This is a genomic window from Bradyrhizobium sp. 139 (assembly GCF_023074175.1).
Taxonomy (GTDB): domain Bacteria; phylum Pseudomonadota; class Alphaproteobacteria; order Rhizobiales; family Xanthobacteraceae; genus Bradyrhizobium.
This window is the reverse complement of the sequence record NZ_JADPKS010000037.1, coordinates 1-56,621: the sequence shown is the minus strand read 5'-3', so window position 1 is coordinate 56,621 and position 56,621 is coordinate 1. Positions and strand designations below refer to the sequence as shown.

The following is a 56,621-nucleotide window of genomic DNA, read 5'->3' as shown; positions in this document are numbered from 1 at the left end:
GGATCGCGTTGTCGGGCATCGCCTCGACCATTTGCAAGACCAGCCAGTCCGGATCGATCGGGCTAGTGTCGGCAGCCTTGCCGATCTGCTCGACCAGCGCGGCGCGCCGCGCGGTCCAGTTCTTCGGCGCGAGTTCGGCGAGACGCAGCTTCGCGCGGCTCGCCAGTGCAGCGCCGCCCATTTCCTTCAGCACGGGGATCAGCGCGCGCAGCGTTTCCTTCAGGTCCGCCTTCAGCGCGATCTCGGCGCCGTAGTTCTTTGCGATCTCCCAATCGACCAAGCCAATTTGCACGATACCAAGGCCGTCCGGGAGCGCGTCGACCTCGCTATAGACCGACATCCGTAAGGGATCGCCGCCGAGCGCGATCAGGAGATCGTAAGGTGCGAGCGTATCGCGCGCGACCTTCTGCACCCGCGCCAGCGTGCCGACGAAGCTCGGACTCTCGGAGAGGAAGTGCGACCCATAGGGCGTGGAGGATTGATACGCGGCGGCACCGAGCAACTCGGCGAGTTCGGCGGCTTCCTCCAACGCATCGCTCTTGACCACCTCGTCCATGGTGACGATCACGGGACGCTCGGCTTTCAGCAGGCGCGCGGCAAAGGCCTTCAGCGCCTCATCGGACGGCTTTGTGCGCGGGTCGATGCGGGTCGAGCGGCCGAGGTCGATGCCAGCTTCGCTGTTCAGGATGTCACCGGGCAGCGAGATGAACACCGGCCCGGTCGGCGGCGTGGTCGCGACTTTTGCTGCGCGCCGCACGATGCGCGGCAAGTCTTCCAGCCGCGTCACCTCGACGGCCCATTTCACCAGCGGCTCGGCCATGCGCACCAGCGGACCATAGAGCACCGGCTCCATCAGGCCGTGGCCCTGCTCCTGCTGACCCGCGGTGAGGATCATCGGCGTACCCGTGAACTGCGCATTGTAGAGCGAGCCCATCGCGTTCCCGAGGCCGGGCGCGACGTGGACGTTGCAGGCGACGAGCTTTCCGGAGGCGCGGCTGTAGCCGTCGGCAATGGCGACCACGAGGCTCTCCTGCATCGCCATCACATAGGTGAGATCCGGATGATCCTTCAGCGCATGCATGATCGGCAGCTCGGTGGTGCCGGGATTGCCGAACAGATGCGTGATGCCCTCATCCTTGAGCAGCGCGAGAAAGGCAGAGCGGCCGGTGATCTTGTTCTTCATAGTTCCTCCAGGGCTCGCGGGCGTTGCCGCAAGCCGAGGGCATGATGGCCGAAGTCGGAGGATGCGCGCAATGGAGCGCGATCATGGCTGCGTTGCGTGGGAGAGCGGAGCGCGCAAAGCGCGCTACATCTCCTCCCGCCCGAGTTCGAACGGATCGTCCCCGCTTCCGCGTTTCTTCTTTTTCGAGCGCTGCCAGACCACGCCGGGAAAACCCTTCAGCGGCACCAGGGGCTCGCCGGTATAGGCCCATTCCTGCAGCTCCTCGATCGCGATGTGATAGAGTGGCTGACGGCCAGTGCGTTCCTTGAACAGCGCGCGCGGGATGTTGATCATGTGCGGGCCACGCGGACGTTCATAGGCGATCGGCGTGCCGCAATGCGAGCAGAAGCTACGCGCGGTCTTGGTGGCCTTGTCCTCGTAGCGGGTAAGCGCCGTCTTCCCTGAGATGACGCGAAAGCGCTTTTTCCAGCTTCCGACATAGGTGGCGTAAGCGGCGCCGTGAGCCCGGCGGCTGGCGGCGGAATGATCATGCCAGGCCCAACGCGCCGGGACGTCGATCTCGAAAGTGACCTTGCCGCAGAGGCATTGCCCGGTGGCGGTACCTGCGGCGGCGGCGGCTTTGGCCATGGGGACTCTCTCCGTCGTCATTGCGGGGACGATAATACACGATCGTCATTCCGGGGCGCGACGAAGTCGCGAGCCCGGAATCCATCGGACGGCAAGCCAAGACGTGAAAATGGGTTCCGGGTTCGACGCGTTGCGTCGCCCCGGAATGACAGGAGAGACCTACGCCGGCGCCAGCTCGTCATACACCGGATAATCCGTGTACCCCTTCTCCTCGCCGCCGTAGAAGGTCGCACGGTTGTACGGGGTGATCGGATAACCGTGCTCCAGACGGCGCGGCAGATCGGGGTTGGAGATGAAGATGCGGCCGAAGGCGATGATGTCGGCGTGGCCGTCAGCGATCGCAGCATTCGCAGTTTCACCGGTGAAGCCGCCGGCTGTCATCAGCACGCCGCTGTAGAGCGGACGAAACAGCAGCATTGCGGAGGGCACGTTCTGCCAATTGACCTCGGCACGGCCCGAGCCGCTGGAGCGCGGCTCGATGAAATGCAGATAGGCGAGACCGAGTTTGTCGAGCGCCTTCACGACATGGGTGTAGAGCGGCATCGGATCGGGCTCGCCGGAATCATTGGCGATGCCGTGAGGCGACAGCCGCACGCCGACGCGTCCCGCGCCCCAGACGTCGATCGCGGCCTGCGTCACTTCGAGCAGAAGCCGCGCGCGGTTCTCGATTCCGCCGCCGTATTGATCGATGCGCTGGTTGCTGCGCGACTGCAAGAACTGCTCGAGCAGATAGCCGTTGGCGCCGTGAATCTCGACACCGTCGAAGCCCGCGGCGAGCGCGTTCTTGGCGCCCTGCCGGAACGCCTCGACGATGTCCTTGACCTCGTCCGTCTCCAGCGCTCGCGGCGTCTCGTAGTCGGCGATCTTGCCATCGGCGGTCATCGCCTTCATGCCTTCGGCCTTGATCGGGATCGCCGAGGCCGAGACCGGCAGCTCGCCGCCATGATACGACGAATGCGAGACGCGGCCGACATGCCAAAGCTGGAGGAAGATGATGCCGCCCTTGGCGTGCACGGTATCGACCACCTTGCGCCAGCCGGCAACCTGCGCGTCCGAATAAATGCCCGGCGTCGCCGGATTGCCGCGACCGTGCGAGAGCACGGGGGATGCTTCGGCGATCAACAGACCGCCTGCCGTCGCGCGCTGGCCGTAATATTCAGCGTTGAGCGGTCGCGGCGAAAAGCTCTCGCGCTCGGCCCGCATCCGGGTGAGCGGCGCCATCGCAACGCGATGCGCCAGCTTGTACGGACCGACCTGCAACGGTCTAAACAACGCCTCGAATTTCATATGGGCCCCGAAATGATCGATGAGAGGACGGGGATCATATGAGAAAGAGTGGCAGCCCGGAAGCCGCATCGGTGGATGGCTGGCCAGCCGAAAGATGCGGCGGAATCAAAAAAGCCCCGGGCCAAGCCCCGGGGCTTGCTGTCTGTTCGGAACGGCAGATCAGAATTTCGCGACGACCGGGCCCGAGTCGAACTTGTAGTTCAGGCCGACCCGCGCGATGTGACCCGTGAAATTCGCGGTCGCGTCAAAGCCGCGAGCCGGGCCCGGGGTGACCGGGAACACCTGATTGAAGAAGGTGTATTTCTCGCTGCCGAGATCGTAATAGAGATATTCGAGCTTGACGCTCCAGTTCGACGCAAAGCGGTACTCGCCTCCGCCGCCGACGATCCAGCCCACGCGCCAGCTTTCCACCGATCCGGCGCCACAGATGATGTTGAGGCAGGGCGTGCCGCTCGCGCCCGTGGGATCTACGATCGAGGTCGACGCCTTGACATGCCCATAGGCAAGACCGCCCGTCGCGTACAGCATCAAGTCGGGCGTGACGGTGGCGCCGATCCGGCCGCGCACGGTCCCCAACCAGTCGACCTTCTGATCTTGCGTGGTCGTGATCGTCGGGAAGACCGGCAAGGTTCGGGTCACCGTTGAGCTGCCCTTGATGCCGCCGGCCGCAATATCGGTTTCGACGCCCCACACCAGGGAGCCCGTCTGCACATTGTAGCCGGCCTGCACGCCGCCCAGCACACCACGCGGGTTTGTTGCCAGGGATGCCGGGACAAGGCCACCCGCGAGGGCCACGTCGAGCACGCCTGCGGTGAAAGCCGGATCATGCGGCGCGAGCTTGATCGCATCATCGCTCCAACCATACCCGACATTCACGCCGGCGTAGAAGCCCGACCAGTTGTAAGCGATGGGCAACTGCGGCGCCTTGTAGACCGGCGCGCGTGCGGCCATATCGGCTGCAAGCGCAGGCTGCGCCGAGGCGACGCCCAAAGCCACAAACACGATCGAAGCGAAGCGAAGCATTTTCGATATCCCAGACCCGAACATTGACGTTGACCAGAACTAACTGGCCGACGTTCGAAATGGGATAACAATCCTTGCAAGATCACGAGCGACAGCGGTTTCAAAACCGCTTGTTGCGTCCGGGCAACAACTTCTGGTCGCCGCAAGCAGTCTCTCGTCGCTGCGAGCAAGATCGGCCACTGAAGCCCGGGCGCGGCAGCAAAAGCGCGCCTTAGGCCGTCTTGATCCAGACGGCCTTCACGTTGAGATATTCCTCGACATGCTGCTTGCCGGACTCGCGGCCATAGCCGCTCATCTTGTAGCCGCCGAACGGAACGGCCGGGTCCATCGTCTGATAGCAATTCACCCACACCGAGCCGGCGCGCAGGCGCTTCGCGACGGCATGCGCCTTGCTGACGTCGCGCGTCCACAGACCCGAACCGAGACCGAACGTGGTTGCGTTGGCGCGCTTGACCAGCTCGTCCATGTCCTTGAAGGCGATCGCGGAGATGACCGGACCAAAAATCTCCTCCTGCGCGATGCGCATATTGTCCTGGACGCCCGCGAACACCGTCGGCGAGACGAAGAAGCCCTTCGACAGCGCGCCTTCAGTGACCCGGCCGCCCCCGGCGAGCGCCATGGCGCCTTCCTTCTGGCCGATGTCGAGATAGCTGGTGACACGCTCGAGCTGCTGCTCGGAGACCAGCGGGCCGATCTGGGTGTTGGGATCGAGGCCGTTGCCGACCTGCAGCTTCTTTCCGAACTCGGCGACGCGGCCGACGAACTCCTCGTAGATCGACTGCTCGACGAACAGACGCGTGCCGGCGCTGCAGATCTGGCCGGAATTGGCGAACACCGCCATCGCGGCACCCGGCACGGCGGCATCGAGATCGGCATCGGCGAACACGATGTCCGGCGACTTGCCGCCGAGTTCCAGCGAGACGCGCTTCAAATTGCCGGCCGAGGCGCGGATGATCGACTGCCCCGTGACATGCGAGCCGGTGAACGCGACCTTGTCGACGTCGTGGTGCGAGGCAAGCGCAGCACCCGCGGTCTCGCCATAGCCGGGCACCACATTGACGACGCCGGGTGGCACGCCCGCTTCCATCGCGAGCTCGGCGATGCGCAGTGAGGTCAGCGGCGCCTCTTCGGCTGGCTTCAGCACCACGGTGCAGCCGGTCGCGATCGCCGGACCGATCTTCCAAATCGTCGCGGTGAGCGGACCATTCCAGGGAATGATCGCGCCGACGACGCCGATCGGCTCCTTCAGGGTGTAGGAGAAGATTTCGCCGGGCAGCGAGTTCTCGATGGTCTCGCCATGGATCGCCGTGGTCTGTCCCGCGTAATAGCGCAGCATGCCGACCGCACGCAGGCGATAGGCGCGGGTGCGGCTGAGCGGCGCGCCCATGTCGAGCGTATCGAGCTGCGACAATTCGTCAAAATTTTTCTCGACGAGGTCGGCGAGCTTGAGCAGCAAGTTCTGCCGCTCGAACGGCTTGACCTTGCTCCAGGGTCCTTCGAAGGCGCGGCGGGCGGCAGCGACCGCACGGTCGATGTCTTCCTTGTCACCCTCGGCGACTGTTGCGAGCAGTTCGCCGGTGGCCGGGTTGTGGGTCTCGAAGCGCTTGCCGGAGGCTGCATCGACCCACTTCCCGTCGATCAGCATCTGCTTGTAGGACCCGTTTGCGAACGGATGGCGCGTGATCGGAATAGCCTGCGACACAGCCATGGCTGCACTCCCTGTCCAATGATTGATTGGTTCGATCTGGGCGGGATCGTTAACTTGGTAGAATACTGCGATGCCGGAGAGGCGTAAAGTCGGCGCGGAACGAAGACCTCCCATGCCGACTTGTGCAGGGTCGCGCGTGCGCCATGTTATAGCTCTATCAAGCCCCTCTCCGGAGACGCCCCATGCCGCATCCCGTCATCGCCAACGACAACGTCGCCGTAATTACCGGTGGCGCGTCCGGTATCGGATTGGCTGCCGCGCTGGCCTTCGCGCGCGCCGGCATGAAGGTGTGCATCGCCGATGTCGATCAGGTGCGGCTGTCGGAAGCCGCAACAAAATTGTCATCCTTCGCAGCCGCCACAGATGTGATGACGTTCGCGGTCGACGTCAGCAAGGCCGAGAGCGTGACGGAATTGGAACGCGCCGTGCGCGAGCGCTTCGGCGGCACCGACATCCTCATGAACAATGCCGGCATCCAGCCCGGCAGCACGCTGTTCGACGAACCCGACAACTGGCAGCGCATCATCGGCGTCAACATGTGGGGCATCATCAACGGGTCGCGCATCTTCGCGCCCAACATGATCGCGCGCGGCAGGTGCGGCCTGATCATCAACACCGGCTCCAAGCAAGGCATCACCGCGCCGCCCGGCGATCCCGCCTACAATGTCTCGAAGGCCGGCGTGAAGACGTTCACCGAGGCGCTCCAGCACGAGCTGCGCAATACGAAGGACTGCCGCATCACCGCACATCTGCTCATCCCCGGCTTCGTGTTCACCGGCCTCACCGCAAAGGGCCACACCGAGAAGCCGGCCGGCGCCTGGACGCCGGAGCAGACAGTGGATTTCATGCTGGCACGGCTGGAAGCCGGCGATTTCTACATTCTGTGCCCGGATAACGACGTGCCCCGCGCGCTCGACGAGAAGCGCATGCTGTGGGCCGTCGGCGATATCGTCGAGAACCGTCCGCCGCTGTCGCGCTGGCATCCGGACTATGCCGATGCATTCGCGGGGTTCGTGAAGGGAAGCTAGTTCCGCTGCGCGGCCTCACGGTGAGGAGCGCAGAGCGCGCGTCTCGAACCATGTGGTCCGTCTCGGGCCTCGATCCTTCGAGACGCCCGCTTTCAGCGGGCTCCTCGGGATGAGGGTCAAAGCATTGATCGCACTCGAGCGCCTACAGCGTCTCTTGCTGATGCCCGCAATTTTTGCAGGCGAACTTGACGCGGCTCTGGCCTTTTTCCGCCTGAACCCGGTTCGGCGCGCCGCACTTGCCGCAGACGGCCTCGATGCGGGTCGAGCCCTGCTTGACGACGATGGTTTTCTTTTCCATCGATTCGCGGATCAGGCGCTCGGCCTCCTCTCGCAGGGATTGTTTCGACAAAGCTCGTCTCCGCCATAAATGCGGGCGAGGCTTATCGCACCTGCCTCGAAATCACAATCCGAAACGGCTGCCTCGACATGCACCGGAAAGGTCTCGGCGACATATGGCCCCTTCTGCAACTCCTCGCCGCGCTCAACCGCGACCGGATATGACCTTATCTTGACCGCTTCGGGTCGAACCAGGACTGGCCGCTACGCATGTCGAACTCCCAGCCATGCCAGGGGCATCGCAGCATCTCGCCGACACGCGACCGTTCATAGATGCCGGGCTCAGGCATGCGACACCTTGAGGTGCGCTGATGACATACACCTTGCCTCTCGAGCTCCGACAACTTTCTGACAGGGGCAACCATGAGCGTTTCGTCTTTCCATATGAGCCGGCGCAATGTGGTGCTCGGCGGCCTCGGTGTCACCGGAATGACGGCGATCGCTCCGCCCTTTGCCTGGGCGCAAGGACGCCTGGAGACGCTGCTGGTGGTGCAGGAGCTGGGACCGAACTCGCTCGACATGCAGGGCGTCGGCTCCAACCAGACCGTGAACGGCCCGTCCTGGAATTGCTACGATCGCCTGCTGACCTACGCCTCCAAGACGCTGCCGGACGGCACGCTGTCCTATGACCGCGAGAAGCTCGCGCCGGAATTGGCCGAGAGCTGGGAGGTCGCCGCAGATGGCATGTCCTGCAGCTTCAGCTTGCGGACAGACGCAAAATTCCACGACGGCACGCCGGTGACGGCGAGGGACGTCAAATGGTCGTTTGACCGCGCGGTCAAGGTCGGCGGCTTTCCGACCTTTCAGATGTCGGCCGGATCGCTCGAAAAGCCCGAGCAGTTCGTGGTGGTCGACGACCACACCTTCCGCGTCGACTATGTGCGGAAGGACAAGATGCTGCTGTTCAACGTCGCGGTCGTCGTGCCCTTCATCATCAATTCCGAACTTGCCAAGAAGAATGCAACCGCTGAGGACCTTTGCTGGAACGGAGCGATGCGGATCTGTCGAGCGGCTTCGCGCCGCGCGATTTCGAGCAGATCATCAAGGAAGGCAAGGTCAAGGTTTCGGGCGTGCCGATCCCCAATGCGCTCTGGTACGTTGCGCTGAACACCGCGAAGCCGCCGTTCGACAACGCCAAGCCATCGCCTGGGCGATGCCGTATGAGCAGATCCAGGCAAGCGCCTTCTTCGGACGCGCCGTTCCCATGTATGGCGGCGCGGCGGACGTCTCAAGCCGGTCTGGGCGCAGCCGTTCCCCTATGTCACCGATCTCGACAAGGCCAGGGCATTGATGAAGGAGGCCGGATTCGAATCCGGGCTGGAGACGACATTGTCGCTCGACACCGGCACCGCCACGGTCGGCGAGCCGACCGCCATCCCGATCCAGGAGAGTCTCGCAAAAATCGGCATCAAGGCGTCGATCGAGAAAATCCCGGGCGCGAACTGGCGCACGGCGCCTAGATCGCGAATACCCAGGCGGCGACGATGGTGCCGATGGTGACCAGGCCGGCGATGGTCCAGCCGGCGGCATATTCCAGCTCAGGATGACCGGTCGCCCGCATGATCTCTGCCGGATCGGCGGTATGCTTCTCTGCCATGACAGCCTCGCACGTTTCTTCCCGCGTCATATGTAAGTCGCATCAGCCTCCATTAGGTTCCATCACGGAAATGCGAGGAATGACGCAGCTTGGTTTATTCGCCGATCGGCAAGCGGGCCCTGCGGGGCTTCGCTATAGCGATGACTTCGTCGAGGCCGCCGTCGAGCAGGTCTTGATCGGCCGCATCGCGGCATTGCCGCTCCAGCGCTTCCAGTTCGGCGCCTTCGAAGGCAACCGCCGGGTGGCGTCGTTCGGCTATCGCTATGACTATTCGCTGCAACGGCTGGCCGAGGCCGAGCCGATCCCGGACTGGGTGCTGCCCGTCGCGCGGCAGGCCGAGGCATGGGCGGGCCTTGCCGGCGGCAGCATCCGGCAGGTGCTCTGCACCGAATATGACGTCGGTGTCGGCATCGGCTGGCACCGCGACAAGCCGCATTTCAAAGAGATCCTCGGCCTGTCGCTGGGCTCGCCCTGCAAATTCCGCTTCCGCCGCCGCAGCGGCAACGGATGGGAGCGCCACACGCTCGAAGCCCTGCCGCGCTCGCTTTACATGATGGACGGCGAAGCGCGCGCGCAATGGGAGCACAGCATCCCGCCGGTCGAGGCGCGGCGCTATTCCATCACCTTCCGGACGATGAAGCCGGCGTAACGGGCCGGTCTAAAACTAAAACTGCGAAAACAACCCCATGCAAAGTAGAACGCGCCGCCGGCCTGCGGCAGGGCTCGCGCACCCCAACCGTTTTGGAACGTCTGACCAAAACAGCCGCACCGCGCAATCGTCGCGCGGTTCGCGGATTCTCCCTCGATTGCGGGCCAGGGGGCGAGAAGTCGGGCGGAAGAGAAGCCGCCACTCGATCTCCCGTAAAAGTTAATCTCGATTCTATCAGCCGGCTCATTTTCAGCCGACGTTGCAGGATTTCAGGGCGGCAGCCTGAAGCACATGGCTCTGCCACCAGCGGCAATTCTGTCATAGGCTCGGGCGCCTTGCGGCATCGAAGCCGTGACCGGGACAGGAGCGACGCGAATGACGTTCGCGACATGGTCCCGATCCCGGATTCGGGCCTGCATCGTCTCTGCTCTCGTTCTTGCCGGCGCCTTCAACGCCGCGGGGGCCTCCGGCGCAACGCCTGCAAAAGTGTCGGGCGCGACGGCGCTGGCGCTCGCCGGCGTGATCGCGCCGCTGTCGCCGGACCTGACGGGGCCTGAGAAGAAGGCGCTGGCGATGCTGTTCGCCGCGACCAGCGACGTTTCCTACAAGAAGCCGATCGTCGTGATCGCGGACAGAATCGTCTGCCGCACCGGCAATGTCGACATCACCATGCGAAATTGCGAGGTGACCTTCGGCAAGAAGACCAGGACCGTGAACGGCTCGACGGCCAATGAAATTTTTGCGACAGAAGCGCTCGCTGGCATTCCACCCGATGGTGCGGCGGGATCGAACTTCGAGAGCCTGAACAAGCTGAGCTGCACGATCGACCCCAATGCCATCCGCCGGAAGGACGGCAGCGGGCGGATTGCACGTTCCAGCCGCGGAATTGAACTGCGCGCGGGGACGAAACCGGGTGCCGTGAAATCGCCTCAAGACGAATGAACTAATAAGGCGATTTGGAAAGACAGGCCAAACGTGCGAGCCCATATCGGGCACGCAGGGCCGACACCGTCATGAAGAATTATCTCGCATTTTTTCTCATCCTGAGCCTGACGGCAGCCTCCGCACACGGTCCGTTGCCGGCGCGGCTCACAGTGCCGTCCGATCTCGTGCGGGTGGGCCTCACCGACAGCGACACCACCGCCGGCGGCACCGCGCGGCTGTGCGAGCAGGTCTCTTTCTCGCGCGGGCTGCGCTACGGCGACAGCGAGGCCAATGTGCTCGACGTCGCCACCAGCAGCGAGACCAAGGCGGACACGCCCCGGCCGGTGCTGCTGTTCGTGGCCGGCGACACCTTCACCGGCGACCGCGGCGCTCCGGACCTGTCCCGCGAGATCCAGGACCAGGCGATGTGCTTTGCCGCGCGCAACGGCATGATCGGCGTGCGCGTCAACTATCGCCTTGCGCCCTCGGCGGCCTGGCCGATGGGGGCGACCGACGTGGCGGCAGCGCTGTCCTGGGTCCACGGCAATATCGACCTGTTCAATGGCGACGCCCGCGAGATCGTCGCGGTCGGCTATGGTGCCGGCGCCTTCCATGTCGCCACCTTGCTGGCGCATCCCGAGTTCCAGACCGACCGGGCCGATGTCGCGGCCGTCGTGCTGGTGTCCGGCATCTACCGCGCGGGCAAGGACGCGAGCGACAGCGAGAAGGCCTATCTCGGCACTGACCCCGCCCAATATGACAAGCGTTCGGTCTTTCCCGGCATCCTCAACGTCGACGCGCCGATCTTGCTGGCCTGGGCCGCGAACGATCCCGCAAGCCTCGTGGCGCAGGGCGAGATCTTGAAGAAGACGCTCTGCGGCGCCGGCCACTGCCCGCGCAGCACGCTGCTGCGCAGCCGCGACGGCATCGCGAGCGCCTTCGGCCTCGACGGCTCCGGCGACAGCCTCGCCGAACCGACGCTGCTGCTGGTGCATCAGTTGGAGGCGCGGGGGCTGCCGTAATGGCGCGACGACCAACTCTCACCCTTTGCTGGGCTATCCCCCTCCCCTGCCCACGGAGGGCTAGGGAGAAGCGTGCCACACGGTACACTCTGCGGATTGAGAGCGCGTCAGCCCACCTGCCGTTTCGTCTGGCAGGACGTAACGTCGAAAGCAGCCGTCGAGCCACAGGATTGACAAACGCTTGACCTAGATCAACCAGCCTTGGTGCAGGTCGAGGCAACCCTCTCTGACGGACCAATATCGGGGTGTCGAACATGCGCGTCGCTGGCAGACTGCTGTTCGTTTTGATGATCGCACTCGCGTCGCTCGGCGCAATGTCGCAGCAACGTGCCGAGCAATCGGCGAGCGACAACGAAATCCGCATCGGCAATGTCATGCCGTATTCGGGTCCGCTCTCGGAATTCGGCGCCATCGGCCAGGCGGAGGCCGCCTATTTCGACATGGTCAACGCGCGCGGCGGCGTCAACGGTCGCAAGATCCGCTTCATCACGCGCGACCACAATTCCGATCCGGCGACCGCGCTGGAGCTGACGCGCAATCTGGTCGAGAAGGACGACGTGCACCTGATGTTCGGCTCGTTCGGCACGCCCGGCAATCTCGCCACGCGCTGGTACCTGAACGAAAAGAAAATCCCGCAGCTTTTCGTCGCCTCCGGCGACGAGGAGCTGAGCCAGGCCAAGGCGTTTCCCTGGACCATGGGCTGGCAGCCGTCGTTCCGGTCGGAGGGGCGCATCTACGCCAATTATATCCAGGCCTATTATCCGCGGAAGAAGATCGTCGTGCTCTGGCAGAACGACCAGTTCGGGCGCATGCTCTATCGGGGCATCCAGGAAGGACTTGGCGATCTGAATCGTCTTGTCCTTGTCGACATCGCCTTCGACATCGCCGATGAGCATCTCGAAGGACACGTTTCGATCCTCAAGCGCGCCGGCGCCGACATTTTCGTCTTTCTCGGCGTGCCGTCGACTGCGTCCAAGGTGATCGAGCTGGCGGCGTCACTCAAATGGCGGCCGGTCATCATCGTGAACGATGCCTCCGCCTCAATCGCCAATGCAATGGCGCCCGCGGGCCTCGAGAATTCCGCCGGCGTGATCTCGGCTGCTTTTCTGAAGGATCCGAGCGATCCCGCATGGAAGGACGATCCTGCCATGAAGGACTGGTTCGCCTTTATGGACAAATATCATCACGTCGAAAGCACCAACAACAGCGCCGCGGTCTATGGCTACGCCGCGGCCGAGGCGCTGACGCAGGTGCTGAAGCAATGCGGTGACGACCTGTCGCGAGAGAACATCATGCGTCAGGCGGCCTCGCTCAGGGACCATCAGCCCTCCGTTGCCTTGCCCAACATAAGGATGAATACCTCGCCGAACAGCTACCTGCCGATCAAGCAGATGCGGCTTGTCCAGTTCGACGGCCGTTCCTGGCAACCCTTCGGCGAGGTGATCGAAACCGCCTTCAGCGAAGGCACGGCGCGATGAGCCGCCTCACGTCGGCTTGAGCAAGGCCAGCGCACCTTCGAGCCCGCGCGCGTCGCCGGATTTCATCACCGCCGGTCGACATAAGTCCGCTCAGAGCTTATTCAACGCCAATCCATGTTGGCCGAAGCAAGCGCCTTTTCGTTTCACCACTATTGTTTAAGATCGGCCGGACCTGCATCCACTCGCCGGGAGATCCTCTAGATGACCGAGACCATTCGCATCAAACGCTTTGTCGCGCGTCCCGTGATCGTGCCGATGAATTTGCCGCTCCAGACCTCGACTGGCGCGGTCGCCAAGGCGCCGCTGGTGCTGATCGACTGCGAGACCGATCGGGGCGCGGTGGGGCATGCCTATCTGTTCTCGATCACGCCGTCGGCCTTGAAGCCGCTGACGGCGATGGTCATGGAAATGTCGGAGCTGCTCGGCGGCGACGAGCTGCTGCCGCTCGAAATCGAGCGCAAGCTGACCCAGCGTTTCACGCTGCTTGGCCTGGCCGGCTTGCAACGGCTGGCGCAATCCGGCATCGACATGGCGGCATGGGACGCGCTGGCGCGCAGCAGAGGCCTGCCGCTCGCGCGCCTGCTCGGCGGCGCGCCGAAGCCGGTCAGGGCCTACAATTCGAAGGGGCTCGGAATCATGCCGGCGGGCGCCGCGGTGGAGGAGGCGCACAAGCTGCTGGCTGAGGGTTTTCAGGCGGCAAAGATCCGCGTCGGCCGGCCCGATGCGCGCGAAGATCTCGCCGTGGTACGCGCGGTGCGCAAAGCCGTCGGCGATCAGGTGACGCTGACGTGCGACTACAACCAGGCGCTGACGGTCACCGAGGCCATTCGCCGCGGCGAGATGCTCGACGACGAGGGCCTGACCTGGATCGAGGAGCCGATCCGCCATGACGACTATGCCGGCTGTGCCCGCATTGCGGACGCGCTGCGCACGCCGGTCCAGATCGGCGAGAACTTTGACAGCGCTTTCGCGATGCAGGCCGCGCTTTCTGCGGAAGCCTGCGATTACGTGATGCCTGACGTGCAGCGCATCGGCGGCGTCACCGGCTGGCTGCGCGCCGCATCCTTGGCGCATGCCGCCGGCATCGAGATGTCGACGCATCTGTTCTCGGAGGTCAGCGCGCATTTGCTGTGCGTGACGCCGACCGCGCATTGGCTGGAATATGTCGATTGGGCCGACGCGGTGCTGGCGACACGGTTGACGATCAAGGACGGCTTTGCGCTGCCGGGCGAGGAGCCCGGCAACGGGATTGCTTGGGATGAGGCGGCGGTGAAGAGGTATTTGGTCGCGTGATCGACGGGCTGAAGGCGAGACCCAGGTCCGTGCTTTGAGGTCTGCCGTGCCGCCAACACCGGCGCGATAGGCAACGTTACCGTTGGTCCGCCAAGGGCCAGAAAGCGATATTGCGATCTTAAGCTGATATGAAAGCGGATATGAAACAGGCCACCGACTCAGGCGGCTCGGAGCCAGATTATGCCTGGCGCAGACGAAGCGCTGGACAGAATGTGCGCTCCGAATATCATCCCGTGAGAGCAATATGACAAAGCAGTTCCCAGTCAGACGAGGATGGCTTCTGGTTCTTGCGGCTGTGGTAGCCATCTATTTCGTGCTGGCTTACGTTGTGCTTCCTGCCCTCTGGACCCATCACGAGCATGAACCCGGCTTGGCCTCTCTGCCGATGGTGACCCGCACGAGCAGCGGCATTCCGGGAGATGCGCTCAATGTCGGGCTCGTTGGCAGCAAAGAAGATGTGCTCCGCGCCATGCACGCGGCGGACTGGTTTCCGGCCGACCCAATTACGTTGCGCACGAGTATCGAGATCGTCGGCAGCGTGGTGCTCGACCGGCCATACCACGATGCGCCTGTCAGCCCTCTCTACTATGAGGGAAAAAAAGAACAGCTTGCCTTTGAGAAACCCGACGGCGGGAGCGCCGACAAGCGACATCACGTTCGATTGTGGTTGGTCCTTGAAAAAGGAACCGATGGCCGTCCGGTATGGCTCGGCTCGGTCACGTTTGACCGTGGGGTCGGCTTGAGCCACGACACGGGACAGGTAACTCATCACATCGCGCCCGATATCGATGCCGAGCGCGATCTGCTGATGCGGGGTTTGCGCGAGGCGGACATGGTCAGAAATTTCTTTCAGATTTCCGGAACGGGCCCGACACTGCTCGGCCGAAATGGCGAAGGCGATCGCTACTACACAGACGGCGAAATCGACATCGCCAGTCTCGTCGTTGACGGCGCCAGGCGAGCAGAGCCGCCGGAGACACGGCCGCCACCGCCGCTGATTGCTCTGAAGGATCAAATCTGGCGGGGAGTCAGGAATGCGGTGACCCACTAGGTTCCCATGCTCGATACGGCGTCCCTCGACGAGCCCGATGTCGCCTTTCGGTCAAAGTGCGAAGAACTCGGCCTGACAAAACTAGTCCGTTGCCACCCCCGAAGCGGACCTCAATGAGACGGTTCGCCACTTCACTGATGGGCCATCGCGTTGCATAGGACGCCAGAGGGCGATGCCCAGGGCCGGCGCTGGGCTGATCTGTGCTAGGCTTCTTCAAAACATGGTTGGTTGGTTTTGGCGGAGGCGATTGTGAGGCGACGTGAGTTCATCGCGCTCCTCGGCGGCGCGGCGGCAATCCGACCACTCGGCGCGCATGCGGAGCGTCCGCCAGAGCGCATCCTCTATTTCACATACTCCGCCGGCTACCGGCATGATGTCATACCGCTTTCCAAGGTCATCTTGACCCAGCTCGGTAGCAATTCGGGTGTCTTTGAAGTCACTGCAACGGAAGACACGTCTGAATTTTCTACCGAAAACCTCGAGCGCTACGCAGCGGTGATGTTCTACACAACCGGAGAACTTCCGATGAGCGACGCGCAAAAGAGAGCTCTTCTCAACTTTGTGCGCTCGGGCCGCGGGTTCCTCGGCGTTCATTCGGCGACGGACACATTCTACAATTGGCCGGACTATCTCGATCTGGTCGGCGGCTACTTTAATGGTCATCCTTGGCATCAGGCCGTGAAGATCGAGGTGGTTGATGCTGGCGATCCCCTGGTGGCTTTTCTCGGGAATTCGTTGCAAGTCGAGGACGAGATCTACCAAATCAGCGACTTCGACTATCGTGGATCACGCGTGCTCCTGCGCCTCGACCCAAGCTCGGTGGATCTTGGCAAGACTGGCGTACATCAACGATTCTATGGCTGGCCTCTCACCTGGACCCGATTCTATGGCGAGGGACGAGTATTTTATTCAGCGCTAGGCCACGAGCCGTCAGTTTGGCAGGACGCCCGCTACCAGCGAATCCTCACGAACGCTATCCTCTGGTCTACGCGAAGGTCGCCCTAGTACACGCCGCGGCACTTCACATTTGCGCCACCGCCGGATTCGTAGGCTGGTGTCCGTGCCAGAAGTTCGGACCGTCTGCGACTTCCGCTCCGGGTCAAACGCCAAAAACTCAAGCGGAGCAAATCTGGTCCGCCATGCCTCACTGAGCGGACCTCAAAAATCGCGCGCCGTCACTTCGCTGATGGGCCAACAGCCGACATTATTCGATGAGTTCAAAAACGCGCATATCGCCGCTGTGGTCCCCTTCCACCAGGCATTCCAGCAAACCGTCGGGCTTCAAGCGCCTCCGCCGCGTATCTCTGTCATGAGAGCTAAGATCTCTTGAACGACAGGCAACTGAGGACGGCTTGGTGCCACCTCTACAAATTGTTCGCGCAACATTCCAACAACCCAAGCAGTCCCTCCCGCACGTCCTGGAAGTAGGCACCAAAGCCCGTCTCTATGCGCATCCGGTGGCTGACTCTCATCCACACCCCGGAAATCAAAAATGACGGGTACTGAACTATCAAGCCACATCGCGGGAAAGCACTTATCAGGGGATGCGAGGAGGAAGCATCCCTGAATTTTCGTGGGCCTGAGATCACCCTTTCCCCTATCAAACCGTGGATAGTCTCGTTCTAGGCGGGTGCCATCAACAACCCACACCACATTTCCGTAAAAACGCTCGCGTGTAGCCCGTTCTAGCGGATCGAGAGGCGAATGCTGAAACTCAATCACAAGGCCAGGTGGGGTACGAACATCAGCGATGTGCTTTTCGCCGGATTGCTCATCGTGCTGGACAAACTCTTGGCATTCGGCCGGGAAGTTGTTTTTCCACGCGCGGTGCCAGTCGGTTTCCTTTTCGGCCCACGTATCACAATCCCGCATTCCCCGGTGCGCCCAGTGGAAGACTCTGTGCGTGCCACATTTGGCAATGACCTCGCCGTTGCAACGGCGACACTTCGCTCTCCCGCCGGGGTAGGCTTCAACACGTTGACCGCTTGCAAGTGCAAATCTCATTTGCAAAGACTCCATCTGGGAAGCCAAGAAATAGATTGAGCTTATCTACATCGTGCACGCCGGCAACATGATTGAGTGAATGCAACATCATCACTCGTCAGTCGCGATAGTGATGATGGTGGTGATGATAATTCTAGCTATCGTGGTGATCGTGATCGCGGTACGAGCCGTGATGATGATTATGATGATGGCGGCGACGATGATGGGGATGATGCCGCCAACAGTGATGGTGATGACGATCATTGCAGACATTTGTGCCGGATCGCCTCGCACGTCGGCAATGGTCAATAGCAGTATCAATCCGATCGATTACAGGATTTCCGGTGACCTACCGGAAGCTGACGTTTGCAGCTTTTGGAGGTGTACGTCCTATCGCGCCGCCGCGTTCAGATCCATCGTCTCAAGCAGGCTGTTCTGGCGCCAGTCGATGAAGGCGTCCTTGAGGCGGCTGATGATTCCGGCATGCTCGGGCATGCCCCAGAGATTGCGCTGTTCGAGCGGATCGGTCTCGAGATCGAACAGCTGCCCGTCCTCGGCGCCGTGGATGAACACGACCTTCCACCTGTTATCGCGCACCATGGTGATCAGCCGTGCACCGGTCATGGCGACGTCGCCGGCCTGCTCGCTGAACACGAACTCGCGGCCGCTCCAATCTTCGCCCTTCAGCGCCGGAAGCAGGCTGCGGGCCTGGAACAGTTTTGGATGCTGTGCGCCGGCGAGATCGAGAATCGTCGGGCCGAGATCGAACAGCTGGCACTTTTCGCGAATCCGACGCCCGCCGGAAATACGCCCGGGTGACCAGAACAGCAGCGGAATGCGGGTGACGGGCTCGTACATCGACCATTTCTGGCTGAGACCGTGCTCGCCGAGATTATCGCCATGGTCCGACATGAAGATGACGACGCAATTGTCGAGATAGCCCTTGTCTTCGAGCGTTTGCAGCAGGCATCCGATCTGCTCGTCGATCATGGTGACGTTGGCATAATAATGCGCGCGCAGGCGCCGCATCTCCTCATGCGTCGGCTTGAGCTTCCATGACACCGCGTCGTGATCGACCTCGGTGTCGTGGCGGCGTTTCTCCTTCAAATATGCAGGCAGCCCCTCGATCTCGGCGTCGGTCGGTTGCGGCACCGGAAGGTCGTTGCGGGCGAGATAATGCTCCAGATATTCCGGCAGCGGATCATAGGGAGGATGCGGTCCGGGCAGGCCGATCTGCATGAACAGCGCGTCGGGCTTGGGCCGCGTCTGAACCCACCACATCGCGGTCTCCGCGACGAAGATGTCCGGATGCAGCGATTTCGGCATCTCCCAGGTGAAGGCGCCCATGCGGTCGCCGTAATCCGGCAGGCTGCGATAGCCGGCGCGTGACGGCTTGGTCAGCTTGTGCGCCGCAAAGGCCTTGTCCAGCTCGTCGGCGAACCAGCGTCCCTCCAGGAAGCGATCCTTGTTCTCGACCACGAAGCGTTCGTGGAAGCCGGCCTTCGCGTCATAAGGGATCGTGTGCATCTTGCCGACATTGACGCAGTGATAGCCGGCCTCGGCCAGATTGCTGACCCAGGTCTTCTGCCAGTGTTGCCCGTTCTTCAGCACGCCCGAGGCATGCGGGTAGAGGCCGGAGAACAGCGCCGCGCGCGAGGGGACGCAGCTCGGCGCGTTGATGAAGCAATTGTCGAAATAGACCCCTTCGCGCACCAGGCGATCGAGATTCGGCGTCTTCATGTAGGGATGCCCGGTCGCCGCGATCGTGTCGAAGCGTTGCTGGTCGGTCATGACCAGGACGATGTGGGGTTTTGTCACGGTTGCTTTGTCCTACGCGGCGTTGAGTTCGCAGAAAATATGTCTGACATAATAATTCTTGTCAAACCGCGCGCGGTCGTATTATCCTCCGGCACTGCCGGATTCATGCGGCCATCTCTTCGCACCCGCAATAAATCAGACATTTAACCTCGCAGAGCCGATCGCCGTGACAAAGGCCGAGAGCAAAGACAATCAGCAATCGAGCGGTCACGTCGCGCGGGAGGTGGCGCGGCTGATCCTCACCGGCGTGTGGCGCGAGGGCACGACCCTGCCACGGGAGATCGAGCTTGCGTCGCGCTTCGGCGTCAGCCGCGCGTCGATGCGTGAATCGCTGTCGCTGCTGAAGGCGAAGGGGCTGATCGCCTCGAGGCAGAAGGCCGGCACGCATGTGCGCGCGCGCTTCGACTGGAACATGCTCGACGAGGAGCTGCTGAACTGGACGCTGCTGGCATTGCCGACGCAGGAGTTCGCCAAGCAGATCATGGAGGTCCGCAGGATCGTCGAGCCGGAGGCCTGCGCGATCTGTGCTGTGCGCGGCACGGATGAGGACTTTGCCAGGATCGAGCGGGCCTATCGCGGCATGGACGCCGCCGGCATGGACCGCGTCGCCTATGCCGAGCCGGACCTGCAGTTTCACCGCGGCATTCTCATCGCCACCGGCAACGACTTCCTGATCGCGTTCGGTGCCACGGTCGCAGCCGCGCTGCGGATGTCGTTCAATTTGTCGAGCACCAATCCGGGCGCACCGCGCAAGAGCCTGCCCTATCATCGCACGGTGCTGGACGAGATCTGGGCGCGCAATCCCGACGGTGCGCGCCAGGCCATGCACAAGCTGATGGATCTCACCGAACAGAACATCGTCTCGGCCATGTCGCGCCAGAAGAAAAAGGACGCCGAGGACGAGAATGCCCGCACCAGACGGGCGCGTTGAAACCGGCAAACAATATCGAGGGAGGACAATATGAAGAACGCACCGCGCGCGAGTTCGCTCACCCGCCGTAAACTGCTGAAAGCGACCGCCGCCGGCGCCGCACTCGCCGCATTTCCTGCGCCGCTGATCGCGCAGACCAAGCCCTTTGCAGGCGTCACGCTGCACGGCGCCTCGTTCCAGCACCGTTTCTTCACGCTGCTGCAGAAATACATTCCCGAGTTCGAGGAGAGAACCGGCATGAAGGTCGACCTCCAGCTCTCGGCCTTCCCGGTCTACAACCAGCAGGCCAATCTCGAGCTGTCCTCGGGCGGCTCGGCCTACGACTTCGTCAACGTCACCTTCATCCTCGCGGCGCGCTGGGTCGCCGCCGGCCTGCTCGCCAATCTCGACGAGTTCACGGGCGATCCAAACCTGACGCCGGCCGAGTGGAATCCCGGGGATTTCGTTGAGGGCGCGCAGGTGCCCTATCGCGACGCCAAGGGAGCGACCTACGGCTATTCCTGGGAAGGCGGCGCGATGCTGATGGGTCTGTCGCGCATGGACCTGATGGAGAAGAAGGGGCTGAAAATCCCCAAGACCTTCGCCGAGTTGCAGCAGGTCTGCGCCGAGATCAACGGCACCGACGGCGCCAGCGGCATCACCTCGTTCCAGCTGCATCACTGGAATTTGCCGCCCTACATCCAGGGCTTTGGCGGCAACATCTTCCGCAAGCCGCCCGGCGACATCATGCCGGCGCTGAACACGCCGGAGACCATTCAGGGCATCGAGTTCTACGCCAACCTGCTGAAGAGCGCGCCGAAGGGCGTGCTCACCTACACCGAGGACCAGGCGCGGCAGTCGCTGCTGACAGGACGCTCCAACATCTTCATCCATTCCAGCTCCTGGGTGACGCCGATTCTGCTCTCCGACGAGAGCAAGGTGAAGGAAACCTCGCGCGTGGTGCGCTCGCCCGCCGGCCCGGTGCACGACTATCCGGCCTCGAACAGCCAGGGCCTCGGCATTCCCAAGAACGCCAAGAACAAGAAGGCGGCGTGGGAATTCATCAAGTGGGCGCTCTCGCCCGACATCTCGATGCGGCTCGTCAAGGAGCACGGCCATTCCTCGGTATGCCGGCGTTCGATCATCACCAGCGAGGCCTATCGCAAGCTCAACACGGTGAACGGGCAGGATCTCGGCGCGCTCTATCTCGAAGTGCTGGAGCTGCCAGCCAAGCGTGAGAACTACATGGCCTATCGCACCGTGAAGGAGTTCCCGATCGTCGGCGACGTCCTCAACAAGGCGTTCGAGCAGGTCGCAACCGGCCAGCTGCCGGCGAAGGACGCGATGAACGCGGCGCAGGACCAGGCCATCGCGGCACTGCGCAGGTCCGGGACCCAGCTTTGAGCCAGGGTGGAATCGAACAAGAGCGGCGCAGCTTCATCGCCTTCGCGCTCACGCCGAGCCTGATCGTGCTGTTTGCGATCGCCGTGCTGCCGGCGATCTATCTCGTCATGACCAGCCTGACGCCGTTCCAGCTGACGACGCCGGGCTCGGCCACCGATTTCAGCGCGCCGTTGCGCAATTACGACCTGTTGCCCGGCGATCCCCGTTTCGTCAATTCGCTCCTCGTGCAGGCAAAACTGTCGTTCTGGGGCGTGCTGTTCCAGGTGCTGATCGGCATGGCGCTGGCGCTGCTCCTGAACGTGCCGTCGCGCTTCGTCGAATTCGCCCGCACCTTCTTCCTGATCCCGATGGTGCTGCCGCCGATCGTGGTTGCGGTAATCTGGAAGCTGATCTACACGCCCGACATCAGCCCGCTCTATTACGCAGCGCAAGCCCTGCACGTCACCATGCCGGCGCTGACCTCGAGCGTCGATTTCGCGCTGACCGCGATCATCATCGCCGATACCTGGGAGTGGCTGCCCTTCACCTTCCTGATGGTGCTGGCGGCGCTGCAGACCATTCCGGACGAATATTCGGAAGCCGCCCTCGTCGACGGCGCCAGCACGCTTCAGATCTTCTGGTATGTCACCCTGCCCTTCATCATGCCGATCCTGGTCATCTCCGGCATGTTCCGCCTGATCGACAGCGTGAAGGCGTTTCCGCTGATCTTCCTCTTGACCGGCGGCGGGCCGGGCACGGTCACTGAAGTCACGAACTACTATGCGTATCTGCTCGCCTTCGACACCAACGAGATCGGCTATTCCAGCGCGGTGACGGTGGTGATGCTGCTGCTGGTCTGCGGCATCAGCCTTGGCCTGGTCTGGATGGGCCGGCGCCGGGAGTCGATGTCATGAGCGAACCTTCCGCGCGCAGTGCGACACCTGGACGGCTGGTCGCGATCTCGGTGACGCTGCTCGTCCTGCTCTCGCCGTTCCTCTGGCTGTTGCAGATGAGCTTCAAGTCCAACGATCAGATCCTGCAATTCCCGCCGCCCCTGATCTTCACGCCGACGCTGGAGAACTACATTTCGCTCTGGCACAGCGCGTTCTCGGCCTCCTTCGTCAACAGCCTGCTCAGCGCCTCGTTCTCGACCGCGTTTGCGCTGCTGCTCGGTGTGCCCGCAGCCTATGCGTTGTCGCGCTGGGCCGGGCGCGGCAAGCATGCGCTGAGTTTCGCGATCCTGGTGACGCGCATGGCGCCGCCGATCGCCTTCACGATTCCCTTCTTCCTGTTCTACCGCTGGATCGGCCTGCTCGACACCATCACCGGCCTGGTGCTGGTCTACACCAGCTTCAACCTGCCGCTGGTGATCTGGATGATGCAGCCGTTCTTCGACACCATCCCGGTCTCGCTGGAGGAAGCGGCCCTCGTCGACGGCGCGCGGACGCGCACGGTGTTCACCAAGATCGTCCTGCCGATGGTGACGCCGGGGATCGCCGCGACCGCGATCCTTTGCTTTCTCTATGCCTGGAACGACTTCTTCTTCGCGCTGATCCTGACCCGCACCAACGCGCGCACCGCACCGGTCGCCGTCGTCAATTTCATGAACTACGAGGGCTGGGAATGGGGCAAGATCGCCGCCGGCGGCTCGCTGGTGATGGCGCCGGTGCTGATCTTCTCGCTGGCGGTGCGGCGCTATCTCGTCTCCGGACTCACGGCCGGCGCGGTCAAGGGCTAACGCCATGAAGCTTCCGACCGGCGCCTCGCGCACCGTCTTCATCTTCGCCCATCCCGCCGGCCATGTCGGTGCCCCCAGATACTACACGCCCTATTTCGAAGAGCAGGGCCTCGACTGGCACATGGTGCCGATGGACGTGCACCCGGACGATCTCGCCGGGACGATCCGCGCGCTGGCAAAATCGCCAAGCACCGCCGGCTTCAATCTGACCATGCCGCACAAACCGGCCGCGTTCGAGCTCTGCGACGAGGTCGGACCTGCCGCAAAGTTCGAAGGCGTGGTCAACACCATCCGGATCGAATCCGGCGGCAAGCTCGTCGGCGAATCCTTCGACGGCGGCGGATTCCTGAATACCGCGCGCGAGGCCGGCATTTTTGACCCCGAGCGCTGCACGGTCGTGATCGGCGCGGGCGGCGCCGGCCGTGCGATCTGCCACGCGCTGGCCGCGGGCGGATTGAAGCGGTTGCGGATCCTCAACGAAGTGCCCGGCCCGGTCGAGGCGCTCGCGGCAAAGCTGCGCGGGCAATTCCCGGACCTCGATATCGACCTGGAGGCGCGTTTCGACGACGCTGGACTCTGCGTGAATGCCACCTCGCTCGGCCTGCATGCGACCGACGCGCTGCCGATGGATCCGGCCAGGCTGCCGCAGGATTGTGCGGTGTTCGACATCATCGCGGCCCGGCGCACCGGATTCATGGAGGCCTGCGCCGCGCGCGGCCTGAAGGTCATCGACGGCGTCGCGATGATCCGGCACCAGCTTCCGCTGCAAACGGCGTTCTGGCGGGGCGGGATATAGGTTCGTCGCCGCCTGATCGCGGGCGCCGGAGACCACTGCTACCACGGTTCAGCGCCGGGGATCTTCTTGCGCACCGCCATGCGCTGGATCCAGATGCAGCGCCGGACGGATCTATTGGAGCGACCGACAGCGGATATCCCCTCGCCGGCCTGAAGCAGCGGCGCCACATTCTCGCGTAGCGCACGGCAGCGCTGGAGTTCGGCCTGCCAGTCGATCATCGCTGCGTCCGCGCGTGACGCAATCAGCCCCAATACCGCAATGGCAAGACAGTTCGCCCGCATCATTTGCATTCCCTTCACCGTGATCCCACCACATTGCGCCGGTAGCGGAAGTCGCAATGATCGGCACCTTGCATGATGGTCTGCGTGCGCGTGAGCTCGATGTCGGGGCCGAACCCTTCCGCAGTCGCGAAATCGGCGGTGCAGACCAGGAGAAAGCCGAGCTCCGGTTCGCCCAGCGCCTTGTAGAACTCGGCATAGGCGCACCGCGTCACGTCGAACGCAAAGACGTCCTCGGTCTGCGCAATGACGTCATAGGCGAGCGCGTCGTCGCGGGCATAGGTCCTGAACGCCGACGAGACGGCCTTGCCGAGATTGCTCTCGTTCTTCGCTTTCCAGAATTCCTCGCCGAAGCCGCGATAGAGATCGCCGAGCGTTTTGCGCACCAGCGTATTCGCACGCGCCTCGCCAAGCTCGGCCTGGAGCGCCTTGACCAGCGGCACCAGCACCTGCGCCTGGATTTTTGCTTGCTCAATGACGGAAACGCTCATGGGCGGGCTCACGTCTCAGATCGAGGAGCGTAGCCCGGATGGAGCGCAGCGCAATCCGCGACAGCAGCCGAGGGGATTCATTCCGGATTGCGCTTCGCTCCATCCGCTCTACGGACTGCGGCAAGCATAACTGCGCTAGCGGCGATTGGCTAACTTTACGCCGGATAGGCCAGGCGGCCACCAGCAACAGCCCGCGCCGCAGGATTCATTTCGGCCTCTTTGACGTGCCCGGGTCCGAGAATATGAAACACCGTCTCGCCGGCGGCGAGCAGATAATCCGTGATGATCCGCCGGTGGCATCGCCACCACAAGGTTTCCGCGCACATGATGGCGCAGCGCTGCGTCTGTCCAAGTTCGCGCAAGTGAGCGAGACCGTCGTGAAAGGCCGCGCTCGTGGCGTGGTCGGCGTAGTTGTGAAAGCTGCCGTTCTGCCAGAAGGCGTTGGTCTCACGCGGCACCTCGCGCTTGCGGCTGCGCAGGCCGCCGAGCGAGGCGATGTGCTCGTAGCCGATCGCAGCAGGCGCGAGCAATTGCGGCAGTGTCTCGCGATTATACTGCGGATTGGTACGCGAGCGGGGCACGGTACGAACGTCGGCCACAAAGGTAACGGAGCTGCCCTGCAACAATTCGACGAATTCCTCGATCAAACGCGTGGCGTGGCCGATCGTGAAGAAGGGATGAGCCATGGGATGCCTTGTCTGCTCACTTTTGTGCCACTCGGCCCCGCAGCAATCGCAATGCCTTGCCCTTGTGAAGGGCGACATGATCGGTCTTGTCGCTCCTGATCTCGTATTGCGGGTCGTCCGGCGTGGCGTGGTGGACGTAGCCCTTGTAATCGACGTCCCCTGTGTGCACGCGCAGGATATGGCCGCGCACACGGCCGGCCTCGGAATTCCAGCTCACGTGATCGCCGACAGCAAACCGTTTTCCGGCGCTTTTGGGCATGGCGCATCAATGCCAAATAAAGCCGGGCTGTTCCAATATATCGTATCGGGGGGTCTGGCCGCCGCAATCTCGCGGTAACAGCCCGCCTGCGCCCGTTGGGTTTCGGTGCGGCATCCTTCTCTCGGCTACCGCGAGCGAAGGATGGTGGGCACGACAGGGATCGAACCTGTGACCCCTACCATGTCAAGGTAGTGCTCTCCCGCTGAGCTACGTGCCCTAGAGTCGTCTAGATCGGGTGGGGTCCCTATAACGGCTCAAAGGAGCCGGCGCAAGGACGGAACAGGCCGATTTAGGCCGCCAGCATCTTGTTCACTTCGCTGACCAATTCGCGCAGGTGCACGGGCTTGGACAGCACCTTGGCATTCTTGGGCGCATCCGAATCCGAGTTCAGGGCGACCGCGGCAAAGCCCGTGATGAACATGATCTTGATGTCGGGGTCGAGTTCCGAGGCCCGGCGGGCGAGCTCGATGCCGTCCATCTCCGGCATCACGATGTCGGTCAGCAGCATCTCGAATGGCTCTTCGCGGAGCCGTTGATAGGCGGCCATGCCGTTGTCATGGGACGAGACCTGAAAACCGGCGTTTTCCAGCGCCTTGACCAGGAAACGGCGCATGTCGTTGTCGTCTTCGGCGAGCAGGATTTTTGGCATGGCAGGAAACGTCGCATCCCCAGAGGATATCAGCAGAGGTCACTAAGCCCGACAGAGGGTAAATTTGGGGTGAAAATCTTTACCCTGGGCTGGCTGCGCTGCCGGTCCCTTGTGAACCGGAATGCGTCACGAAGCAATCGAGCCGCGCGCTGCGATCCCCGCTTCCCTGCCCGCAGGGTTAAGACATGTTCCAGCACCGATCACATCTTTTCGCTTGGCAGAATGGTTGCGATTCCGGACAATGACGACACATAAGAGCCGCTCCACCGGCCGAATCATTCGATCCGAGCCCATGCCGGATCGTGAGGCGCCAAACCTTGCGGCGTGAAGGGACGAAGCCCGAGAAGATGACCCGGTTTGACGGCGAGGTGTCGCCAGCCTTCGAGATCGTGGAGCCCGCGCAATGGCGCGCGCCTATCATCTTCAACTCGCCCCATTCCGGTTCGACCTATCCGGACCAATTCCTCAGCGCCTCGCGGATCGACCTGCCGACGCTGCGGCGGTCCGAAGATTCCTTCATGGACGAGCTGATCGGCCACTTGAGCGCGCGCGGCTTTCCAACCGTGCGGGTCAACTTTCCCCGCTCCTATGTCGACGTCAATCGCGAGCCCTACGAGCTCGATCCGCGCATGTTCACCGGGCGGCTGCCGAGCTTTGCCAACACCCGCTCGATGCGGGTCGCGGGCGGCCTCGGCACCATCCCGCGCGTGGTCGGCGACGGCCAGGAGATCTACCGCGACCGCATCCTGGTCGACGATGCGCTGGCGCGGATCGAGACGCTCTACAAGCCCTATCATCGCGCGCTGCGCAGGCTGATCAACAAGGTGCACCAGATGTTCGGCACCGTGGTGCTGGTGGACTGCCACTCGATGCCCTCGGTCGGCGTCTCCCGCGACGAACCGCGGCGGCCGGACGTCGTGATCGGCGACCGCTATGGCACGAGCTGCACACCGCTCCTTCCGGACAGGGTCGAGGAGACCATGACGGGACTCGGCTATTCGATCGGCCGCAACAAGCCCTATGCCGGCGGCTTCATCACCGAGCACTACGGCAACCCCGCGAGCGGCCTGCACGCGGTGCAGCTCGAACTGAATCGTGCTATCTACATGGACGAGCGGCGGCGCGAGCGCAGTCCGCGCTTTGCGCAGGTCGCCTCCGACTTCGCGGTGCTCGCCGACGTGCTGGCGACAACAATCCCGTTCGGCGATCTCGGCCCGTTCCAGGCCGCGGCGGAATAGGCGCGACTTTCTTTTTCGCAGGACAGGTCGCGGGTGGCGCGAGTGCGTTTTCGCGTCGCGTCCCAACGCGCGCCAAAACGAAAACAGAGGCGACAAGAAAAAAGGGCCGCTTGTTATGAACAAGCGGCCCAAGTCTAGGGAGGAAACGCCCAAGGAGGGCAGCGGTAACGCAAAGCGCTACCGCACCGCAACAATATGCGACCGCGACGCACAAAGTGCAAGAGCTTTTGAGCGCTTTCCCATGCAAAACACACATGGCTCAGTTGCTCCTAGCGAAACCCAGATTCAGTTTCTTTGATAAGGAAATTCAATGGGTTGATAGTCATTTGCATACGCACGAGGCATGTTCGGAACCAAGGTTTCAACTCTGTGATCGATATTTGGCCAGCCTATGGCTCATCTGAGACAGACAGGCGCGGCATCCAAAATACCAGGCCGCAAATCAAGACAGCGCTGCACGTCACAGGCGAATTGAGATAGGCAGATGCGAGTTTCAACCTAACTTTCGCTTTGAGGAGATGCCGTGACGGTGATCGACTTCTCCGCCTTCATCGGACGGCTCGCCACCGCCTCCGGCGAAACCATCCTTCCGTTCTTCCGCACCTCGCTGTCGATCGACGACAAGAGCAAGACCAAGGATTTCGATCCCGTCACCGAAGCCGATCGCGCCGCGGAGGCGGTGATGCGGCGGCTGATCAAGGCCAGCTTCCCCCAGCACGGCATCGTCGGCGAGGAATTCGGCAATGAGCGCGAGGACGCCGATTATGTCTGGGTGCTCGACCCCATCGACGGCACCAAATCCTTCATCGGCGGCTTTCCGATCTGGGGCACGCTGATCGGGCTGCTGCACAAGGGCGCGCCGGTGTTCGGCATGATGCACCAGCCCTTCATCGGCGAGCGTTTTTCCGGCGACAATGGTTCGGCCAACTATAAAGGCCCCTCCGGCGAGCGCCGACTCCAGGTCCGCCGCTGCGCCTCGCTCTCGGAAGCGACGACCTACACCACCAGCCCGCTACTGATGAACGAGCGCGACCGCGCCATTTTCGGCCGCATCGAAAAGGGCGCGCGGCTGTCGCGCTATGGCGGCGACTGCTATTCCTATTGCATGCTGGCGGCCGGTCACGTCGATCTCGTAGTCGAGACCGAGCTGAAGCCTTACGATATCGCAGCCCTGATCCCGATCGTGACCGGCGCCGGTGGCGTCGTCACCACCTGGGAAGGCAAGCCGGCCCAGGGCGGCGGCCGCATCATCGCGGCCGGCGATCCCCGCATTCACGAAGAAGCGCTGAAACTGCTCAACGGATAGGCGACAGAGGAAGCCTGGATGAAAAACTGGCGCAAGCTCGTCCTCGCGGCCCTGCTTCTGTTTCCCGCGCTCGCCTCCGCGCAGAATTTCCCGGCCAAGCCGATCAAGCTGATCGTGCCGTTCCCGGCCGGCGGGCCCAACGACATCATCGCGCGGGTGATCGGCCAGCGCATGTCCGAGTTGTCGGGACAGCCGGTGCTGATCGACAATCGCGGCGGCCAGGGCGGCGTGCTCGGTACCGACGCGGTCTCGAAGGCCGCGCCTGACGGTTACACCATCGCGATCTCCAGCGCCGGTGCGCTCGCGATCAGCCCGAGCATGGAGAGGGTGGCCTACGACACGCTCAATGATCTCACGCCGGTGACACTGGTTGCGACCGTGCCGGAAATGCTCGTGGTCGCGAATGACGTACCAGCGAAAGACATGGCCGAATTGATCGCGCTCGCCAGGGCGCAACCGGGAAAACTCAATTTCGCATCCTCCGGCCCCGGCAGCCTGCCGCATCTCGCCGGCGAATTGTTCAAGCTGACGGCCAAGATCGACATCGTGCATGTGCCCTATCGCGGCGCTGCGCCCGCCGTGAACGATCTGCTCGGCCAGCAGGTGCAGATGACGTTCCTGGATCTTCCGGTGCTGCTGCCGCAGATCAAGGCCGGCGCCCTGCGGCCGATCGCGGTCGGCTCAGCCGCGCGCGCACCGACCGCGCCTGATGTTCCGACCACCGCGGAAGCGGGCTTTGCCGCCCTGCACATCGAGAACTGGTACGGCATGGTCGCGCCCAAGGGCACGCCGAAGGAGATCGTCACCGCGCTACATGCTCTGGCGACCAAAGCCATGGCGGATCCGGCGGTGAAGGAAAAGCTCGCCGCCCAGGGCGCGACGCTGATCGGCGATGAGCCGGAGCATTTTCGCTCGTTTATCGCGGATGAGACCGCGAAATGGGCGAAAGTGATCAAGGATGCCGGGGTAGAGACGGCGAAGTAGCTGCTTGTTCACCTCTCCCGCTTGCGGGAGAGGTCGGCGCTCGCAAGAGCGCCGGGTGAGGGCTTTATCCTCTGGGGCGGTCTCGCCTACGATCCACTCCCCGACCCTCCCCCGCAAGCGCAGGGCTATCGCATATGAAGAAAAACAGGCGGGAAGCTCGCTTTCGGCCATCCTTCGAGACGCCCGCCTACGGCGGGCCCTCAGGATGAGGTCGCGTTTCGCGGCAAGATATCGGACCCTCTCCATGGTGAGGAGCCCGCCAAAGCGGGCGTCTCGAACCATGCAGGCCGAGCACGCCGGCAAGCTCTCAGCTGCCAAATGCGATTCCCCTGCCCGCAAACGGGAGGGTGAGCCGACCGCCCGCGTGGCCCTTACACCGCCGCCGCGCGCAAATGCTCCACCAGCATCTTGGCCGGCCGCGGCAGCGTCTTGAAGCTGCGCGCGCAGATCACGAGGCGGCGGTTGGCCCACGCATCGCGCAGGCGGACCATCGCGAGCGGCATCAGTTTTGCGCAGCGGCGGGCGGCGGATTCCGGCACCAGCGCGACGCCGACATCGGCGGCGACCATCTGGCAGATCGCATCGAAATCGCGCAGCCGCGCGCGGAAATGTGGGCGCATGCCGAGCCGCGCGGCGTGCTTTGAAATATGCATCTGAAGCGCAGTGGCGCTGGTCAGTCCGACAAACTCGCAATCCCCCGCCTCCTGGAAGTCGATCTGGCGGCGGCCGGCGAATGGACCGCGCTTCGATGTCACCAGCGTCAGGCGATCCTCGCTGAAGGCGAAGCGCTCGATATGGTCGGGCAGCGCGTGCTCGGCGGCGAAGCCGAGATCGGCCGCGCCCGCGGTGATCGCGGCCGCGATGTCGGTGCTCTCGCGCTCCTCGATGTCGATGGCGACGTCGCGGTGCTCGCGCAGGAAGCCGGCCAGCGCCTTCGGCAGATGCTCCGACAGGCCGGACGTGTTGGCGAGCAAGTGCACGCTCGCGCGCACGCCGCTGGCAAAGCCCGCGAGATCGCCGCGCATGGCGTCGATCTGGTGGATGACGACCCTCGCATGATCGAGCAGGCTCTCGCCGGCCGCGGTCAACTCGACGCCGCGGCGCCCGCGCTTGAGCAGGACGACGCCGAGCGCGGCCTCGAGTCCCTTGATGCGCGCGCTGGCCGAGGCCAGCGCCAGATGCGATCGCTCGGCGCCGCGGGTGATGCTGCGCTGGTCGGCGACCGCGATGAAAAGCTGGAGGTCGACGAGATCGAAGCGCATGGCGGGTTTCTCCTCAGCCTTCGTCTTGAACGAAGGCTGTCTCCGCATCCTTCAGATTGTGCCGGCGCACGGGTTCGGTCAATGTGCGCGGCATGATCGACCCGCTCCTCATCGTCGTCGCCGCCGTCTTCCTGATCGCCGGATTCGTCAAGGGCGTGGTCGGGCTCGGCCTGCCGACCGTCTCCATGGGCCTGCTTGCGGTGAGCATGGCTCCGAGCCGTGCGATCGCCATCGTGATCGTGCCCGCCATCGTCACCAACATCTGGCAGACTTTTGTCGGCCCCCATTTGCGCGACATCCTGAGGCGGCTGTGGCCGCTGATGATCGGCACCGTGATCGGATGCTGGCTCAATGCCGGCGCCCTGACCGGCCCGCATGCGCGCTACGGCACGATCGTGCTCGGCGCCCTGCTCGTCATCTACGCCGTGATCGGTCTGAACAAATTCCAGTTCCGCGTCGCGCCGCAGAACGAGAAATGGGTCGGCGGCGTGGTCGGCGTGGTCACCGGCGTGATCTCGGCCTCGACCGGCGTGCAGGTGATCCCCTCGATGCCGTTCATGCAGGCGATCGGCATGGAGAAGGACGAGCTGGTGCAGGCGCTCGGCGTGTTCTTCACGACAGCCACCCTGGCGCTCGCCTTCAATCTGACCGCAGGCGGCCTGCTCACGCCGGCCAATGCCGTACCCGGCGCCATCGCCATGGCGATGGCCTTTGCCGGCATGTTCATCGGCCAGTCGGTGCGGGCGCGGATGCCGGCGGAAGCGTTTCGCCACTGGTTCCTGATCGCGATGGTCCTGCTCGGCCTCTACCTCGCCGCCAGCGCGCTGCTGAAGGAATTTGCCTGAAGGAAGTTACCGCGTCTCCAGCATAGCGACGCGGATGCCGAGATAGATGAAGAGGCCGCCGAGGGCGCGGTTGACCCAGGCGATTGCGCCCTCCGAGGTCCGCAAGCGGTGGGCGGCCTTTGCCGCGAACGCCGCCAGCACCAGGCACCACAGCGTTCCCGTAAAGATGAAGATCAGTCCGAGCGTCAGGAAGGCGAGCGGCTTGTGCGGTGAATCGGCTGCGACGAATTGCGGCAGGAAGGCCAGGAAAAACAGCGCGACCTTGGGATTGAGCGCATTGGTGAAGACGCCCTGAAGGAAGACCCGCCGCAGCGAGTTCCGCTCGGCCTCGTTCCTGACCGCCGCCAGCACCGGACGCGACCACAGCATCTGAAGTCCGGCCACGACGAGATAGGCCGCGCCGACCAGCTTCAGGATCGAGAAGGCGGTCGATGAGGCCATCAGCAGGGCCGAAAGGCCGATCGCAGCGCCCGCGACGTGGAAAAAGCAGCCGCAACTGATGCCGAGCGCGGCCGCGGCGCCGCCTCGCCAGCCCATCTGCATGCTGCGGCCGATCACATAGACGCTATCCGGCCCCGGCGTGATGTTGAGCAGCACGCCGGACAGGATGAAGAGCCAGATTTCGTGAATGCCCAGCATGCAAGGTGCCCCCGCCGCCCATCCGGGCGGTCTTGATTTCACTTAGTCGGTCCGGCCGCCGCAGTCCACCGCCGGGATTGCGTAGGATTTGCCTCGAATTTGCAATGCGGATCATACTTTCGCTCGGCCTCATCTGCTCTATAAAGGCAGGGTTCTTGCAATGCGGGATTCGAGGCGACTGCCACGCCGTGGCCGGTCCGCCCTCCCTTGGAGCTCCGAGGATATGGAAAGACGCCTCGCTGCCATCGTCTGCGCCGATGTCGCCGGCTATTCGCGCATGATGGGCAGCGACGAGGCCGGCACCCATGCCGCCTTCAAGGCCCATCGCAGCGCGATTCATCCCATCATCCTCAATCATGGCGGCCGCGTCGTCAAAAACACCGGCGACGGCTTCCTGCTCGAGTTCCCCAGCATCGTCAGCGCCGCCGAGGCCGCGATCGCGATGCAGACGCTGATGGCGGAGCGCAACCACCACCTGCCTGCGGAACGCGCCATGCAGTTTCGCCTCGGCATCCACATGGGCGACGTCATCGCCGACGAGGACGAGGTCTTCGGCGACGATGTCAACATTGCCGTCCGCCTCGAATCCGTGGCGAGCCCCGGCGGCTTCGCGATCTCGGCCAAGGCCTATCGGGAGGCGAGCAAGCACCTGACCGTGCCGCTGGTCGATGCCGGCAACCACCGCTTCAAGAACATCAAGGATCCAGTCGGTGTCTGGACCTGGACGCACGAGGGTGCACCGGCGCTCGCGCCCGCTCTGAGGGAGGCGTCCACCCTCTCGCAGCAGTACCGGACCGCGATCGTCGGCGTGCTGCCCTTCGCCAATCTCAGCGACGCCCAGGACGAATATTTCTCCGACGGCCTCACCGAGGATCTGATCCACGCGCTGTCGCTGCAATCCTTCTATCGCGTGCTGAGCCGCAACTCGACCTTCGCGTTCAAGGGCAAGAACACCAGCACTCGCCTGATCGCGCGCGAGATCGACGCCACCTATTTGATCCAGGGCTCGGTGCGGCGTGCCGGAGCCAAGATCCGCGTGTCCGCCGAGCTGATCGCGCCGGAGACCGGCGAGCAACTCTGGACCGGACGCTACGATCGCGACATCGGTGACCTCTTCGCGATGCAGGACGAGATCACCACCAACCTGTCCGCCGCCATCGCCACCGAGATCGTCCGGGCGGAGGCTTCGGCGCCGGCGCGGCTCTCCACCGACGTGACCGCCTGGGACCGCTTCCTCAAGGGGCTGTCGCACTATTATCGGCACACCAAGGAGGACCTTGCCACCGCCGTCGACCTGTTCCGGGAAGCCATCAGGCTCGACCCCAAGCTGTCGATCGCGCACGCCTATCTCGCCACGATCCAGATCCAGAGCATCCAGTTCGGCTGGGTCAAGGGCACGCGCGAGATGTGGGCCGAGGCGATGAACCTCGCCGAGACCAGCGTCCGGCTCGACCCGCGCTCCTCCTTCGCGTTCTCGATCCTGTCCTGGGCCCACGCGATGGAGGGACATTACGAGGCCGCGATGGACGCCGCCAAGCGCGCGGTCGCGCTCAACCCCTACGACAATGGCGCGCGCGGCGTGCTTGGCATCTGCCATTTCGTCATCGGCGAGCACCGCGAGGCGATCGAGCTGTTCTCGATGGCCGCGCAGCGCGACAACAGCGACCCGCGCTATCAATGGGCCGCGCTGAACGCCTTCAGCCACTATCTGCTGGGGCAATACGACGCGACGCTGTCCTGGGCCCGCGAGCAGCTCTACATCAACCCGAACCACATGCAGGCGCTGGCGATCCGCGCCGCGGCGCTGGCACAGTTGGGGCGGGACGGCGAGGCGACCGAGGCCGCCTGCGTGCTCATGCGCAACTACCCGACCCTGAATGTCGACCGTCACTTGCGCAATTTCCACTGGAAGCGATCCGAGGACCTTGCCCATTACCGCGAGGGACTTCTGAATGCGGGCGTGCCGCTCGGCAAGCTGACCCTGGTGCAAAGCGACGTCAAACGCGCCGCCGAGTCCTGACAAGGCCGCGGGCCTTCTCGGTTGCTACGCAGTCCCCCGACAACCTCGCGCCGGCTTTTATTGACACGACAGTGAATTCCGCCACACTCCGCTACACGCTGAAGTAGTATAGCCTGCTGTTGATTTGCGAGGACTTTCCTCGCTCTATCGGCGCGTCTTCATTTCACGATTCGCTGTTTTCAGGATTTTGGGCCATGAACGACCCCGCCTCGAAGCCTCGCTTCGATCCCTCGATCCAGGTCTCGCCAGACAATCCCTGCCCTTTCCTGCGTGGCCTCGTCGGCGAAGGTTTCGTCGACGGCGGGACCGTCCCCCTCATCACGTTGTCGCAGACCATCGCGAATGCGAGCGGCGAGAGCGGGCTGAAGAAGGTCTCGGCCCGCATCCAGGTCCGCGGGGTGGCGCTCATCGCCAACGGCTTCGCTCACATCCTGAAGAGCATCTGGTCCGGCGCGCAGCTCGATGCGCTGCGCGGCGGCCCTCTCGACAAGCGCGGAGCCGGCTCGCGCATCCTCGGCGTCGACGGCAAGGTCAACGAGGATGAGATCGCGCGGCTTGCGAGCTTCGGCCGGACCTACGTCGATCCGAACACCGGCAGCAGCGAGCCCGGCCTCAACGCCGCGGAAATCAAGACCTTCATGCACGACAACCTGAAGCGCGCCGGCAGCGCCGCGCGCTGGTACTACCCGCTGCTGATGAAGTTCGAGTGGCCGATCCTGCTGAAGATCGTGGGCAAGGGCAAAGGCAAGGATGAGGACCGCTATCTCAGCGTGGCCGACGTGCGCACGTTGTTCAACGAGCGCAAATTCCCCGACCGTATCAGCCAGCGGGTATTGTCGCAGCCGCTGCTGTCGGCCTGCCAGCTCAGGTTTCGCTGGGCGTTCGCACTCGCAGGGCTCGTTATCGGCCTCGGTCTTGCCGCCCTCGTAGCGGTCGCCGAATTCCCCAACGAGGTCCGCGCCATGCTGCCGCAGAAGGGCATCCTCGTGAAGCTTCTGCCGCCGCCCCTGCCCGCGGTCCCCGAGACGAAGGCCGCCTTCTGGCTCGAGCAGAACTGGTCGCTGAAGGACCGGCACTGGTTCCATCACGTCAGCCAGGGCACTGCGACCTTTCCGGTGCCCTATGACTGGTTCATGGCGCTGGAGCAGCCGCGCCTTCATCTGTTCTCCCGGCCGGGCATGATGAAGGACAGCGCCTATCTCGAGCGCTTCGGCTTCATCCCGAGCCCGCAGTCGATCCAGGCCGACGCGACGACGCTGCGGCGCTTCGGCTACGCCAATGTCTATGAGACGAAGCAGGTGCCGGACTGGTCGACGAGGTGGACCCCCGCCGAGAACGTCGATGGCCTGCCGGTCGGATTCGCATGGATGACCGGTGTCACCGATCCCGCAACGGGCCATCGCGAACAGGACAAGATCGGGCTGACCTGCGCGGCCTGCCATACCGGCCAGATCCACTACCAGGGCATCGACGTCCGCTTCGACGGCGGCCCGGCCATGACCGACCTGAAGAAGCTCGAGCTCTCCACCGGCCTGTCGATCGCCTACACGCTATACGTCCCGTTCCGCTTCCAGCGCTTCGCCGATCGTGTGCTCGGACCCGAAGCCGGCAAGGCGGACCGCGATGCGCTCAAGCAGAAGCTCAGCGTCATCGGCAACTTCCTGATCGACTGGGCGAAAATCCAGGAAAAGACGATTGAAGGCAAGAAGACCTGGGACGGCAAGCAGCAGAAGGATACAGAGGAAGGGTTCGGCCGCCTCGACGCCCTCAATCGCATCGGCAACCAGGTGTTCTCGCAGGATCTCGCGCTCAGCGGCATCAGTGGCTTCGAGAAGAACCTGCATGCCCAGGACGCGCCGGTCAGCTTCCCCGCGATCTGGACCGTGCCGTGGTTCAAGTTCGCCCAATACGACGCCTCGATCGAGCAGCCGCTGATCCGCAACGCCGGCGAAGCCCTCGGCGTTACCGCGCTGCTCAACCTGTCAGGCGCCTATCCGGAGGACAGGCTTTGGCGGTCCTCGGTTCACATCAAGACACTCGGCTGGATCGAGGACATGCTCAGGGGCCCCGATCCGTTCAAGCCGGCCGATTCCTCGGCCGATCCGAAATTCGGCGGCCTGCTGGCACCGCAATGGCCCTCGCACATCCTCGGCGACGCATGGAGGATCGACCAGAAGAAGGTCGACAATGGCCGCAAGATCTACACTGAGATGTGCTCTGGATGCCATCTGCCGGCCGTCGACACCAAGGCCTTCTGGTCCTCGGGACATTGGGAGCCGAATGGCGACAGCAAGGTGCTGAACGCGGTGACGATCCCGCTCGACGAGATCAAGACGGACCCCGAACAGTCGCTCGTGCTCAGCAACAGGATCGTCGACCTGCCTGGCTTCCTGAAGGTGAATACGGCGGACCTCCAGACCTGGTGGCAATGCGATATCCCGACCGCGAGTTCGCCGACCGAAATGGTCTATGCGCTCGGCCTCATGACCGTCGTCGATCTCGTTGCTCGCAAATGGATGGACGACGACAAGACTCCGGAAGCCGAGCGGGCGAAATTGTGGAATCTCGCGCGCAAGAACTGTCTCAATCCGGCGCCCGGGCCGCGCTACCGCGCCCGGCCGCTGAACGGCATCTGGGCCACCGCGCCCTATCTGCACAACGGTTCGGTGCCTTCGCTCTACTGGCTGCTCAAGCCGCAGAACGAGCGTCCGCAAAAATTCTGCATGGGCCGCCGCGACTATGATCCCGTGACCGTCGGCTTTGCGGTCACCGCCGACGAGCGCTGCAAGACGGGCGAAACGCAGTTCTCAATGACCGGCTCCGACGGCAAGCCGATCCAGGGCAACAGCGTGCTCGGCCATTCCTTCGAGCGCAAGGAGGGCGAGCCGAAACGCCCCGGCGTCATCGGCCGCGTGTTCAAGGACGATAACGAGCGCTACGACCTGATCGAGTATCTGAAGACGCTGTAGTTGACGATGTGAAACGAGGTCTTCTTCACCTCGCCCCGCTTGCGGGGAGAGGTCGAAGTCGATCGAAGATCGAATTCGGGTGAGGGGGACTCTCCGCAAACTCAACTCTCACCGTCCCCGCGGAGACTCCCCCTCACCCCAACCCTCTCCCCGCAAGCGGGGCGAGGGAGCGCACCGCCGCTTCGGCCTCACTTGAACAGCGGCGTGCCCGGCACGAAGGCGTCGAAGGCGGCCCAGAACTGGGAGCGGTAGCGGTCCTGCTCCTGGAGGATCTCGTGCTTGGCGCCGGCGATCACGAGATGGGAGCCGGCGCGCAAATGATACGCGAACTCCTCGATCGCCGCGGTCGAGACCACGGTGTCGCTGGACGCCGCCAGCATCAGGATCGGCTGGCGGATCTCGGACGGATAGTTTTTGCCCTTGAAGGTGTTCATGGCGCGGAAGGCGGTATCGGCCCAGGCGACCGTCGGTGAGGCGAGCCCGAGCGTCGGATCCTCCTCCAGGATCGCGACATTGCGCGCATAGCGCACGGGATCGCTGGTCAGCGGATTGTTGATGAAGGGATTGAGCCCGGTGATTTGGTCGCTACCGCCGGGGACATAGCGGCCGCCCATCCCCAACGCCCGCATCGTCTTCAGCAGCGTCCGCGCCGGAAACGAGGTGGCACGACCGGGCAGGTCGATCATCGGCGCCGACAGCACCATGCGATCGAACCAGCGCTTGCCGGCATGCGCTACCCGCAACATCACGGTGCCGCCCATGGAGTGCGCGAGTGCGAAGAAGGGCGGCGGACAATCCGGCAGCACCACCTGCTGCACGAAGGTCTCGACGTCGATCTCGAAATCGGCGAAGTCGCGCACATAGCCCTTGCGCGGATCGCGCAGGCGGCGCGAGGAGTGGCCCTGTCCGCGCCAGTCGATCATCGCCACCGCAAAGCCGCGGTCGCGCAGGTCGCGCACGGTCTCGAAATATTTCTCGATCTGCTCGCTGCGTCCGGTGAAGACGCAGACCGTGCCCTTGCGGTTCGCCGGCGGCGCCCAGCGCGCAAAGCGCAGCTCGGCGCCGTCGGGAGTCTTGACGGTGCCGCTGACGACGTCTTCGGGAACGGGATTGGACGGAATCGAGACCAGCGTCATGATTGGAAGTGGTTAGGCGCGAAGGACTGCAAACCAAGGGGCGGGAGCGCCGAAAAGGCGCGAATTGCCGCCTCTTGAACGCCGTTCCCCTGAACCCATATCACCATGGTGCAGGCCGCTACCAGTGTTTCGGAACCGGAACATCAGGCTGCACACAGACTAAAGCCCGGCCCGATTGGCGGGCGGGTTACCAACAGTCGCTCAATGCAACAGTCGCTCAATGGAGGACTTGACCATGCGTACCCACGATCTGACTCCGTTCTATCGTTCCACCGTCGGCTTCGACCGCCTCTTCAACCTGCTCGACCAGGCCGGTTCGGACGGCAGCCCCGGTTATCCCCCTTACAATATCGAGCGTACTGGCGAGAACGACTACCGCATCACCGTTGCGGTCTCGGGCTTTGCCAAGGATGAGCTCTCCATCGTCGCGAAGGAAAACACGCTGACGATCAAGGGCGAGAAGGTCGCCAACGAGAACAGCAAGAACGAGGTGCTCTACCGCGGCATCGCCGCGCGTGCCTTCGAGCGCGCCTTCCAGCTTGCCGATTTTGTGCAGGTCAAGGATGCCTCGCTCGAGAATGGCCTGCTTCATGTCGATCTCGTACGCGAGATTCCCGAAGCCAAGAAGCCCCGCCAGATCACGATCAACACCGGTGCGCAAGGCGCGCAGGTGATCGAGAGCTCGGCCGCGAAGGCCGCCGCTTAAAGCACGCGCCACTTCCAGGTTGCGAAAACGCCCCGGTGCCCCGGGGCGTTTTTTCGTCTTGCACTGCATCACAGAGCGGTGAAGAGGCGTAACAGCGCTGCCGCGCGCTCCGTCCTTTGGGCATCGAACCCAAAACAAGACGGAGAACGATCATGACACTTTGGCGCAGCCTTTTCGTCGCCGCGAGCCTTTTGGTGGCCCCCATCAGCCTTGCTCACGCGCAGACACCGCAGACGGTGAAAGCCAAGAACGTTGTGCTGGTGCACGGCGCCTGGGCCGACGGCTCGAGCTGGTCGGAGGTGATCCCGATCCTCCAGGCCGCAGGCCTGCACGTCACCGCCGTGCAAAACCCGCTGTCGTCGCTTGCGGACTCCGTCGAGGCGACCAAGCGCGTGCTGGCCGAGCAGGATGGTCCGACCGTGCTGGTCGCGCATTCCTGGGGCGGCACCGTGATCAGCCAGGTCGGCACCGACCCGAAGGTCACCGGCCTCGTCTACGTCGCCGCACGTGCGCCCGATGCCAACGAGGATTTCGTCGCGCTGTCGAAGCAATTTCCGACGGGACCGGTACGCGCCGGCGTCGTCGAGCGCGACGGCTATACCAAGCTCTCGGAAGACGCATTCCTGAAGTACTTCGCCAATGGCGTGAAGCCGGAGCAGGCCAAGGAGCTGTATGCCGTGCAATGGCCGACCGCGGCCTCGATCTTCGCCGGCCGCACCACGGAAGCCGCATGGCACACGAAGCCGAGCTGGTACGCGGTGTCGAAGAACGACTACACTATCAATCCCGATCTCGAACGCTTCCTCGCCAAGCGGATGAACGCCACCACGATCGAGCTCGATGCCGGCCACCTCTCGCTGGTGTCGCATCCGAAGGAGGTGGCGAACTTCATCCTCGAAGCAGCGGGTTCTGCGCGGAGCTGAGGCACAGTTGCTGGCATGCAGAAGCGCCCGAGTTTTTCGGGCGCTTTTTGTTGGCGTGCGCTACTCCAGCCCCTGAGCCGCCGGCATCTCCTGCGTCGGCAGCATCGTCGGGGCTGGCTTGGCCTGGTCAACGGTTGGAGCGATGGCTGGCGGTGCGGCCTCGGCGGGCTTTGCCTGCACGGCGGCCGCCTGTTGTGTGGGCTGTGCCTGCGGCGCTTGTGCCTGCTGCGTCGCAGGCTCGGCGGGCTTGGCAGCGGCGGCGACAGGCGCCTCGCCACGGCGCGGGGCGGCCTTGGGCAGCGGCACGGTGCGGCTGGCCACATGCGGGATCAGGGCCGGCGGGCGCGGCGGGCCGCTGCGGACCATAGTCGGCGGCGGCAGCGCGCTTTGTGGGCGGTAAGGTGCAACCGCGGGCACCTCATAGGTAGGCGCCATACCGTAGGCATCGGCGGCAGGCATGAAGCGCAAGATTCTTCCGTCGCGGGCATCGATCACCAGCCGGCCGTCGTCACCACGGCGATCGATCACCGCGATGGTGTAGACGCTGCCGCGCAGACGCGGGATGCCGAGGGGCGAGAAGCCGTTTTCGCGCAGCACCGCGTAAACCTCCGTCGACGGCAGCAGCACCGGCGCCGGGCCGCGCTCTTCATAGCTGTAGCCATAACGCGGCGGCGGAGGCGCGGCTTCCGGCGGCGCATAGGGGCCGTCAAAATCCGACACCGCGATAGTGGCCCCGCCCACGATACCATTCGCCGGGACTTGCGCAAAAACCTGCGTTGGTGCTGCGGTCGCAGCTAGCACCAGCGTGGCAGCGGCCACATATCCTGTGAAAAACTTCATGGTCGACACGCTCCTGTCAGGCCCCCGAATGCCTCGCGCTCTTTCGCTTCTTGCGGCGTGGTGCGCCTTTCGAAGGGCTGATCCGAAGCTTCATTCGGGATTTCGGCGTCGGCAGGGCCGGATCAGGGCGCGTTTGCTTCAAAACCGGGGCCGCGCGCCATGCGGAAAGCGCGATTGACAGCTGATTGACACGTGGGGAATCGGGACTTCCGCGTGCTTGTGTGATAGACAAAAGTTTGGCAAGGTGATGGTTAGGACAGGAAAGCTGTCTCAATTTTGCTCGCGGTTCCGGCACAGGGATTGCAGCGAAAGTTGGTGCTTTCGAGCGCCAGGAAGGTATCAGGCAAAGCCGTTCTCGGGGACGTAGAACGCCTAGGCCTGAATTTAAGAAAATGCGGCTCGCAGCGGACGAGCGGTGACCCAGAAGCGGGTGCCGCGGAACGCCCAAGGTGCGCCGAAGATGGCGGTGAGGCAGCTTGCCGCACGGAGAGGACAGGAACCATGAACGGGTCGCAATTCGAGCGCGCAAACATCGTGGCAGACGAACTGTCGGCGACGGTCGCATCGAAAACGACCGATCCGATTCAGGAACACAATTCGCGCCCGCCGGCCGAAGGCCTCTACGATCCGAGCCTGGAGAAGGATTCGTGCGGCGTCGGCTTCATCGCCAACATCAAGGGCAAGAAGTCCCACGAGATCGTCGCGGACGCGCTGAGCATCCTCTGCAATCTCGAGCATCGCGGCGCGGTCGGCGCCGACCCGCGCGCCGGTGATGGCGCCGGCATCCTGGTGCAGATCCCGCACGCCTTCTTCAGCCGCAAGGCCAGGGAGCTCGGTTTCGCGCTGCCCAACCCCGGCGAATACGCCATCGGCGCGCTGTTCATGCCGCGCGACACCGCTTGGCGCAACGTCATCAAGAGCATCATCGCCGACCAGATCAAAGAAGAAGGCCTAACCCTGCTCGGCTGGCGCGACGTGCCGACCGACAATTCCTCCCTCGGCGTCACCGTGAAGCCGACCGAACCCGCCTGCATGCAGGTGTTCATCGGCCGCAACGGCACCGCCAGGACCGAGGACGAGTTCGAGCGCCGGCTCTACATCCTGCGCAAGTCGATCTCGCAGGCGATCTACCAGCGCCGCGACCGCGGCCTCGCCGGCTATTACCCCTGCTCGATGTCCTGCCGCACCGTGATCTACAAGGGCATGTTCCTCGCCGACCAGCTCGGCAAGTACTATCCCGATTTGCACGAAAAGGACTTCGAGAGCGCCCTGGCGCTGGTGCATCAGCGCTTCTCGACCAACACCTTCCCGGCCTGGTCGCTGGCGCATCCCTACCGCATGATCGCGCATAACGGCGAGATCAACACGCTGCGCGGCAATACCAACTGGATGGCGGCGCGCCAGGCTTCCGTGAGCTCCGAACTCTACGGCAAGGACATCAACCGGCTCTGGCCGATCTCCTACGAAGGCCAGTCGGACACAGCCTGCTTCGACAACGCGCTCGAATTCCTGGTGCAGGGCGGCTACTCGCTGCCGCACGCCGTGATGATGATGATTCCGGAGGCGTGGGCCGGCAATCCCTTGATGGATGAGACGCGCCGCGCCTTCTACGAATATCATGCCGCTCTGATGGAGCCGTGGGACGGCCCCGCCGCGATCGCGTTCACCGACGGCCGCCAGATCGGCGCCACGCTCGACCGCAACGGCCTTCGGCCGGCGCGCTATCTCGTGACCAAGGACGACCGCATCGTGATGGCGTCCGAGATGGGCGTGCTGACGATCCCCGAGGACCAGATCATCACCAAATGGCGGCTTCAGCCCGGCAAGATGCTGCTGGTGGATCTCGAGCAGGGCCGCCTGATCCCCGACGACGAGATCAAGGCCGAGCTCGCCAGGAGCCATCCCTACAAGGAGTGGCTGGAGCGGACCCAGATCGTGCTGGAAGAGCTGCCGAAGGTGCCGACCACCGGCGTGCGCTCAAACCTGTCGCTGCTCGATCGCCAGCAGGCGTTCGGCTACAGCCAGGAAGACATCACGATCCTGATGACGCCGATGGCTTCGATCGGCGAGGAAGCCGCGGGCTCGATGGGCAACGACACGCCGATCTCGGCGCTGTCGGACAGGGCCAAGCCGCTGTTCACCTATTTCAAACAGAATTTTGCGCAGGTCACCAACCCGCCGATCGACCCGATCCGCGAGGAGCTGGTGATGAGCCTGGTCTCGATCATCGGACCGCGGCCGAACCTGTTCGACCTGAAGGGCCTCGCCACCACCAAGCGCCTCGAAGCGCGGCAGCCGATCCTGACCGACGCGGATCTCGAAAAGATCCGCTCGATCTCGGACGTGGCCGAATCCCACTTCAAGTCGCGCACCCTGGACACCACCTTCCACGCCGGCCTCGGTGCGGCCGGCATGGACCAGGTGTTGGATGAACTCTGCGCGCGCGCCGAAAGCGCGGTGCGCGAGGGCGTCAACATCATCATCCTGTCCGACCGCATGGTCGGCACCGACAGGGTGCCGATTCCCTCGCTGCTGGCCTGCGCCGCCGTGCATCATCATCTGATCCGCACCGGCCTGCGCACCTCGGTCGGGCTCGTCGTCGAATCCGGCGAGCCGCGCGAAGTGCATCACTTCGCCTGCCTTGCCGGCTACGGCGCCGAAGCGATCAATCCGTATCTGGCGTTCGAGACCATCATTGCGATGAAGGACCGCCTGCCCGGCTCGCTCGACGATTACGAGATCGTCAAGCGCTACATCAAGTCGATCGGCAAGGGCCTGCTGAAGGTGATGTCCAAGATGGGCATCTCGACCTACCAGTCCTATTGCGGCGCGCAGATCTTCGACGCCGTCGGCCTCAAGGCGGACTTCGTCGCAAAGTTCTTCGCCGGCACGCATACCCGCGTCGAGGGTGTGGGCCTGTCCGAGATCGCGGAAGAGGCCGTGCGCCGTCATGCCGACGCGTTCGGCGAGGCGCTGGTCTACAAGACCTCGCTCGACGTCGGCGGCGAATATGCCTATCGCAGCCGCGGCGAGGACCATGCCTGGACCGCCGAGTCGGTGGGGCTGCTTCAGCACGCCGCGCGCGGCAATTCGCTGGAGCGCTATCGCGCCTTCGCAAAGATCCTGAACGAGCAGTCGGAACGGTTGTTGACGCTGCGCGGCCTGTTCCGGATCAAGAACGCGGACGAAGAGAAGCGCAAGCCTGTAGCCCTCGACCAGGTCGAGCCGGCCAAGGACATCGTCAAGCGCTTCGCCACCGGTGCGATGAGCTTCGGCTCGATCTCGCGCGAGGCGCATACCACGCTCGCGATCGCCATGAACCGGATCGGCGGCAAGTCGAACACTGGCGAAGGCGGCGAGGAAGCCGACCGCTTCAAGCCGATGCCGAACGGCGACAGCATGCGCTCGGCGATCAAGCAGGTTGCCTCGGGCCGCTTCGGCGTCACCACGGAGTATCTCGTCAACTCCGACATGATGCAGATCAAGATGGCGCAGGGTGCCAAGCCCGGCGAAGGCGGCCAGTTGCCCGGCCACAAGGTCGACGCGACGATCGCCAAGGTCCGGCACTCGACGCCGGGCGTCGGCCTGATCTCGCCGCCGCCGCACCACGACATCTACTCGATCGAGGATCTGGCGCAGCTCATCTACGATCTCAAGAACGTCAACCCGACCGGCGACGTCTCGGTCAAGCTCGTCTCCGAGATCGGCGTCGGCACGGTCGCCGCCGGCGTCGCCAAGGCGCGCGCCGACCATGTCACCATCGCGGGCTTCGAGGGCGGCACCGGCGCCTCGCCGCTGACCTCGATCAAGCACGCCGGCAGCCCCTGGGAGATTGGGCTGGCCGAAACGCACCAGACGCTGGTGCGCGAGCGGCTGCGCAGCCGCATCGTGGTCCAGGTCGATGGCGGCTTCCGCACCGGCCGTGACGTCGTAATCGGCGCGCTGCTGGGTGCCGACGAGTTCGGCTTCGCGACCGCGCCGCTGATCGCGGCGGGCTGCATCATGATGCGCAAGTGCCATCTCAACACCTGCCCGGTCGGCGTCGCGACGCAGGACCCGGTGCTGCGCAAGCGCTTCACCGGCCAGCCCGAGCACGTCATCAACTACTTCTTCTTCGTTGCCGAAGAAGTCCGCGAGATCATGGCCTCGCTCGGCTTCCGCACCTTCAACGAGATGATCGGCCAGGTGCAGCTGCTCGACCAGACCAAGCTGGTCGCGCACTGGAAGGCCAAGGGCCTCGATTTCTCGAAGCTGTTCGTCAAGCAGAAGGAAGAGAAGGGCCAGAAGATCTATCACTCCGAGCGCCAGAACCATCATCTGGAGGCCGTGCTCGACCGCACCCTGATCGAGAAGGCGACGCCCGCGCTCGACCGCGGCGCGCCGGTGAAGATCGAGGCCGCGATCAACAGCACCAACCGCTCCGCGGGCGCCATGCTGTCGGGTACGGTCGCCAAGATCTACGGCCATGCCGGCCTGCCGCACGACACGATCCACGTCGACCTCAAGGGCACGGCCGGCCAGGCGTTCGGCGCGTGGCTGGCGCAAGGCGTCACCTTCGAGCTCGAAGGTGAAGCCAACGACTATGTCGGCAAGGGTCTCTCGGGCGGCAGGATCATCGTCAAGCCCCCCGCCAACAGCGCCATCGTGCCGGAAGAGAGCATCATCGTCGGCAACACCGTGATGTATGGCGCGATCCAGGGCGAGTGCTACTTCCGCGGCGTCGCCGGCGAACGCTTTGCCGTGCGCAACTCCGGAGCCGTTGCCGTCGTCGAAGGCGCCGGCGATCATTGCTGTGAATACATGACCGGCGGCATCGTGGTCGTGCTCGGCAAGACCGGGCGCAACTTCGCGGCGGGCATGTCCGGCGGCATCGCCTATGTGCTCGACGAGACCGGGGACTTCGACAAGCTCTGCAACATGGCGATGGTCGAGCTCGAGCCGGTGCTGTCGGAAGAGATGATCAACGCCGGCACCTATAACCACACCGGTGACCTCGAGGCGCATGGCCGGGTCGACGTGTTCAAGGACCTGCTCGACTCCGATGTCGAGCGCCTGCACGTCCTGATCACGCGCCACGCCAAGGCGACCGGCTCCAGGCGCGCCGCCGACATCCTTGCCAACTGGAAGGACTGGCTGCCCAAATTCCGCAAGGTGATGCCGGTCGAGTACCGGCGCGCGCTGCGCGAAATGGCCGCCAACGCGGACGCCGAGCCGAAAATCGCGATCGGGGCGTAAACAAAAAGCCCTTATGGTGGGGACGCGTGAAGCGCCGTCTCGAACCATGAGGTCACCAGCGAGGCCTTCATCCTTCGAGACGCGGCGCTAAGGGCGCCGCCCCTCAGGATGAGGGGAGAGAGAACAAGCGAACTTAAACGGCAGGGACTTCGGGTTTGATGGGCAAGATCACGGGTTTTCTCGAAATCGAACGGCATGACAGCAAGTACGCGCCGGTCGCCGAGCGCGTGAAACATTTTCACGAATTCGTCGTTCCCCTCTCCGAGAAGGAAACGCGCGACCAGGCCGCGCGCTGCATGAATTGCGGCATTCCCTATTGCCACGGCACCGGCTCGGTCGCGCCCGGCACGCCCGGCTGCCCGGTCAACAACCAGATCCCCGACTGGAACGACCTTGTCTACCAGGGCAATTGGGAAGAGGCCTCGCGCAACCTGCACTCGACCAACAACTTCCCTGAGTTCACCGGCCGCATTTGTCCTGCGCCGTGCGAGGCGTCCTGCACGCTCAACATCGACGACAACCCTGTCACCATCAAGACCATCGAATGCGCGATTGTCGACCGCGCCTGGGACAATGGCTGGCTGACGCCTGAGGTCGCTGCCGTCAAGACCGGCAAGAAGGTCGCGGTGATCGGCTCCGGTCCGGCCGGCATGGCCTGCGCGCAGCAGCTCGCGCGCGCCGGCCACGACGTGCATCTGTTCGAGAAGTACGCCAAGGCCGGCGGCCTGCTGCGCTACGGCATTCCGGACTTCAAGATGGAAAAGAACGTGATCGACCGCCGCGTGGCGCAGATGGAGGGTGAAGGCGTTACCTTCCATTACAACAGCCATGTCGGGGCTGACGGCAACGTCGATCCGCGCGAGATGCTCAACGAGTACGACGCCGTGGCGCTGACCGGCGGCGCCGAAGCCCCGCGCGACCTGGCGATCCCCGGCCGCGAGCTCGACGGCATCCACTATGCAATGGATTTCCTGCCGCAGCAGAACCGCCGCGTCTCCAGCGAGCCGCTGGGCGGCGTCACCGAAATTTTGGCCGGCGGCAAGCATGTCGTCGTCATCGGCGGCGGCGACACCGGCTCAGATTGCATCGGCACTTCGCTGCGCCAGGGGGCGCTCTCGGTGACGCAGCTCGAGATCATGCCCGCCCCGCCCGAGCACGAGAACAAGGGCCTGACCTGGCCGAACTGGCCGCTGAAGATGCGCACGTCCTCCAGTCAGGCCGAAGGCGCGGTCCGCGAATTCGCCGTGCTGACCCAGAAGTTCTCCGGCGAGAACGGCAAGGTCAAGAAGCTGCACTGCGTCCGCGTCGATGACAAGTTCAAGCCGATTGCCGGCACCGAGTTCGAGCTCGATGCCGACCTCGTCCTGCTCGCGATGGGTTTTGTGCACCCCGTGCACGAGGGCCTGTTGAAGATGCTCTCGGTCGATCTCGACCCGCGCGGCAACGTCAAGGCCAACACGCTGGACTATCAGACCTCGCGCCCGAACGTGTTCACGGCCGGCGACATGCGCCGAGGGCAATCGCTGGTGGTGTGGGCGATCCGCGAGGGCCGGCTGTGCGCAAGGTCGATCGATGCGTTTTTGATGGGGAGGACGGACCTGCCGCGGTAGCTGCTCGCTCCGCTGCCGGTCATTCCGGGGCGCGCGAAGAGCGAGCCCGGAATCCATTCATCCACGCCACCTGAGGCCCGATGGATTCCGGGCTCGCGCCAAGTGGCGCGCCCCGGAATGACGAGCGGAGAGGCCCGCACCCTCGCGCCTCATCTCACTCCTGGCGCATCCCACAGCCCTCAGTTCTGCAGCCTCACCCCCACCATCATCACGGTCCCCTGCGAGCTCGATCCCGGCTGGTTCGAGTCCAGGATGTCGTGGCGGAGCGTGCCCTTGATCCAGAGGTTGCGGTTGAGCTTGTAGATCAAATTGCCTTCGAGCGAGTAGGTCTTGTCGTTGCGGTTCTGGCCCTGATAGTCGTAGGTGCCGTAGGTGAACTTGCCGACCGCGGTGAGCCAGCGGCGGAAATCGTGATCGACTTCAACGGCGTAAGTGCGCACCAGCACGCCGGAGGAGCCGGGAACGGTGGTCTCGGCGATCTGCGTGTCGGTGAAGAATTTCACCGTGGTCAGGCCGCTCGCGCTCCAGATCAACGAGCCCGAGGTGAGGAAGCCTGCGAGCTGGCTCAGGCGCGGGTCGACATAGTTGCGCGCGGAGTAGCCGACCGAGACCTCGCCGGTGAGGATGCGCGAGAACTCGAAGGACGAGCCGACCTTGGCGTAGCCGCCGTTTGAATCGCGGAAGTAGCCGTTGCGGTCCGCGGCCTGGTCGTGGACGCGGGTGTCGCCCTGGATCTCGACGAACGGCTTCAAGCCCGGCTTCAGCTCGTAGGAGAAGCGCCCCACGCCGCCATACTGGTTGAAGTCGCGGTCGTCGTTGCTGAAGGTCGAGCCGTCGGTGAGCTTGGAGTTGGTGTAGGCCGTGCGATCGACGGTGGCGCCGGCCGCGACCTGGAAGCGGTTGAAGGTCTGGTCGAAGCCGAAGGTGCCGCCATAGCTCGCGTAAACAGGATATTTCTGCAGGCCGGCCTGCACGTTCGGGCTGCCAGGATTGTCGGTGGCCAGCCGCAGGCGGAGCTGCGAGGTCAGCTTGAGGTCGCGGTCGACGTCGAGGCGGCCGTCGACATGGCCGGTGAAATCGGGGCGATCGATCTCGACCGGCGACGGCGAGGCGAAGCCGTCGATCGTGGCCGGCATGTTGTTGGTGTAGCCGGAGAACGAGCCGCGCAAATCCGCGACCAGCGCGTGGCGTTTCCAGTCTGACACCACGAGAAGATCGGGCGCGACCACATAGACCGGCGAGCCGACCGGCTTGTTCAGCCGCGCAGGATTGGTGTCGTAGCCGGCGGAGAGCTCGAGCCCGCCCTTGATCAGGAAGCTGCCGGCATAATCGCCGACAGCTCCGAACGGTTCGTCGTCGGGCCTGAGGCGGCGGCGCTGCGGCTGACCGGGCACGGTGCCCGCCATCGCCGCCGGCACCGGCGCCTTGTTCGCGGTCTCGGATGGCGGCGGCGCGATCCGCGGCAAGCCGAGTGTGGACACCGGCGGCTTTGCGGATGGCACTGGCGAACCGGGGCCGGCAGCGCGCTTCGACTTCGGTTGACCCGGATAGAGCTTCGGTTGCTGCCGCTTGCGGTTCAGCGAGTCATAGCCGGAGCTGCTCGCGCCGTTGGCGGCGGGCAGGCCATAGGTCGGGACCTGATTGGCCGGGGTTTGGCCGACGCGCGAGATTGCCGGCGCCTGCTGGCGCCCGCGCGGCGCGGCATTGGGATCGGGCAGCGCCGGGAGCGCATCCGACGGCGCAAGCGGCACGCCCGCCGTGCGACGCGTCGGCAGCGTGTCAGGCGAGGCAAAGCCGCCGCGGTTCGGATTGAAGAGGTCGGGCGTGAGGCTCTGGGCAGCCGCCGGCGCACTTTCGAGGGCGGTCAGCACAAGACACGGCAAAGCCGCGCGCAGGAAATGCGCGCGTTTGCTCCGGCCAATGCCTGGAGGCGACCCCACGATAGAATTCCTCAACGAAATCAAACACTTTCACGACGACCTCCGCCGGTTGGCGGGAACCATCGTTAATAGAGTTAAAACAATTATGGTTAATGACCGGTTGAGGGCTTGGTCGCTCGCGTCGCCTCGCAGGTCTCGGCATGCTAAGCAGGCGCCAACGGGCGAATGCCCCTCCTCCCTGGACCTGAACATGCCGAGCTCGAAACCGCTGATGACCCAATCATCCGGCTCCATCCCCGACAGCGTCGAATCCGCGCTCCGCACGCTGGAGACGGAGAGCGGCGGCATCAATGCGCTCGCCGCCGCGCTGCGCGGTCCGCTGGGCGCGACCTTCGCCAAGGCGGTCGACCTGATCCGCAACGCCAAGGGCCGCGTCATCGTCACCGGCCTCGGCAAATCCGGCCACATGGCGCGCAAGATCGCGGCGACGCTGGCCTCGACCGGCACGCCCGCTTTCTTCGTGCACACCGCCGAAGCCGCCCATGGCGACCTCGGCATGATCACGACCGACGATGTCATCATGGCACTGTCCTGGTCCGGCGAGCAGCCGGAGATGAAGACGCTCGTGAACTATTCGGCGCGCTTCGCAATCCCGATGATCGCGGTGACGTCGAACGCGGCATCCTCGCTTGGACAAGCGGCGGACATCGTGATCGAGCTGCCGAAGGCGCGCGAGGCCTGCCCGCACAATCTGGCGCCGACCACCTCCACGATGATGCAGGTCGCGATCGGCGATGCCATCGCCATCGCGCTGCTCGAAGGCCGCGGCTTCACCGCGCTGGAGTTCGCGCATTTCCACCCCGGCGGCAAGCTCGGCGCGATGCTTAAATTCGTCCGCGACTACATGCGCACGGGCGCGGAGATCCCGGTCAAGCCGCTCGGTACCAAGATGTCGGACGCGGTGATGGAGATGTCCGCCAAGGGCTTGGGCTGCGTCTGCATCGTCACGGAAGGCAACGAGATCGCCGGCATCATCACCGACGGCGACCTGCGCCGCCACATGCGGCCGGATCTTTTGACCGCGTCCGTCGACGATATCATGACGAAGCAGCCGAAGACCGTGCCGCCCTCGATGCTCGCCACCGAGATGATCGAGGTGTTGAACACAAGCAAGATCACGACGCTGGTCGTGACCGCGGCGGACAAGCTGGTGGGTATCGTGCATCTGCACGATCTGTTGCGGGCGGGCGTGGCGTAGGGCGCGCCGCCTCTACGCCTCGTCATTCCGGAGCGCGCCACTTGGCGCGAGCCCGGAATCGATCTCACACCGAGGTCGCTGCACGATGGATTCCGGGCTCACGCTTCGCGCGCCCCGGAATGACAGCGAGGGCGCGGTGCTCCTCGCAATGGCAGCGATCAGGCCTGCGCAAACCGCGCCGCGGTCTCTTCCAGCGGCAGCTTCAGCCCGTTCGCCAGATACGACACCGTGCGGTAGAAGCCGCACAGCAGCATGATCTCCAGGATCTGCGCCTCGTCGTAATGCGCCGACAGCGCGGCGAACTCCTCGTCATCGAATGTCGCGCGGTGATGCAGCGCGTCGACGGCGGCGATCAGCGCCTGCTCCGCCGGCGACCAGCACGGTGACATCGCATCGCCCAGCACCGTCGCGTGCACCTCCTCCGCGGTGAGCCGCGCAGGTCCCGCAAAAATCGCGACGTGCACGCCCCATTCATATTCGCATCCGGTCAGCGCGCAGGTCCGGTCGATGACGATCTCGCGCTGGCGCAGCGACAGCGGGCCGGGATCGAGCAGGCCGCCGGCGCGGAACTTGTCCCAGGCGCGGGCGTGGCCCGCCATCACCCGGAACAGCACCAGCGGCGGCGCGCCGCGCATGATACGGTCGAACTGGGCCTGGATCTCCGGGGGATAAGGCGGCGCGAGCGGGGCAATGCGTGGTGTGGCCAGGGACATCAGCTGTCTCCATTGCTACCATTATTGTAGCAGAATGCTACATTATTTGTAGCATCACGCAAGAGGGTGAGGATGGCGAAACAGGCAGCATCAAAGGGGCGGACCGTGCGTGGCTCGCGCACCGGGCGGCCGATCATGGCACTGCTCGACCTCCTGGGCCGACGCTGGAGCCTGCGTATCTTGTGGGAGTTGCGCGCAAAACCCCTCACCTCCCGCGGCTTGCGCACCGCCTGCGACGAGGCTTCGCCGACGGTGCTGCAAGCGCGGCTGACGGAGCTGCGCGAGGCGGGATTCGTGGAGCTGGGCGAAACTGGAGGTTACGGCCTGACGGCGCTCGGGCGGGAATTGTGCGAGACGTTCATGCCGCTGCACCGGTTTGCGGAGAGGTGGAAGAAGAGCTGAGACGCCGGTTGCCTCCCTCTCCCCGTTCTTACGGGGAGAGGGTTGGGGTGAGGGGCTGCTTCTGCAAACAAGGTGAGAGATGGACTCGCGGAAACTCCCCCTCACCCGGATTGCATCTTCGATGCAATCCGACCTCTCCCCGCAAGCGGGGCGAGGTAAGAAAAGGCTACGCCGCCGTGACCGTCAGATTAGCACCGTCCACCTGCACGACCTTCACCCTTGTCCCCGCCGGAATATCCGGGCCGGCGACGCGCCACACGGTGTCGCCGATACGGACCGTGCCGCTACCGTCGATGATCGGCTTCTCCAGCGTAAACTCGCGGCCGAGCAGCGCCTCGGTGCGTTTGTTGAGGAAGGGGCTGGCGCTTGCACCGAGCTTCGGCCGGGCGAGGCGGCGCCACACCGGCACGGCAGCGGCTGCGAACACCGCGAACATCACGAGCTGCAACTGCCAGGACACAGCGACCGCGAACGAGATCAGGCCGACCAGGAGCGCGGCGAGCCCGAGCCAGAACAGGAAGACGCCCGGCGCCAGCACCTCCAGCGCCATCAGGATGAAGCCGAAGATCAGCCAGTTCCAGGTCCCAAGCGATACGAACATGTCGGTCATGACACGACCTCTTTCATTTTCCCTACCGCGGCGGCACCGCCGGCGGCGTGGGGCTGGACGGCGGCACCGAACCGCGACGGACGGCAGCCGCCGCGGACGCCGCGCTTTCGCCGAACGTCGCCTTGGCAATTTCGCCGATGCCGGCGAGTGAGCCCAGCATGCTCATCGCTTCCACCGGCAGCATGATGATCTTCTGATTCGGCGAGTCCGCGAGCTGGCCGAATGCCTTGATGTACTTGTCGGCGATGAAATAGTTCAGCGCGGCGACGTCGCCCTTGCTGATGGCCTCGCTGACCATCTGGGTCGCCTTGGCCTCGGCCTCCGCCAGGCGCTCGCGCGCCTCGGCGTCGCGAAAAGCGGCCTCGCGGCGGCCCTCGGCCTGGAGGATCTGGCCCTGCTTGGCGCCCTCGGCGCGCAGGATTTCGGACTGGCGCGCGCCTTCGGCCTGCAGGATGTCGGCGCGCTTGACGCGCTCGGCCTTCATCTGCCGTCCCATCGCTTCGACCAGGTCGGCCGGCGGCACGATGTCCTTGATCTCGATCCGGTTGACCTTGAGGCCCCAGGGCGAGACCGCGGCATCGACCACGCGCAGCAGGCGCTCGTTGATCTCGTCGCGATGCGACAGCACCTGGTCGAGATCCATCGAGCCCATCACCGAGCGGATGTTGGTCATGGTCAGCACGATGATCGCCTGCTCCAGGTTGGAGACCTCATAGCTCGCTTTGGCCGCGTCGAACACCTGGAAGAAGGCGACGCCGTCCACCGTCACGGTGGCATTGTCCTTGGTGATCACCTCCTGCTCGGGAATGTTGATCACCTGCTCCATCATGTTGATCTTGCGTCCGACGCGATCGAAATAGGGCACGATCAGATTGAGCCCCGGTGTCAGCGTCTGGGTGTATTTGCCGAACCGCTCGATGGTCCAGTCATAGCCCTGCGGCACCGTCTTCACGCCCGCAATGAGCGTAACGATGACGAGCAACACCAGCACAATCGCGAAAACGTCGAAACCGCTCATATATCCTCCAAGGCAGGAAAAGAACATTTCCCGCGCTGTCATTGGTCGGGATCACGACCCTACCGGTTCAGCGGTCGCGACTCACGTCGGCATCCGCGCAATTCTGCACAAGACGTACGCAGAGGGAACGGTCACGATTAAGTATTTGCAAAGCGCTCTTGAAAGCGCACAGGCGCAGATTTAGCCGCCGGCATTAACGTTTCTGACCGTACCGCCTGTCACCCGACAAGCCTATTCGATGACCTCGTTCGCGATTGCCAGCAGGCTCGATGAAAGTGTGGCGCCGATCGCCTTGGCCGTCTTCAGGTTGATCGTGAGCTCGAACTTGGTGGAATTCTGGACCGGAAGGTCGGCAGGCTGTGCTCCCTTCAGGATACGATCAATGTAAGAGGCGGCGCGGCGGACCTGCTCGGCGCTGTCTGTGCTGTAGGACATCAGCCCGCCCTCGCCCACGAAGGTGCGACTCCAGAACACCGCCGGCAGGCGGGCTTCGCTGATTGCAGCCAGGAGAGGCGCACGATTGGCCATGGTGAAGAAGTCCGGCAGGATCAGCAGGCCGCCGTCTTGCCGCGAAGCCAGCGCGGCGATCGAGGCCAAGTCGTGAACTGGTGCTGCCTCGACCGTCACATGAAGCGTCCGTGCGGCATCCTCGATCGTGCGCAGCATCAGGGGCGCGAACGGCGCGGTGGCAGGATTGTAGACGACGAAGACGCGTGACACTTTTGGCGTAACCTGCGTCAGCATCTCCAACCATTTGCCGGCCAGCGGGCCGTCGTAATCGGTGAAGCCGGTGATATTGCCGCCGGGATGGGCGAGGTTCTGGACAAAACCCTGACTGACGGGATCGGTGACGACGGCAAACACGATCGGGATCGTCGTGGTGCGCTGGCGCAGTTCCTCTACCGAGGGCGTTCCGACCGCGAGCAGGATGTCCGGCTTGAGCGCCACGAGTTCGTCGGCGAGCCGCGCGATGCGTTCCCGGTCGCCGGCGCCGTTGCACCAATCGATGCTGAGGTTGTTGTGCTCCTTCCAGCCTTGGACGGCGAGCGCCTCGACCAGGATCGTGCTGCGGGCCTGCCCGATCGCGTCATCCGCGGCCGTGACCGAGAGCACGCCGAGCCGTCGCGTCGGGTTCGGCTGCTGCGCCAGCACTGAGGCCGGCCGCGCGGCGATTGTCCCAAGAAGCGCCAGAATCCCGCGGCGGTTCATGGGACATGCCATCAGATCCAGCCCTGAAGCTCGCGCAGCACGAGCGTCCGGATCACGTCCATGCCGGGATCGCTGTCGTTGAGGCAGGGGATCGCGGAAAACTGCTCGCCGCCATTGTGCTTGAATATCTCGGCATTCTCCTGCGCGATCTCCTCAAGCGTCTCCAGGCAGTCGGCGGAAAACCCGGGCGTTACCACCGCGATGCGGCGCACGCCTTCCTTGGCGAGCCGCTCCATTGTCTTGTCGGTGTAGGGCTGGAGCCACTCGTCGTTGCCGAAGCGCGACTGGAAGGTCAGCAGCAGCTTTGTGACGTCCATGCCGAGCCGGCGGCGCAGCGCCTCGGTCGTGGCGACGCAGTGGCTCTGATAGGGATCGCCTTTGTCGACATAGGATTTCGGCATGCCGTGGAAGGAGGCGACGATCAGCTCCGGCTCGAACGGCAGCGTCGCCAGATGCGTCTCGATCGAGATCGCGAGCGCCTCGATATAGGCCTCGTCCTGATAATAAGGCGGCGTCACCCGCAGCGTCGGCTGCGCGCGCAGGCGCGCCAGCACACGGAACACTTCGTCGCAAACCGTCGCCGAGGTCGAGGCGGAGTATTGCGGATAGAGCGGCACGGCGAGGATCCTGTCGCAACCTTTTGCGATGAGTGCGTCGATGCCGGACTTGATCGAGGGATTGCCGTAGCGCATCGCCCAATCCACAACGACGTGGTCGCGGTCCGACAGTGCGGCTGCAAGCTTGTCGCCCTGCGCGCGCGTGATGGTCTTCAGCGGCGATTCGTTCCGCTCATTGTTCCAGATCTTCTGATAATCCAGCGCCTTGGTGCGGGGACGGCGGCGCAGGATAATGCCATTGAGCACGAGCTGCCAGACCAGACCCTGGTCCTCGATGACGCGGGCGTCCGAGAGGAATTCCCTCAGATAGACCCGCACGCCGGGCGCATCGGCCGTATCGGGCGTGCCGAGATTGACCAGGAGCACGCCGACGCGCGGCAGACTGGACCGGGAGGCCGACCTCGCGGCTGCGATGGGGGCAATTGTCGACATGGTCCGTTGCGTCGCGCGTTACCCCGATCTTGTCAAGATGAGGCCGATTTCGCTAGGCTCGCACCCGGGCGGGGAGGGAAGATGACACTCGCGGAATGGTGCGTATTTGGAGCGCTGCTGCTTTATCTGGCGACGATCGTCTCGATCAAGTGGATCAGATTTCGCCGCTTCGACAATTCCCGGCCGCGCGACCCCGCCTTCTTCGAGGACGCCCTCGCGCAGCGCGCGCTCGGCGCCCACCAGAACGGCATCGAGACCTTTCCGTTCTTCGCCTTCGCCGTGCTGCTCGCCGAATTCCGGGATTCACCGCAGCGGCTGATCGACGAGCTCGCCGTGCTGTTCCTGATCGTGCGGATCGCCTACGTGCTGACCTATCTCGGCAACCGCCCGAGGTTGCGCTCGATCCTCTGGAGCATCGGCTTTGCGATCAATCTCGGGATCTTCTTCATGCCGATGCTGAAGCGTTTTTTGCCGTAGATGGGGTAACGGGCCCCGGGCAGCCTTCCAGCCAAGCCGCGCTAGCTACGGCGCTATTTGTGGCGCGCGTCGCGCGGCTTGGTTGGAAGGCAAGC

General features: G+C 64.0%; 50 protein-coding genes, 1 tRNA gene and 3 pseudogenes (1 of these 54 running past the window's edge). 27 read left to right on the top strand and 27 right to left on the bottom strand.

Features of this window, described 5'->3' with window-relative positions:
• The 5 genes from IVA80_RS09850 to IVA80_RS09830 all read right to left on the bottom strand — a co-directional run.
• Nucleotides 1–1,183, bottom strand: the 5' portion of a protein-coding gene (locus tag IVA80_RS09850) for a thiamine pyrophosphate-binding protein (RefSeq protein ID WP_247428576.1). Its footprint begins 476 nt before the window's first position; only the first 1,183 of its 1,659 coding nucleotides appear in the window; the start codon lies at nt 1,181–1,183; its stop codon lies off the left edge, out of view.
• Between the two features lie 123 nt (nt 1,184–1,306).
• Entirely contained in the window at nt 1,307–1,810 is a 504-nt protein-coding gene (locus IVA80_RS09845; protein WP_247428573.1) for a GFA family protein, read from the bottom strand.
• 159 nt (nt 1,811–1,969) lie between these two features.
• The gene (locus IVA80_RS09840) at nt 1,970–3,097 is read right to left on the bottom strand and encodes an alkene reductase (protein ID WP_247428570.1); all 1,128 of its coding nucleotides are present in this window, start codon (nt 3,095–3,097) and stop codon (nt 1,970–1,972) included.
• Between the two features lie 159 nt (nt 3,098–3,256).
• Nucleotides 3,257–4,120 carry an outer membrane beta-barrel protein gene (locus IVA80_RS09835; RefSeq protein ID WP_247428568.1) on the bottom strand — a complete coding sequence of 288 codons (864 nt, stop codon included), beginning with the start codon at nt 4,118–4,120 and terminating at the stop codon, nt 3,257–3,259.
• A 211-nt stretch (nt 4,121–4,331) separates the two neighbouring features.
• Nucleotides 4,332–5,828, bottom strand: a complete 1,497-nt coding sequence (locus tag IVA80_RS09830; RefSeq protein ID WP_247428565.1) for an aldehyde dehydrogenase family protein — start codon at nt 5,826–5,828, stop codon at nt 4,332–4,334.
• A gap of 182 nt (nt 5,829–6,010) precedes the next feature.
• On the opposite strand from IVA80_RS09830, the gene IVA80_RS09825 reads away from it, so the two are divergent.
• Complete coding sequence (locus IVA80_RS09825; protein ID WP_247428562.1) at nt 6,011–6,856, top strand: SDR family NAD(P)-dependent oxidoreductase; 846 nt, start codon at nt 6,011–6,013, stop codon at nt 6,854–6,856.
• Between the two features lie 142 nt (nt 6,857–6,998).
• On the opposite strand, the gene IVA80_RS09820 is transcribed toward IVA80_RS09825, so the two are convergent.
• Together IVA80_RS09820 and IVA80_RS09815 are read right to left on the bottom strand one after the other, a co-directional pair.
• On the bottom strand, nt 6,999–7,205 hold the full coding sequence (locus tag IVA80_RS09820; protein ID WP_014491844.1) for a hypothetical protein: 207 nt from the start codon (nt 7,203–7,205) through the stop codon (nt 6,999–7,001).
• A 71-nt stretch (nt 7,206–7,276) separates the two neighbouring features.
• Nucleotides 7,277–7,479, bottom strand: a pseudogene (locus tag IVA80_RS09815) (Rieske 2Fe-2S domain-containing protein); the annotation flags it as partial.
• A 76-nt stretch (nt 7,480–7,555) separates the two neighbouring features.
• Between IVA80_RS09815 and IVA80_RS09810 the strand changes: the two are divergent.
• Nucleotides 7,556–8,644: pseudogene (locus IVA80_RS09810) on the top strand (ABC transporter substrate-binding protein); the annotation flags it as partial.
• 4 nt (nt 8,645–8,648) lie between these two features.
• Here IVA80_RS09810 and IVA80_RS09805 read toward each other — a convergent pair.
• Nucleotides 8,649–8,789, bottom strand: coding sequence for a hypothetical protein (locus tag IVA80_RS09805; protein ID WP_007597071.1), 141 nt, complete (start codon nt 8,787–8,789; stop codon nt 8,649–8,651).
• A gap of 79 nt (nt 8,790–8,868) precedes the next feature.
• Here IVA80_RS09805 and IVA80_RS09800 point away from each other — a divergent pair, with 79 nt between their 5' ends.
• From IVA80_RS09800 to IVA80_RS09770, 7 genes and pseudogenes are all read left to right on the top strand, one after another.
• The gene (locus tag IVA80_RS09800) at nt 8,869–9,438 is read left to right on the top strand and encodes an alpha-ketoglutarate-dependent dioxygenase AlkB (RefSeq protein ID WP_247428560.1); all 570 of its coding nucleotides are present in this window, start codon (nt 8,869–8,871) and stop codon (nt 9,436–9,438) included.
• Between the two features lie 375 nt (nt 9,439–9,813).
• A pseudogene (locus IVA80_RS09795) lies at nt 9,814–10,328 on the top strand (hypothetical protein).
• Nucleotides 10,329–10,451: 123 nt separating this feature from the next.
• Nucleotides 10,452–11,384 (top strand): carboxylesterase family protein, encoded by a 933-nt coding sequence (locus IVA80_RS09790; protein ID WP_247428557.1) that lies wholly within the window; start codon nt 10,452–10,454, stop codon nt 11,382–11,384.
• A gap of 254 nt (nt 11,385–11,638) precedes the next feature.
• A complete protein-coding gene (locus IVA80_RS09785) occupies nt 11,639–12,862 on the top strand; it encodes an ABC transporter substrate-binding protein (RefSeq protein WP_247428554.1) in 1,224 nt (407 codons plus the stop codon).
• A 201-nt stretch (nt 12,863–13,063) separates the two neighbouring features.
• Nucleotides 13,064–14,155, top strand: coding sequence for an enolase C-terminal domain-like protein (locus IVA80_RS09780; protein ID WP_247428551.1), 1,092 nt, complete (start codon nt 13,064–13,066; stop codon nt 14,153–14,155).
• Nucleotides 14,156–14,399: 244 nt separating this feature from the next.
• On the top strand, nt 14,400–15,206 hold the full coding sequence (locus tag IVA80_RS09775) for an LssY C-terminal domain-containing protein (RefSeq protein WP_247428547.1): 807 nt from the start codon (nt 14,400–14,402) through the stop codon (nt 15,204–15,206).
• A 249-nt stretch (nt 15,207–15,455) separates the two neighbouring features.
• On the top strand, nt 15,456–16,211 hold the full coding sequence (locus tag IVA80_RS09770; RefSeq protein ID WP_247428544.1) for a ThuA domain-containing protein: 756 nt from the start codon (nt 15,456–15,458) through the stop codon (nt 16,209–16,211).
• A gap of 276 nt (nt 16,212–16,487) precedes the next feature.
• On the opposite strand, the gene IVA80_RS09765 is transcribed toward IVA80_RS09770, so the two are convergent.
• The 3 genes from IVA80_RS09765 to IVA80_RS09755 form a co-directional block, all read right to left on the bottom strand.
• On the bottom strand, nt 16,488–17,210 hold the full coding sequence (locus tag IVA80_RS09765; RefSeq protein ID WP_247428542.1) for a competence protein CoiA family protein: 723 nt from the start codon (nt 17,208–17,210) through the stop codon (nt 16,488–16,490).
• Nucleotides 17,211–17,300: 90 nt separating this feature from the next.
• Entirely contained in the window at nt 17,301–17,498 is a 198-nt protein-coding gene (locus tag IVA80_RS09760; protein ID WP_247428539.1) for a hypothetical protein, read from the bottom strand.
• Between the two features lie 81 nt (nt 17,499–17,579).
• A complete protein-coding gene (locus IVA80_RS09755) occupies nt 17,580–19,007 on the bottom strand; it encodes a sulfatase-like hydrolase/transferase (RefSeq protein ID WP_247428537.1) in 1,428 nt (475 codons plus the stop codon).
• A 166-nt stretch (nt 19,008–19,173) separates the two neighbouring features.
• Between IVA80_RS09755 and IVA80_RS09750 the strand changes: the two genes are divergently transcribed.
• From IVA80_RS09750 to IVA80_RS09730, 5 genes are read left to right on the top strand one after another with little or no spacing between them, the layout of a single operon-like run.
• Nucleotides 19,174–19,938 (top strand): FadR/GntR family transcriptional regulator, encoded by a 765-nt coding sequence (locus tag IVA80_RS09750; protein WP_247428534.1) that lies wholly within the window; start codon nt 19,174–19,176, stop codon nt 19,936–19,938.
• 30 nt (nt 19,939–19,968) lie between these two features.
• Entirely contained in the window at nt 19,969–21,321 is a 1,353-nt protein-coding gene (locus tag IVA80_RS09745) for an extracellular solute-binding protein (RefSeq protein ID WP_247428532.1), read from the top strand.
• Entirely contained in the window at nt 21,318–22,214 is an 897-nt protein-coding gene (locus IVA80_RS09740) for a sugar ABC transporter permease (RefSeq protein WP_247428529.1), read from the top strand. The genes IVA80_RS09745 and IVA80_RS09740 overlap by 4 nt, the downstream gene beginning before the upstream one ends.
• Nucleotides 22,211–23,038 (top strand): carbohydrate ABC transporter permease, encoded by an 828-nt coding sequence (locus tag IVA80_RS09735; protein WP_247428526.1) that lies wholly within the window; start codon nt 22,211–22,213, stop codon nt 23,036–23,038. Before IVA80_RS09740 ends, IVA80_RS09735 begins: the two co-directional genes overlap by 4 nt.
• A gap of 4 nt (nt 23,039–23,042) precedes the next feature.
• Nucleotides 23,043–23,834, top strand: a complete 792-nt coding sequence (locus IVA80_RS09730; protein ID WP_247428524.1) for a hypothetical protein — start codon at nt 23,043–23,045, stop codon at nt 23,832–23,834.
• 38 nt (nt 23,835–23,872) lie between these two features.
• On the opposite strand, the gene IVA80_RS09725 is transcribed toward IVA80_RS09730, so the two are convergent.
• The 6 genes from IVA80_RS09725 to IVA80_RS09700 all read right to left on the bottom strand — a co-directional run bounded on the left by IVA80_RS09725 (nt 23,873) and on the right by IVA80_RS09700 (nt 26,197).
• Nucleotides 23,873–24,118 carry a hypothetical protein gene (locus IVA80_RS09725; protein ID WP_247428522.1) on the bottom strand — a complete coding sequence of 82 codons (246 nt, stop codon included), beginning with the start codon at nt 24,116–24,118 and terminating at the stop codon, nt 23,873–23,875.
• A gap of 11 nt (nt 24,119–24,129) precedes the next feature.
• A complete protein-coding gene (locus IVA80_RS09720; protein ID WP_247428520.1) occupies nt 24,130–24,603 on the bottom strand; it encodes an L-2-amino-thiazoline-4-carboxylic acid hydrolase in 474 nt (157 codons plus the stop codon).
• Between the two features lie 155 nt (nt 24,604–24,758).
• Nucleotides 24,759–25,289 carry a DUF488 domain-containing protein gene (locus tag IVA80_RS09715; protein WP_247428518.1) on the bottom strand — a complete coding sequence of 177 codons (531 nt, stop codon included), beginning with the start codon at nt 25,287–25,289 and terminating at the stop codon, nt 24,759–24,761.
• Between the two features lie 16 nt (nt 25,290–25,305).
• The gene (locus IVA80_RS09710) at nt 25,306–25,548 is read right to left on the bottom strand and encodes a DUF2945 domain-containing protein (protein WP_247428516.1); all 243 of its coding nucleotides are present in this window, start codon (nt 25,546–25,548) and stop codon (nt 25,306–25,308) included.
• A 142-nt stretch (nt 25,549–25,690) separates the two neighbouring features.
• Nucleotides 25,691–25,765, bottom strand: a tRNA-Val gene (locus IVA80_RS09705).
• 72 nt (nt 25,766–25,837) lie between these two features.
• Nucleotides 25,838–26,197: a response regulator gene (locus IVA80_RS09700; RefSeq protein WP_007597092.1), complete on the bottom strand. Its 360-nt coding sequence runs from the start codon at nt 26,195–26,197 to the stop codon at nt 25,838–25,840.
• A gap of 347 nt (nt 26,198–26,544) precedes the next feature.
• On the opposite strand from IVA80_RS09700, the gene IVA80_RS09695 reads away from it, so the two are divergent.
• The 3 genes from IVA80_RS09695 (at nt 26,545) to IVA80_RS09685 (ending at nt 29,725) form a co-directional block, all read left to right on the top strand.
• Nucleotides 26,545–27,435 carry an N-formylglutamate amidohydrolase gene (locus IVA80_RS09695; RefSeq protein WP_247428514.1) on the top strand — a complete coding sequence of 297 codons (891 nt, stop codon included), beginning with the start codon at nt 26,545–26,547 and terminating at the stop codon, nt 27,433–27,435.
• A 523-nt stretch (nt 27,436–27,958) separates the two neighbouring features.
• Nucleotides 27,959–28,741: a histidinol-phosphatase gene (gene hisN / locus IVA80_RS09690; RefSeq protein WP_247428512.1), complete on the top strand. Its 783-nt coding sequence runs from the start codon at nt 27,959–27,961 to the stop codon at nt 28,739–28,741.
• 18 nt (nt 28,742–28,759) lie between these two features.
• On the top strand, nt 28,760–29,725 hold the full coding sequence (locus IVA80_RS09685) for a tripartite tricarboxylate transporter substrate binding protein (RefSeq protein ID WP_247428510.1): 966 nt from the start codon (nt 28,760–28,762) through the stop codon (nt 29,723–29,725).
• A 371-nt stretch (nt 29,726–30,096) separates the two neighbouring features.
• Here IVA80_RS09685 and IVA80_RS09680 read toward each other — a convergent pair whose 3' ends face one another.
• Nucleotides 30,097–30,987, bottom strand: coding sequence for a LysR substrate-binding domain-containing protein (locus IVA80_RS09680; protein WP_247428508.1), 891 nt, complete (start codon nt 30,985–30,987; stop codon nt 30,097–30,099).
• A gap of 92 nt (nt 30,988–31,079) precedes the next feature.
• Between IVA80_RS09680 and IVA80_RS09675 the strand changes: the two genes are divergently transcribed.
• On the top strand, nt 31,080–31,832 hold the full coding sequence (locus IVA80_RS09675) for a sulfite exporter TauE/SafE family protein (RefSeq protein ID WP_247428505.1): 753 nt from the start codon (nt 31,080–31,082) through the stop codon (nt 31,830–31,832).
• Nucleotides 31,833–31,838: 6 nt separating this feature from the next.
• Here the strand turns inward: IVA80_RS09675 and IVA80_RS09670 are convergent, their stop codons facing one another.
• Nucleotides 31,839–32,471, bottom strand: a complete 633-nt coding sequence (locus IVA80_RS09670) for a LysE family translocator (protein WP_247428501.1) — start codon at nt 32,469–32,471, stop codon at nt 31,839–31,841.
• 223 nt (nt 32,472–32,694) lie between these two features.
• Between IVA80_RS09670 and IVA80_RS09665 the strand changes: the two genes are divergently transcribed.
• Both IVA80_RS09665 and IVA80_RS09660 read left to right on the top strand, forming a co-directional pair.
• Nucleotides 32,695–34,491: an adenylate/guanylate cyclase domain-containing protein gene (locus IVA80_RS09665; protein ID WP_247428498.1), complete on the top strand. Its 1,797-nt coding sequence runs from the start codon at nt 32,695–32,697 to the stop codon at nt 34,489–34,491.
• Nucleotides 34,492–34,685: 194 nt separating this feature from the next.
• A complete protein-coding gene (locus IVA80_RS09660; RefSeq protein WP_247428495.1) occupies nt 34,686–37,460 on the top strand; it encodes a di-heme-cytochrome C peroxidase in 2,775 nt (924 codons plus the stop codon).
• Between the two features lie 188 nt (nt 37,461–37,648).
• Here IVA80_RS09660 and IVA80_RS09655 read toward each other — a convergent pair whose 3' ends face one another.
• Complete coding sequence (locus IVA80_RS09655) at nt 37,649–38,596, bottom strand: alpha/beta hydrolase (protein ID WP_247428492.1); 948 nt, start codon at nt 38,594–38,596, stop codon at nt 37,649–37,651.
• 235 nt (nt 38,597–38,831) lie between these two features.
• On the opposite strand from IVA80_RS09655, the gene IVA80_RS09650 reads away from it, so the two are divergent.
• Nucleotides 38,832–39,302 (top strand): Hsp20 family protein, encoded by a 471-nt coding sequence (locus IVA80_RS09650; RefSeq protein WP_247428488.1) that lies wholly within the window; start codon nt 38,832–38,834, stop codon nt 39,300–39,302.
• A 152-nt stretch (nt 39,303–39,454) separates the two neighbouring features.
• Nucleotides 39,455–40,225 (top strand): alpha/beta hydrolase, encoded by a 771-nt coding sequence (locus tag IVA80_RS09645; protein ID WP_247428485.1) that lies wholly within the window; start codon nt 39,455–39,457, stop codon nt 40,223–40,225.
• Between the two features lie 60 nt (nt 40,226–40,285).
• Here the strand turns inward: IVA80_RS09645 and IVA80_RS09640 are convergent, their stop codons facing one another.
• Nucleotides 40,286–41,065, bottom strand: coding sequence for a hypothetical protein (locus tag IVA80_RS09640; protein ID WP_247428482.1), 780 nt, complete (start codon nt 41,063–41,065; stop codon nt 40,286–40,288).
• 501 nt (nt 41,066–41,566) lie between these two features.
• Here IVA80_RS09640 and gltB point away from each other — a divergent pair.
• Both gltB and IVA80_RS09630 read left to right on the top strand, forming a co-directional pair.
• The gene (gene gltB / locus IVA80_RS09635) at nt 41,567–46,300 is read left to right on the top strand and encodes a glutamate synthase large subunit (protein ID WP_247428479.1); all 4,734 of its coding nucleotides are present in this window, start codon (nt 41,567–41,569) and stop codon (nt 46,298–46,300) included.
• 158 nt (nt 46,301–46,458) lie between these two features.
• Nucleotides 46,459–47,910: a glutamate synthase subunit beta gene (locus IVA80_RS09630; protein ID WP_247428476.1), complete on the top strand. Its 1,452-nt coding sequence runs from the start codon at nt 46,459–46,461 to the stop codon at nt 47,908–47,910.
• A 179-nt stretch (nt 47,911–48,089) separates the two neighbouring features.
• Here the strand turns inward: IVA80_RS09630 and IVA80_RS09625 are convergent, their stop codons facing one another.
• A complete protein-coding gene (locus tag IVA80_RS09625; protein ID WP_247428473.1) occupies nt 48,090–49,850 on the bottom strand; it encodes an outer membrane beta-barrel protein in 1,761 nt (586 codons plus the stop codon).
• Nucleotides 49,851–50,040: 190 nt separating this feature from the next.
• On the opposite strand from IVA80_RS09625, the gene IVA80_RS09620 reads away from it, so the two are divergent.
• The gene (locus IVA80_RS09620; RefSeq protein ID WP_247428470.1) at nt 50,041–51,048 is read left to right on the top strand and encodes a KpsF/GutQ family sugar-phosphate isomerase; all 1,008 of its coding nucleotides are present in this window, start codon (nt 50,041–50,043) and stop codon (nt 51,046–51,048) included.
• Between the two features lie 158 nt (nt 51,049–51,206).
• Here the strand turns inward: IVA80_RS09620 and IVA80_RS09615 are convergent, their stop codons facing one another.
• Nucleotides 51,207–51,761: a carboxymuconolactone decarboxylase family protein gene (locus tag IVA80_RS09615; protein ID WP_247428467.1), complete on the bottom strand. Its 555-nt coding sequence runs from the start codon at nt 51,759–51,761 to the stop codon at nt 51,207–51,209.
• A 72-nt stretch (nt 51,762–51,833) separates the two neighbouring features.
• Between IVA80_RS09615 and IVA80_RS09610 the strand changes: the two genes are divergently transcribed.
• Complete coding sequence (locus tag IVA80_RS09610) at nt 51,834–52,163, top strand: helix-turn-helix domain-containing protein (RefSeq protein ID WP_247428464.1); 330 nt, start codon at nt 51,834–51,836, stop codon at nt 52,161–52,163.
• A gap of 166 nt (nt 52,164–52,329) precedes the next feature.
• On the opposite strand, the gene IVA80_RS09605 is transcribed toward IVA80_RS09610, so the two are convergent.
• The 4 genes from IVA80_RS09605 to hemH all read right to left on the bottom strand — a co-directional run bounded on the left by IVA80_RS09605 (nt 52,330) and on the right by hemH (nt 56,049).
• Complete coding sequence (locus IVA80_RS09605) at nt 52,330–52,773, bottom strand: NfeD family protein (protein WP_247428461.1); 444 nt, start codon at nt 52,771–52,773, stop codon at nt 52,330–52,332.
• Nucleotides 52,774–52,795: 22 nt separating this feature from the next.
• A complete protein-coding gene (locus IVA80_RS09600; protein WP_247428458.1) occupies nt 52,796–53,791 on the bottom strand; it encodes an SPFH domain-containing protein in 996 nt (331 codons plus the stop codon).
• Nucleotides 53,792–54,022: 231 nt separating this feature from the next.
• Nucleotides 54,023–55,000, bottom strand: a complete 978-nt coding sequence (locus IVA80_RS09595) for an ABC transporter substrate-binding protein (RefSeq protein ID WP_247428455.1) — start codon at nt 54,998–55,000, stop codon at nt 54,023–54,025.
• Between the two features lie 11 nt (nt 55,001–55,011).
• Nucleotides 55,012–56,049 (bottom strand): ferrochelatase, encoded by a 1,038-nt coding sequence (hemH, locus tag IVA80_RS09590; protein ID WP_247428453.1) that lies wholly within the window; start codon nt 56,047–56,049, stop codon nt 55,012–55,014.
• 81 nt (nt 56,050–56,130) lie between these two features.
• Here hemH and IVA80_RS09585 point away from each other — a divergent pair, with 81 nt between their 5' ends.
• Entirely contained in the window at nt 56,131–56,526 is a 396-nt protein-coding gene (locus tag IVA80_RS09585) for an MAPEG family protein (protein ID WP_247428451.1), read from the top strand.
• Nucleotides 56,527–56,621: the final 95 nt, after the last annotated feature.

Excerpts from the sequence above, each read along its gene's own strand:
- IVA80_RS09845 (WP_247428573.1), bottom strand. The coding sequence starts at position 1,810 with ATGGCCAAAGCCGCCGCCGCCGCAGGTACCGCCACCGGGCAATGCCTC.
- IVA80_RS09840 (WP_247428570.1), bottom strand. The coding sequence starts at position 3,097 with ATGAAATTCGAGGCGTTGTTTAGACCGTTGCAGGTCGGTCCGTACAAG.
- IVA80_RS09835 (WP_247428568.1), bottom strand. The coding sequence starts at position 4,120 with ATGCTTCGCTTCGCTTCGATCGTGTTTGTGGCTTTGGGCGTCGCCTCG.
- IVA80_RS09830 (WP_247428565.1), bottom strand. The coding sequence starts at position 5,828 with ATGGCTGTGTCGCAGGCTATTCCGATCACGCGCCATCCGTTCGCAAAC.
- IVA80_RS09825 (WP_247428562.1), top strand. The coding sequence starts at position 6,011 with ATGCCGCATCCCGTCATCGCCAACGACAACGTCGCCGTAATTACCGGT.
- IVA80_RS09805 (WP_007597071.1), bottom strand. The coding sequence starts at position 8,789 with ATGGCAGAGAAGCATACCGCCGATCCGGCAGAGATCATGCGGGCGACC.
- IVA80_RS09800 (WP_247428560.1), top strand. The coding sequence starts at position 8,869 with ATGACGCAGCTTGGTTTATTCGCCGATCGGCAAGCGGGCCCTGCGGGG.
- IVA80_RS09790 (WP_247428557.1), top strand. The coding sequence starts at position 10,452 with ATGAAGAATTATCTCGCATTTTTTCTCATCCTGAGCCTGACGGCAGCC.
- IVA80_RS09785 (WP_247428554.1), top strand. The coding sequence starts at position 11,639 with ATGCGCGTCGCTGGCAGACTGCTGTTCGTTTTGATGATCGCACTCGCG.
- IVA80_RS09780 (WP_247428551.1), top strand. The coding sequence starts at position 13,064 with ATGACCGAGACCATTCGCATCAAACGCTTTGTCGCGCGTCCCGTGATC.
- IVA80_RS09775 (WP_247428547.1), top strand. The coding sequence starts at position 14,400 with ATGACAAAGCAGTTCCCAGTCAGACGAGGATGGCTTCTGGTTCTTGCG.
- IVA80_RS09765 (WP_247428542.1), bottom strand. The coding sequence starts at position 17,210 with ATGAGATTTGCACTTGCAAGCGGTCAACGTGTTGAAGCCTACCCCGGC.
- IVA80_RS09745 (WP_247428532.1), top strand. The coding sequence starts at position 19,969 with ATGAAGAACGCACCGCGCGCGAGTTCGCTCACCCGCCGTAAACTGCTG.
- IVA80_RS09735 (WP_247428526.1), top strand. The coding sequence starts at position 22,211 with ATGAGCGAACCTTCCGCGCGCAGTGCGACACCTGGACGGCTGGTCGCG.
- IVA80_RS09730 (WP_247428524.1), top strand. The coding sequence starts at position 23,043 with ATGAAGCTTCCGACCGGCGCCTCGCGCACCGTCTTCATCTTCGCCCAT.
- IVA80_RS09725 (WP_247428522.1), bottom strand. The coding sequence starts at position 24,118 with ATGATGCGGGCGAACTGTCTTGCCATTGCGGTATTGGGGCTGATTGCG.
- IVA80_RS09720 (WP_247428520.1), bottom strand. The coding sequence starts at position 24,603 with ATGAGCGTTTCCGTCATTGAGCAAGCAAAAATCCAGGCGCAGGTGCTG.
- IVA80_RS09715 (WP_247428518.1), bottom strand. The coding sequence starts at position 25,289 with ATGGCTCATCCCTTCTTCACGATCGGCCACGCCACGCGTTTGATCGAG.
- IVA80_RS09710 (WP_247428516.1), bottom strand. The coding sequence starts at position 25,548 with ATGCCCAAAAGCGCCGGAAAACGGTTTGCTGTCGGCGATCACGTGAGC.
- IVA80_RS09700 (WP_007597092.1), bottom strand. The coding sequence starts at position 26,197 with ATGCCAAAAATCCTGCTCGCCGAAGACGACAACGACATGCGCCGTTTC.
- IVA80_RS09695 (WP_247428514.1), top strand. The coding sequence starts at position 26,545 with ATGACCCGGTTTGACGGCGAGGTGTCGCCAGCCTTCGAGATCGTGGAG.
- IVA80_RS09685 (WP_247428510.1), top strand. The coding sequence starts at position 28,760 with ATGAAAAACTGGCGCAAGCTCGTCCTCGCGGCCCTGCTTCTGTTTCCC.
- IVA80_RS09680 (WP_247428508.1), bottom strand. The coding sequence starts at position 30,987 with ATGCGCTTCGATCTCGTCGACCTCCAGCTTTTCATCGCGGTCGCCGAC.
- IVA80_RS09675 (WP_247428505.1), top strand. The coding sequence starts at position 31,080 with ATGATCGACCCGCTCCTCATCGTCGTCGCCGCCGTCTTCCTGATCGCC.
- IVA80_RS09670 (WP_247428501.1), bottom strand. The coding sequence starts at position 32,471 with ATGCTGGGCATTCACGAAATCTGGCTCTTCATCCTGTCCGGCGTGCTG.
- IVA80_RS09665 (WP_247428498.1), top strand. The coding sequence starts at position 32,695 with ATGGAAAGACGCCTCGCTGCCATCGTCTGCGCCGATGTCGCCGGCTAT.
- IVA80_RS09660 (WP_247428495.1), top strand. The coding sequence starts at position 34,686 with ATGAACGACCCCGCCTCGAAGCCTCGCTTCGATCCCTCGATCCAGGTC.
- IVA80_RS09655 (WP_247428492.1), bottom strand. The coding sequence starts at position 38,596 with ATGACGCTGGTCTCGATTCCGTCCAATCCCGTTCCCGAAGACGTCGTC.
- IVA80_RS09650 (WP_247428488.1), top strand. The coding sequence starts at position 38,832 with ATGCGTACCCACGATCTGACTCCGTTCTATCGTTCCACCGTCGGCTTC.
- IVA80_RS09645 (WP_247428485.1), top strand. The coding sequence starts at position 39,455 with ATGACACTTTGGCGCAGCCTTTTCGTCGCCGCGAGCCTTTTGGTGGCC.
- IVA80_RS09640 (WP_247428482.1), bottom strand. The coding sequence starts at position 41,065 with ATGAAGTTTTTCACAGGATATGTGGCCGCTGCCACGCTGGTGCTAGCT.
- gltB (WP_247428479.1), top strand. The coding sequence starts at position 41,567 with ATGAACGGGTCGCAATTCGAGCGCGCAAACATCGTGGCAGACGAACTG.
- IVA80_RS09630 (WP_247428476.1), top strand. The coding sequence starts at position 46,459 with ATGGGCAAGATCACGGGTTTTCTCGAAATCGAACGGCATGACAGCAAG.
- IVA80_RS09620 (WP_247428470.1), top strand. The coding sequence starts at position 50,041 with ATGCCGAGCTCGAAACCGCTGATGACCCAATCATCCGGCTCCATCCCC.
- IVA80_RS09615 (WP_247428467.1), bottom strand. The coding sequence starts at position 51,761 with ATGTCCCTGGCCACACCACGCATTGCCCCGCTCGCGCCGCCTTATCCC.
- IVA80_RS09610 (WP_247428464.1), top strand. The coding sequence starts at position 51,834 with ATGGCGAAACAGGCAGCATCAAAGGGGCGGACCGTGCGTGGCTCGCGC.
- IVA80_RS09605 (WP_247428461.1), bottom strand. The coding sequence starts at position 52,773 with ATGACCGACATGTTCGTATCGCTTGGGACCTGGAACTGGCTGATCTTC.
- IVA80_RS09600 (WP_247428458.1), bottom strand. The coding sequence starts at position 53,791 with ATGAGCGGTTTCGACGTTTTCGCGATTGTGCTGGTGTTGCTCGTCATC.
- IVA80_RS09595 (WP_247428455.1), bottom strand. The coding sequence starts at position 55,000 with ATGAACCGCCGCGGGATTCTGGCGCTTCTTGGGACAATCGCCGCGCGG.
- hemH (WP_247428453.1), bottom strand. The coding sequence starts at position 56,049 with ATGTCGACAATTGCCCCCATCGCAGCCGCGAGGTCGGCCTCCCGGTCC.
- IVA80_RS09585 (WP_247428451.1), top strand. The coding sequence starts at position 56,131 with ATGACACTCGCGGAATGGTGCGTATTTGGAGCGCTGCTGCTTTATCTG.